Source organism: Tenacibaculum sp. XPcli2-G (assembly GCF_024124505.1).
GTDB lineage: Bacteria > Bacteroidota > Bacteroidia > Flavobacteriales > Flavobacteriaceae > Polaribacter > Polaribacter mesophilus.
In genome coordinates this window covers 1-57,671 of sequence record NZ_JAMXSH010000008.1, presented here as the reverse complement: position 1 = coordinate 57,671, position 57,671 = coordinate 1, and the positions used below count along the sequence as shown (strand labels likewise).

The 57,671-nt window shown below is 31.1% G+C and carries 49 protein-coding genes and 1 rRNA gene (1 of these 50 running past the window's edge); 26 read left to right on the top strand and 24 right to left on the bottom strand.

The features are described 5' to 3' along the window. The 6 genes from NH341_RS14860 to NH341_RS14835 all read left to right on the top strand — a co-directional run. Positions 1-266, top strand: the 3' portion of a protein-coding gene (locus NH341_RS14860; protein WP_047789271.1) for an ABC transporter ATP-binding protein. 631 nt of this gene lie to the left of the window's left edge; only the last 266 of its 897 coding nucleotides appear in the window; its start codon lies off the left edge, out of view; its stop codon occupies positions 264-266. Positions 267-275: 9 nt separating this feature from the next. Next, on the top strand, positions 276-1,124 hold the full coding sequence (locus tag NH341_RS14855; RefSeq protein ID WP_253057406.1) for an ABC transporter permease: 849 nt from the start codon (positions 276-278) through the stop codon (positions 1,122-1,124). Between the two features lie 50 nt (positions 1,125-1,174). Next, positions 1,175-4,024 carry a T9SS type B sorting domain-containing protein gene (locus NH341_RS14850; protein ID WP_253057404.1) on the top strand — a complete coding sequence of 950 codons (2,850 nt, stop codon included), beginning with the start codon at positions 1,175-1,177 and terminating at the stop codon, positions 4,022-4,024. Positions 4,025-4,035: 11 nt separating this feature from the next. After that, positions 4,036-6,648: a T9SS type B sorting domain-containing protein gene (locus NH341_RS14845; RefSeq protein ID WP_253057402.1), complete on the top strand. Its 2,613-nt coding sequence runs from the start codon at positions 4,036-4,038 to the stop codon at positions 6,646-6,648. Positions 6,649-6,713: 65 nt separating this feature from the next. Then, positions 6,714-8,702 carry an excinuclease ABC subunit UvrB gene (gene uvrB, locus NH341_RS14840; RefSeq protein ID WP_253057401.1) on the top strand — a complete coding sequence of 663 codons (1,989 nt, stop codon included), beginning with the start codon at positions 6,714-6,716 and terminating at the stop codon, positions 8,700-8,702. Positions 8,703-8,734: 32 nt separating this feature from the next. Next, positions 8,735-9,358 carry a hypothetical protein gene (locus NH341_RS14835; protein WP_159615922.1) on the top strand — a complete coding sequence of 208 codons (624 nt, stop codon included), beginning with the start codon at positions 8,735-8,737 and terminating at the stop codon, positions 9,356-9,358. Between the two features lie 101 nt (positions 9,359-9,459). On the opposite strand, the gene sucC is transcribed toward NH341_RS14835, so the two are convergent. Continuing rightward, the gene (sucC, locus tag NH341_RS14830) at positions 9,460-10,656 is read right to left on the bottom strand and encodes an ADP-forming succinate--CoA ligase subunit beta (RefSeq protein WP_239180343.1); all 1,197 of its coding nucleotides are present in this window, start codon (positions 10,654-10,656) and stop codon (positions 9,460-9,462) included. Between the two features lie 243 nt (positions 10,657-10,899). Between sucC and NH341_RS14825 the strand changes: the two genes are divergently transcribed. The 6 genes from NH341_RS14825 to NH341_RS14800 all read left to right on the top strand — a co-directional run bounded on the left by NH341_RS14825 (position 10,900) and on the right by NH341_RS14800 (position 16,528). Then, positions 10,900-13,434 carry a DUF5916 domain-containing protein gene (locus NH341_RS14825; protein ID WP_167714090.1) on the top strand — a complete coding sequence of 845 codons (2,535 nt, stop codon included), beginning with the start codon at positions 10,900-10,902 and terminating at the stop codon, positions 13,432-13,434. A gap of 88 nt (positions 13,435-13,522) precedes the next feature. Further along, complete coding sequence (locus NH341_RS14820; RefSeq protein ID WP_047790643.1) at positions 13,523-14,185, top strand: ABC transporter ATP-binding protein; 663 nt, start codon at positions 13,523-13,525, stop codon at positions 14,183-14,185. A 45-nt stretch (positions 14,186-14,230) separates the two neighbouring features. After that, positions 14,231-14,782 carry a CPBP family intramembrane glutamic endopeptidase gene (locus tag NH341_RS14815; protein WP_047790642.1) on the top strand — a complete coding sequence of 184 codons (552 nt, stop codon included), beginning with the start codon at positions 14,231-14,233 and terminating at the stop codon, positions 14,780-14,782. A 1-nt stretch (position 14,783) separates the two neighbouring features. Next, positions 14,784-15,548, top strand: coding sequence for a TIGR02757 family protein (locus NH341_RS14810; protein ID WP_167714091.1), 765 nt, complete (start codon positions 14,784-14,786; stop codon positions 15,546-15,548). A gap of 31 nt (positions 15,549-15,579) precedes the next feature. Beyond that, positions 15,580-16,140 (top strand): PAS domain-containing protein, encoded by a 561-nt coding sequence (locus NH341_RS14805; RefSeq protein ID WP_053056780.1) that lies wholly within the window; start codon positions 15,580-15,582, stop codon positions 16,138-16,140. A gap of 4 nt (positions 16,141-16,144) precedes the next feature. Then, positions 16,145-16,528, top strand: a complete 384-nt coding sequence (locus NH341_RS14800) for a DUF6122 family protein (RefSeq protein ID WP_196781637.1) — start codon at positions 16,145-16,147, stop codon at positions 16,526-16,528. On the opposite strand, the gene NH341_RS14795 is transcribed toward NH341_RS14800, so the two are convergent. Together NH341_RS14795 and rimO are read right to left on the bottom strand one after the other, a co-directional pair. Continuing rightward, positions 16,517-17,275 (bottom strand): diphthine--ammonia ligase, encoded by a 759-nt coding sequence (locus tag NH341_RS14795; RefSeq protein ID WP_073183380.1) that lies wholly within the window; start codon positions 17,273-17,275, stop codon positions 16,517-16,519. The two genes, NH341_RS14800 and NH341_RS14795, sit on opposite strands and share 12 nt — an antisense overlap. 44 nt (positions 17,276-17,319) lie before the next feature. Next, positions 17,320-18,672, bottom strand: coding sequence for a 30S ribosomal protein S12 methylthiotransferase RimO (gene rimO, locus NH341_RS14790; protein WP_073183382.1), 1,353 nt, complete (start codon positions 18,670-18,672; stop codon positions 17,320-17,322). A 135-nt stretch (positions 18,673-18,807) separates the two neighbouring features. Between rimO and NH341_RS14785 the strand changes: the two genes are divergently transcribed. From NH341_RS14785 to NH341_RS14770, 4 genes are all read left to right on the top strand, one after another. Then, positions 18,808-20,187 (top strand): PQQ-binding-like beta-propeller repeat protein, encoded by a 1,380-nt coding sequence (locus tag NH341_RS14785; protein WP_253057399.1) that lies wholly within the window; start codon positions 18,808-18,810, stop codon positions 20,185-20,187. Between the two features lie 22 nt (positions 20,188-20,209). Next, a complete protein-coding gene (locus tag NH341_RS14780; protein WP_167714094.1) occupies positions 20,210-21,433 on the top strand; it encodes a DUF5018 domain-containing protein in 1,224 nt (407 codons plus the stop codon). A gap of 259 nt (positions 21,434-21,692) precedes the next feature. Then, positions 21,693-22,268: a Crp/Fnr family transcriptional regulator gene (locus tag NH341_RS14775; RefSeq protein ID WP_253057397.1), complete on the top strand. Its 576-nt coding sequence runs from the start codon at positions 21,693-21,695 to the stop codon at positions 22,266-22,268. A gap of 67 nt (positions 22,269-22,335) precedes the next feature. Next, entirely contained in the window at positions 22,336-23,439 is a 1,104-nt protein-coding gene (locus tag NH341_RS14770) for an SMP-30/gluconolactonase/LRE family protein (RefSeq protein WP_253057395.1), read from the top strand. Between the two features lie 46 nt (positions 23,440-23,485). On the opposite strand, the gene NH341_RS14765 is transcribed toward NH341_RS14770, so the two are convergent. Next, positions 23,486-25,132, bottom strand: coding sequence for an amidase family protein (locus NH341_RS14765; protein ID WP_253057393.1), 1,647 nt, complete (start codon positions 25,130-25,132; stop codon positions 23,486-23,488). A gap of 111 nt (positions 25,133-25,243) precedes the next feature. Further along, entirely contained in the window at positions 25,244-25,600 is a 357-nt protein-coding gene (locus NH341_RS14760) for a helix-turn-helix domain-containing protein (RefSeq protein ID WP_047790634.1), read from the bottom strand. 95 nt (positions 25,601-25,695) lie between these two features. On the opposite strand from NH341_RS14760, the gene NH341_RS14755 reads away from it, so the two are divergent. Further along, positions 25,696-26,295 carry a nitroreductase family protein gene (locus tag NH341_RS14755; protein ID WP_253057391.1) on the top strand — a complete coding sequence of 200 codons (600 nt, stop codon included), beginning with the start codon at positions 25,696-25,698 and terminating at the stop codon, positions 26,293-26,295. Positions 26,296-26,343: 48 nt separating this feature from the next. Here NH341_RS14755 and ftsY read toward each other — a convergent pair whose 3' ends face one another. From ftsY to NH341_RS14720, 7 genes are all read right to left on the bottom strand, one after another. After that, entirely contained in the window at positions 26,344-27,297 is a 954-nt protein-coding gene (ftsY, locus tag NH341_RS14750) for a signal recognition particle-docking protein FtsY (RefSeq protein ID WP_047790632.1), read from the bottom strand. 263 nt (positions 27,298-27,560) lie between these two features. Then, entirely contained in the window at positions 27,561-27,713 is a 153-nt protein-coding gene (locus NH341_RS14745) for a DUF4295 domain-containing protein (RefSeq protein WP_073183390.1), read from the bottom strand. 28 nt (positions 27,714-27,741) lie between these two features. Beyond that, positions 27,742-27,924 carry a 50S ribosomal protein L33 gene (gene rpmG / locus NH341_RS14740; protein WP_013070733.1) on the bottom strand — a complete coding sequence of 61 codons (183 nt, stop codon included), beginning with the start codon at positions 27,922-27,924 and terminating at the stop codon, positions 27,742-27,744. 27 nt (positions 27,925-27,951) lie between these two features. Further along, positions 27,952-28,191, bottom strand: a complete 240-nt coding sequence (gene rpmB, locus NH341_RS14735; RefSeq protein WP_047790661.1) for a 50S ribosomal protein L28 — start codon at positions 28,189-28,191, stop codon at positions 27,952-27,954. A 165-nt stretch (positions 28,192-28,356) separates the two neighbouring features. Continuing rightward, a complete protein-coding gene (locus NH341_RS14730; protein WP_253057389.1) occupies positions 28,357-29,601 on the bottom strand; it encodes a competence/damage-inducible protein A in 1,245 nt (414 codons plus the stop codon). 41 nt (positions 29,602-29,642) lie between these two features. Beyond that, the gene (locus tag NH341_RS14725; protein ID WP_159509482.1) at positions 29,643-30,251 is read right to left on the bottom strand and encodes a fumarylacetoacetate hydrolase family protein; all 609 of its coding nucleotides are present in this window, start codon (positions 30,249-30,251) and stop codon (positions 29,643-29,645) included. A gap of 84 nt (positions 30,252-30,335) precedes the next feature. Further along, positions 30,336-31,175 carry a 1,4-dihydroxy-2-naphthoyl-CoA synthase gene (locus tag NH341_RS14720; RefSeq protein WP_047790629.1) on the bottom strand — a complete coding sequence of 280 codons (840 nt, stop codon included), beginning with the start codon at positions 31,173-31,175 and terminating at the stop codon, positions 30,336-30,338. 95 nt (positions 31,176-31,270) lie between these two features. On the opposite strand from NH341_RS14720, the gene NH341_RS14715 reads away from it, so the two are divergent. Continuing rightward, a complete protein-coding gene (locus NH341_RS14715; protein WP_253057387.1) occupies positions 31,271-32,503 on the top strand; it encodes an alpha/beta hydrolase-fold protein in 1,233 nt (410 codons plus the stop codon). A gap of 1 nt (position 32,504) precedes the next feature. Here NH341_RS14715 and NH341_RS14710 read toward each other — a convergent pair whose 3' ends face one another. The 4 genes from NH341_RS14710 to NH341_RS14695 form a co-directional block, all read right to left on the bottom strand. Beyond that, the gene (locus tag NH341_RS14710) at positions 32,505-32,915 is read right to left on the bottom strand and encodes a DNA-binding protein (RefSeq protein ID WP_253057385.1); all 411 of its coding nucleotides are present in this window, start codon (positions 32,913-32,915) and stop codon (positions 32,505-32,507) included. A gap of 1 nt (position 32,916) precedes the next feature. Next, entirely contained in the window at positions 32,917-34,596 is a 1,680-nt protein-coding gene (gene menD / locus NH341_RS14705; protein ID WP_253057383.1) for a 2-succinyl-5-enolpyruvyl-6-hydroxy-3-cyclohexene-1-carboxylic-acid synthase, read from the bottom strand. A gap of 65 nt (positions 34,597-34,661) precedes the next feature. Continuing rightward, positions 34,662-35,315, bottom strand: a complete 654-nt coding sequence (gene fsa / locus NH341_RS14700; RefSeq protein ID WP_253057381.1) for a fructose-6-phosphate aldolase — start codon at positions 35,313-35,315, stop codon at positions 34,662-34,664. A 125-nt stretch (positions 35,316-35,440) separates the two neighbouring features. Further along, a complete protein-coding gene (locus tag NH341_RS14695; protein ID WP_239180363.1) occupies positions 35,441-36,241 on the bottom strand; it encodes an SDR family oxidoreductase in 801 nt (266 codons plus the stop codon). Positions 36,242-36,332: 91 nt separating this feature from the next. On the opposite strand from NH341_RS14695, the gene NH341_RS14690 reads away from it, so the two are divergent. Both NH341_RS14690 and NH341_RS14685 read left to right on the top strand, forming a co-directional pair. Further along, positions 36,333-38,003, top strand: coding sequence for a M1 family metallopeptidase (locus NH341_RS14690; RefSeq protein WP_253057379.1), 1,671 nt, complete (start codon positions 36,333-36,335; stop codon positions 38,001-38,003). 68 nt (positions 38,004-38,071) lie between these two features. Continuing rightward, entirely contained in the window at positions 38,072-38,455 is a 384-nt protein-coding gene (locus tag NH341_RS14685) for a hypothetical protein (RefSeq protein WP_253057377.1), read from the top strand. A 34-nt stretch (positions 38,456-38,489) separates the two neighbouring features. On the opposite strand, the gene NH341_RS14680 is transcribed toward NH341_RS14685, so the two are convergent. From NH341_RS14680 to NH341_RS14660, 5 genes are all read right to left on the bottom strand, one after another. Continuing rightward, a complete protein-coding gene (locus tag NH341_RS14680) occupies positions 38,490-40,334 on the bottom strand; it encodes a DUF349 domain-containing protein (RefSeq protein ID WP_253057375.1) in 1,845 nt (614 codons plus the stop codon). Positions 40,335-40,420: 86 nt separating this feature from the next. Then, positions 40,421-41,182 (bottom strand): shikimate dehydrogenase, encoded by a 762-nt coding sequence (locus NH341_RS14675; RefSeq protein WP_239180367.1) that lies wholly within the window; start codon positions 41,180-41,182, stop codon positions 40,421-40,423. Then, a complete protein-coding gene (locus tag NH341_RS14670) occupies positions 41,163-42,170 on the bottom strand; it encodes a DUF368 domain-containing protein (RefSeq protein WP_239180369.1) in 1,008 nt (335 codons plus the stop codon). Before NH341_RS14670 ends, NH341_RS14675 begins: the two co-directional genes overlap by 20 nt. A 33-nt stretch (positions 42,171-42,203) precedes the next feature. Continuing rightward, positions 42,204-43,127, bottom strand: coding sequence for a DUF368 domain-containing protein (locus NH341_RS14665; RefSeq protein ID WP_047790619.1), 924 nt, complete (start codon positions 43,125-43,127; stop codon positions 42,204-42,206). A 13-nt stretch (positions 43,128-43,140) separates the two neighbouring features. Then, positions 43,141-47,499, bottom strand: coding sequence for a translocation/assembly module TamB domain-containing protein (locus NH341_RS14660; RefSeq protein ID WP_253057373.1), 4,359 nt, complete (start codon positions 47,497-47,499; stop codon positions 43,141-43,143). A gap of 227 nt (positions 47,500-47,726) precedes the next feature. Between NH341_RS14660 and tsaD the strand changes: the two genes are divergently transcribed. From tsaD to NH341_RS14630, 6 genes are all read left to right on the top strand, one after another. After that, the gene (gene tsaD, locus NH341_RS14655; RefSeq protein WP_239180373.1) at positions 47,727-48,755 is read left to right on the top strand and encodes a tRNA (adenosine(37)-N6)-threonylcarbamoyltransferase complex transferase subunit TsaD; all 1,029 of its coding nucleotides are present in this window, start codon (positions 47,727-47,729) and stop codon (positions 48,753-48,755) included. Between the two features lie 17 nt (positions 48,756-48,772). Further along, positions 48,773-50,626 carry an LTA synthase family protein gene (locus tag NH341_RS14650; protein ID WP_253057371.1) on the top strand — a complete coding sequence of 618 codons (1,854 nt, stop codon included), beginning with the start codon at positions 48,773-48,775 and terminating at the stop codon, positions 50,624-50,626. A gap of 57 nt (positions 50,627-50,683) precedes the next feature. After that, positions 50,684-51,349 carry a M15 family metallopeptidase gene (locus NH341_RS14645; RefSeq protein ID WP_253057369.1) on the top strand — a complete coding sequence of 222 codons (666 nt, stop codon included), beginning with the start codon at positions 50,684-50,686 and terminating at the stop codon, positions 51,347-51,349. 67 nt (positions 51,350-51,416) lie between these two features. Then, complete coding sequence (locus NH341_RS14640; protein WP_231128425.1) at positions 51,417-52,091, top strand: hypothetical protein; 675 nt, start codon at positions 51,417-51,419, stop codon at positions 52,089-52,091. Between the two features lie 142 nt (positions 52,092-52,233). Beyond that, positions 52,234-53,229 (top strand): pyruvate dehydrogenase (acetyl-transferring) E1 component subunit alpha, encoded by a 996-nt coding sequence (gene pdhA / locus NH341_RS14635; RefSeq protein WP_047790615.1) that lies wholly within the window; start codon positions 52,234-52,236, stop codon positions 53,227-53,229. A gap of 3 nt (positions 53,230-53,232) precedes the next feature. Further along, positions 53,233-54,864 carry a pyruvate dehydrogenase complex dihydrolipoamide acetyltransferase gene (locus NH341_RS14630; protein WP_253057367.1) on the top strand — a complete coding sequence of 544 codons (1,632 nt, stop codon included), beginning with the start codon at positions 53,233-53,235 and terminating at the stop codon, positions 54,862-54,864. A 65-nt stretch (positions 54,865-54,929) separates the two neighbouring features. Here NH341_RS14630 and NH341_RS14625 read toward each other — a convergent pair whose 3' ends face one another. The 3 genes from NH341_RS14625 to rrf form a co-directional block, all read right to left on the bottom strand. Beyond that, complete coding sequence (locus tag NH341_RS14625; protein WP_253057365.1) at positions 54,930-56,180, bottom strand: nuclear transport factor 2 family protein; 1,251 nt, start codon at positions 56,178-56,180, stop codon at positions 54,930-54,932. A 104-nt stretch (positions 56,181-56,284) separates the two neighbouring features. Further along, complete coding sequence (locus NH341_RS14620) at positions 56,285-57,124, bottom strand: AraC family transcriptional regulator (protein WP_253057364.1); 840 nt, start codon at positions 57,122-57,124, stop codon at positions 56,285-56,287. A gap of 461 nt (positions 57,125-57,585) precedes the next feature. Further along, positions 57,586-57,671, bottom strand: a 5S ribosomal RNA gene (gene rrf, locus NH341_RS14615); the annotation flags it as partial.

The window sequence follows — 57,671 nt, the reverse complement described above, 5'->3', positions numbered from 1 at the left end:
GTAGAGTTGATGAGATGACTGCTTCCAATGGTTTTTTTGAACTTCAAGCAGATAATCAAGAAATACTTACTCAGCTTTTAGAAAATCATCCAGCAATAGGAAACATCAAAGAAGAAAATGGAATTTTAGTAGCTAGTCTAGCTTCAGAATTATCTGCTTCAGAAATTAATACATTTTTATTTGACAAAGGAATTTCTCTTTCTCACTTAGTGAAACGTAAACCTAGTTTAGAGCAACAATTCTTAGACCTTACCAACAATCAATAAACTTACACCATGTTACGACTTTTAAATATAGAAATTCATAAATTAAAATATAACAGAGCTAGTAAAGTTCTTTCAATTATCTATTTCGCATTATTAACCTCTATTGCTTTAATTGCAGCAATAAAGTTTGATATTGGCCCCATTAAATTTCATTTAGCTGAACAAGGAATTTTTAATTTTCCATATATCTGGCACTTTAACACATATATGGCTGCCATATTTAAATTCTTTTTACTACTAGTTATTGTTTCCATGATGGCGAACGAGTACAGTTATAAAACGTTAAAACAAAACTTAATAGACGGTTTAAGTAAAAAGGAATTTATTCTATCAAAATTTTATACCGTTATAGCTTTTGCTTTTATTTCAACCATCTTTGTTTTTATTGTCTCTTTAATTCTTGGAGCTGTATATTCTGATTTTAATGAAATAGCCATCATATTTTCAGACTTAGATTATTTATTCGCTTTCTTCGTAAAATTATTAGGTTTTTTCTCCTTTGGATTGTTTTTAGGTGTCTTGATTAAACGCTCTGCATTTGCTGTTGCTGCCATGATTGTTTGGTTAATTATAGAAAGTTTAATTAAAGGATATTTATACTGGACTTTTAGAAACGTAAAAACGGGGGTTGATGAAGCTGTAAATTCAATCATGCAATTTTTCCCGCTAGAGTCTATGGCTAATTTAATTAAAGAACCATTTACAAGATTAGGTGCAGTAAAATCAGTAGCTAATCAAATAGGAGAAAATTTCACTAAAGACTATTCTGTTAGCCTTTTCAATATAGCTATTGTATTAATTTGGACTGCTATTTTTATTTACTCATCATATGCTTTGTTAAAAAAACGAGATTTATAGAGGGTTTTATGTAGTTTAGTTGTTTTATTTATATAATCAAATTCATTTTGATGAAAAAACAACTACTTCTAGCATTTTTTATTATTGTCTCTATATCCCTTTATAGCCAAAAAGAAGCAAATGTTTGGTACTTTGGAAATAATGCAGGGCTCGATTTTAACTCAGGAAGTCCAATAGCTTTAAATGATGGATTATTGAAAACTGATGAAGGTTGTTCATCTATTTCTGACGAAAACGGGAACCTTTTATTTTATTCAGATGGTATTAATATTTGGACGAAAAACCATGAACTATTGCGTTACTCTAACGGTAATTTAGCTGATGACCTGCAAGGTAACCCTTCAAGTTCACAGTCTGGTTTAATTATTCCAAACCCAGAAGATAAAAACCTTTACTATATTTTTACAGTGGGGACAGATTTTATTGGAAATCTTCCTTACCCTGACAATCCGGGGTTTAGGTTTTACACCATAGATATTTCTAAAGGAAATGGAGGAGAAATTATTTCTGGCCCTGTTAACCTTTCTAACGGTCGAGATAGAGAATGGTCTGAAAAAGTTACAGCCGTTCAAGGAAAAGACTGTAGAGAAATATGGATTTTATCTATCGTACAAGATACTTTTTACGCCTATAAAATTGATAAAAACGGAGTGGACTCTACAAACCCTATTACCTCATCTTCATCTTACTATTTAAGAGATAAAAGAGGATATTTAAAAACATCTCCAGATGGAAGTAAAGTAGCACTTGCTGACTTTACAAATGATGGAAGTGGAAAATTAGTTTTATACGATTTTGATAACGCAACAGGTAAAGTAGCTTCTAACGGGCTAATTCTTACAAGTGGTCCAACTGATGGTTCTCCTTATGGTGTTGAGTTTTCTCAAGAATCTACAAAACTATACTCTTCTTTATATCATGAAAACAGTAACTCTTTCAGAGTTTTTCAATATAATTTATTAGATGCTAACATCGCACAAACTAAAACTCAAGTTCATCAAGAGCAAGGTTATAGAGGTGCTTTACAATTAGCTCCAAACGGAAAGATATATGCTTCCATACCAGATAGAGCCTATTTGGGAGCTATAGAGAATCCAGAAGATAATGCTACTGATATTCAATATACTTCAAACGCTGTAAACTTAGGTGGCGCCATGTCTTCACAAGGATTACCTCCTTTTATTCAGTCGTTTTTTGCACCTGTAAAATTAATCAATCTAGCTAATAATGAGGTTTTAAACAATAGCAACCAAGTTTTTTGTATTGGAGAAAGTTATCAAATTCAACCAGAAAAAAACAACCCTAGCGATACATATACATGGTTTAAAGATGGAAAAGAAATAGCCAAAACAAGAATATTAACTGTTGATAACACTAATTTTGGAAGTGGTTTATACGAAATAAAAATAGAATCTAATTCTTACTGTAAAAAAACATTCACTGGTAAAGTCCAAATAACATTTGAACCAAAACCTACAATTAATCCGATTCAACCTTATATACAATGTGATTTCGACAGTAATCCTATTGATGGTTTTACAACTTTTAACCTAGAAGTATTAGAAAATGCTTTAGTAAATAACCTTACTGAAGTTACAATTGATTTTTTTGAAACATCTGATACTAGTTTTTCATCACCAATTAACAAAAATAATTACACTAATTTAACAGCAATAAACCACTCTATAACAGTTAGAGTTACTAATAATATAACAAAATGCTATCAAACGGATATTATTAATTTACAAGTAAACCCAACGGGATTAACTTCTTATAGCAATGAATACATCCATGAATTAGATCTAAATGCATCTAATCCTGATGCTAAATTTAGCATTGGTACTAATAACGGTTTTCTTGACTTCTCTTTGAAGACGCAACAAATAATTAATAATTCAGGAGGGTCCCTATCAGAAAATACTCACGATTTTCAATACTATAGAACAGCAGAAGATGCTTCCTTACAAATAAATCAAATTATCCCCCCATACGAAGATGACTTATTTACCAACAATTCTGATGTATATGTTAGAATTTCAAATAAAGGAACCACATCTTGTGAAGCAGTTGGTAATTTTAAAATTTTTGTAGAAAAAATCCCTGTCCCTCAAGGTAACTTAAATAACATTATCCTATGTGTTGACAACCCAAGGTTAACCCCTCAACCTCATACAGTTGAATTAAATGCCGATACAGGTAATGCTACAGACACATACAAATGGTATCTAGATGGTAAATTACTCTCTGGAGAAACATCAGCTATATACAATGCTAATTCTTCAGGAGAATATAAAGTTGAAGCCTATAGAACTCACCCAAACATCACTTCCCCTTTTATGGGATATAATACATTTTTTGTAAAAGAGTCTAACCTAGCATTAATAGTAAATATTAAATCAGTAGACGATCAAGACAATCCTGATAGTAATAAAATAGAAATTACTGTAGATGGAATTGGTAATTATGAGTTTGCTTTAAATAGCACAGATCTTAGTGATTTTGCTAAAGGAGACGAAAACCTTACTTATACATTTACTAATATTCCTCCCGGACTTAACTCTATTTTTATTAGAGATCGTAACGGATGTGGAATTACTACATCTAATCAGGTTTCAACTATCTATTTTCAACGTCATTTCACCCCAAATAATGACGGACATTTTGATACATGGAAAGTTTTAGGTGTCGATAATGATTACTATGATGTTGTTAAAGTTCAAATTTTTAATCGCTTTGGAAAATTAATTAATGAAATTACTGATAAAAATAGTCAGGGTTGGGATGGTATATACAACGGTACTATTCTTCCTTCAAATGATTATTGGTACAATGCTGAGTTAATTGATAAAAGTGGAAGAACCCGAAAAAAGACAGGGCATTTCTCTTTACTGAGGAAATAATTTACACATTTATGAAAAAGACATTTTTTTTTAGTTTATTTTTTATTTGCTTACACGTATTTGCTCAAAATGATTGCTCAGATGCAATCGTAGTTTGCGGTAACAGTGGTTTTCAAAACTTAAATGCTACCGGTGTAGGTATTCAAGAGCTTTCAGGTTCAAATACATGCTCTAGCCAAGAAAATAATAGTTTATGGATTAAAATTAAAATTGATAAAGGAGGAACATTAGGTTTTACACTTACTCCTACCAACTCAAATGGTAGTCATAATACAGATATTAATATCGATTTTGATTTTTTTATCTTTGGACCAAATGTAAGTTGTGGAAACATCGGTCAAGCCATACGCTGTTCTACTACAAACCCAGCAGCAAGTAACCAAGGAAATAACCTAACAGGTATTAGAGCATCTGAAACAGATGTCTCTGAAGGCCCAGGCCCTCAAGGCAATAGCTTTGTTCGTTCATTAAATGTAAACGATAATGATTCTTATTTTTTGGTCATTGATAGGCCTATAGGTAATAGTAGTTTCAAAATTGATTGGACTGGTAGTGCTACTTTTAACAAGCCTCCAACAATCAATCCTCCGACAGTTGGTCAATCGTACGACTTGGAAGAATGTGACAGCGATGGTACTTTCGATAATAGCACTAATTTTGACCTTACTACCAACGACAATCTAATATTAAACGGTCAAACAGATGTTAAAATTAGCTATCATTTGAGTAATAATGATGCTCAAACTAACACAAACCCTATTCCAAATCCAAATACCTTTAAAAACACAAGCAATCCTCAAAAAATATTTATACGGTTAACAAACATAAAATCAGAATGTTTCTCTGTAACCGATTATAATATTATTGTAAACAACAATATTAATGTTACTCCTCCATCAGATTATATTGTATGTGATGATACTGATAGTGGAAGCAATACCGATGGTTTATATAGTTCTTTTTTACTCTCTTCAAAAGATAATGAAATTTTAGGTATGTTAGACCCAAATACACATACCATAAACTACTATCATAGTCTTTCAGATGCACAAAACAACTTAAACCCTATTAACAAAAACTCTCTTTATACTAATTTTTCAAAAAATACTCAAACTGTTTTTGTTAGAGTTGAGAATAATGTTGGATGCTTAAATACTTCAACTAGTTTTAATCTAATTATAAATCCTGTTCCCTCATTTATTATGTTACCTCCTTATCAGCAATGTGATTTTGACAACAATCCTGCTGATGGTTTTACTACATTTAACTTACAGAGTAAAGAAGCAGAGTTATCAAATAACGATACAAATATGACTGTTCTCTTTTTTAACGATCAAACTGATTTTGACAATAACAGACCAATAACATCACCACAAAATTACACTAACACTTCATCTTTCAACCAAACACTACTTGTAAAAATTATAAATAATACAACACAGTGCTTCAATACAGGAAGCTTAGATTTAGTTGTTAACTCATCTGGTCTAGATACTTTTGACGACATGTATTCTTGTGAACTAGACATTAATGCTTCTAACCCTAATGCTACTCAAAGTATAGGTAGTCAAAACACATTCTTTAATTTTGATATAAAAAAGAATGATATTATTACAAAATCAAATGGCGCGTTAACAAGTAACACCCATTCTATTGAGTTTTATAGAACAGCAAACGATGCCTCATTACAAACAAACAAAATTCTACCTCCATATGATGATGATTTATTTACTAATAACACAGAAGTATTTGTAAGAATTATATCAAAAAATAACAACGCTTGCGAAAGTGTCGGTAAGTTTACCCTACATGTTATAGATTTGCCTGTCCCTCAAGGTAATTTAAGTAACATTATCCTATGTGTTGATAACCCAAGGTTAAATCCTCAACCACATACGACCCTTTTGAATGCTGATTCAGGAAATACTGCTGACACTTACAAGTGGTATTTAAATGGAAAATTACTCTCTGGAGAAACATCAGCTGTATACAATGCTTATGCTTCAGGAGAATATAAAGTTGAAGCCTATAGAACTCACCCAAACATCATTTCCCCTTTTATGGGATATAATACATTCTTTGTAAAAGAATCCAATCAAGCCTTAGTCATAAATATTAAATCAATTGACGATCAAGATAATCCAGATAATAATAAAATTGAAATTACTGTGGACGGAATTGGTGATTATGAGTTTGCTTTAAATAGTACAAACCTTAGTGACTTTGTTAAAGGAGATGAAAATCTTTCATACACATTTACCAATATTCCTCCTGGACTAAATTCTATTTCAATTAGAGATCGTAACGGATGTGGAATTACTACATCTAATCAGATTTCAACTATCTATTTTCAACGTCATTTCACCCCAAATAATGACGGACATTTTGATACATGGAAAGTTTTAGGTGTCGATAATGATTACTATGATGTTGTTAAAGTTCAAATTTTTAATCGCTTTGGAAAATTAATTAATGAAATTACTGATAAAAATAGTCAGGGTTGGGATGGTATATACAACGGTACTATTCTTCCTTCAAGTGATTATTGGTACAATGCTGAATTGATAGACTCTAATGGGAAAGTTAGAAAAAAGACAGGACATTTTTCATTAATTAGAAAGTAAGTTTATAATCAAACAGATAATAAATACGGATAGTTTAATTGAAAAGCTATCCGTATTTTTGTTGAATGAACTTCGAATTAAACTCAGAATTTAAACCTACAGGTGATCAACCCCAAGCGATTAAACAATTAGCTAATGGGATTTTAGTTAATGAAAAGTACCAAACACTTTTAGGTGTTACTGGTTCAGGAAAAACATTTTCTGTTGCCAACGTAGTGGCAGAAGTAAATCGACCAACACTTGTTTTAGCCCATAACAAAACCTTAGCTGCTCAATTATACTCTGAGTTCAAGCAGTTCTTTCCCAACAATGCTGTGGAGTATTTTGTTTCATACTATGATTACTATCAACCCGAAGCTTATATTCCTGTTACGGGAACGTACATTGAGAAAGATCTGTCTATCAATGATGAAATAGAACGCTTGCGAATTAGTACTTCCTCTTCCCTTCTTTCAGGACGTCGAGATGTATTGGTGGTAGCCTCGGTATCTTGTTTGTATGGTATTGGGAATCCTACTGAATTTAAAAAGAATGTGATTACGATTGAAGTTGATCAACAAATTTCTCGCACCAAATTTTTACATCGCTTAGTAACCAGTTTATATGCCCGTACAGAAATTGAAATAAAAAGTGGAACTTTCAAAGTGAAAGGTGATGTGGTTACCATTTATCCGTCGTATGGAGATAATGGGTATAAAATTCATTTTTTTGGTGATGAAATCGAAGAAATTGAGACCTTTGACATAGAAACTAATGAAATTATTACACGTTTAGAAAAACTCAATATTTATCCCGCCAATTTATTTGTAACTTCTCCAGATATACTACAAAATGCCATTCATCAAATTCAGGAAGATATGGTAAAACAAGTAGATTACTTTAAAGAAATCGGTAAACATCTAGAAGCAAAACGTTTACAAGAGCGCACCGAATTCGACTTAGAAATGATTCGCGAGCTGGGATATTGTTCAGGAATTGAAAATTATTCTCGTTATTTAGACGGTCGAGAAGCAGGTACACGACCTTTCTGTTTGTTAGATTATTTTCCTGATGATTATTTGATGGTGATTGATGAAAGTCACGTAACCGTTCCACAAGTTCACGCAATGTACGGAGGAGATAGAAGCCGAAAAGAAAACTTGGTAGAATACGGATTCCGTTTACCTGCCGCCATGGATAACCGTCCATTAAAGTTTGAAGAATTTGAAGACTTGCAAAATCAAGTGATTTATGTTTCGGCAACTCCAGCTGATTACGAATTACAAAAAACCGAAGGTCTATTTGTAGAGCAAGTTATTCGACCTACAGGACTGTTAGATCCTGAAATTGAAGTTCGACCGAGTTTAAATCAAATTGATGATTTAATTGAAGAAATTCAAATTCGTATAGAAAAAGACGAACGTACTTTGGTTACCACACTTACCAAACGTATGGCAGAAGAATTAGCCAAGTACTTAACTCGTATTCAAGTACGTTGTCGTTATATTCATTCTGATGTTGACACCTTAGAACGTGTAGAAATTATGCAAGACTTACGTAAAGGCTTGTTTGATGTACTCATTGGAGTAAACTTACTTCGTGAAGGATTAGATCTTCCAGAAGTCTCTTTAGTAGCTATTTTAGATGCTGACAAAGAAGGTTTTTTACGTTCACACCGTTCGTTAACACAAACCGTAGGTCGTGCTGCACGTAACGTAAATGGAAAAGCAATTATGTATGCAGATAAAATTACCAATAGCATGCAACTCACCATTGACGAGACCACTCGTAGACGCGAAAAACAAATTAATTACAACACAGCACATGGAATTACACCAAAGCAAATCAACAAAAGGATAGACAATACTTTATCTAAAAACGCGATTACTTCGTATCATTACGATAATGCCACACAAAAAGCTGCAGAGCAAGATTTAGAATACCTATCAAAACAAGAAATAGAAAAACGTATACGCGACAAACGCAAACAAATGGAAGAAGCTGCCAAAGCTTTAGACTTTTTAGTTGCAGCGCAATTACGTGATGAAATTGAAGTTTTGAAAGAAAAATTGTGATTCTATAAAAATCATGTATTTTTATAGAAAAAATGCAAAAATTTTTAACTTCACTTTTTACTATAATTACTTTAGGTGCTTATGCTCAATTGAAAGATACTATTTTTCTTAATGAAAATTCTATAAAACTCACTAAAGAAGCGTATTTTTCAAACGAAAAAAATGAGCATTTTTTTCATTTCAAAACACAAAAAGATTCAACTACAACAATCCTAATAAAAGTTGCTCAAAGAAAATATGGGAGAATTGATATCAATACCCATAATAAAATAAAAAAATATCTTTTCTTTTTATCTAACAAAGAAATTGACTCATCAAAAACTATTATTATTAATTATTTCCCAAAGCAAGACAACTGCTGTATTCCTAACAATCCTTGGAGCATTGCTAGTATTAAAAGTTTTAAGCGTTTCGTTCAAAAATTAAAGAATAAAGAACATATATATCAGTTTTTTATTTTTAAAGATACACGTACAGTTAATAACTTTAGTGATTACTTTTCTTGGTACGCAGATAAAGAGTCAATTATAGAAAAAGCGTTCTTTAAATTCCAATATCCTTGTTACAGTTATATCATTATTAAACCTAATGGGAACTATTTTACATTTAGAGGAGAATATTATGCACCAGAAATAATAGGTTTCCTAAGTAGGTAAACTTTTGAAGCTTTAAATCTCTTTGTTTAAAACAAAAAACCTCACTGTAACAGTGAGGTTTTTAAATATATTACTAAGAATTAATTAAAAAAAGCTTTAAGTTAAGCACCTAAAACTTCCCCTACTTTGTCAGCAGCCTCTTGGAACTCAGTAGCTGAGATTATCTCCATTCCGCTATTGTCTATTAATTCTTTTGCTTCTTTAGCATTTGTTCCTTGTAAACGACAAATAATAGGCACATTAATTTTGTCTCCCATATTTTTATAAGCATCTACTACACCTTGAGCAACACGATCACAACGAACGATTCCTCCAAAAATATTTACTAAGATAGCTTTTACATTAGGGTCTTTTAAAATGATTCCGAAAGCAGTTTCAACACGCTGTGCATCTGCAGTACCACCAACATCTAAGAAGTTAGCTGGATCACCACCTGCTTGCTTAATTAAATCCATAGTTCCCATTGCTAAACCAGCTCCGTTTACCATACATCCAACATTACCATCTAAATCTACATAGTTTAATCCTGCAGCTTTAGCTTCTACCTCAATTGGATTTTCTTCACGTAAATCACGCATTGCTGCATAATCTTTATGACGATATAATGCATTCTCATCTAACGATACTTTAGCATCTACTGCCATAATTTTATCATCAGATGTTTTTAATACTGGGTTAATTTCAAACATCGAAGAATCAGACTTGATGTATGCAGTATATAAAGCAGTAACAAATTTTACCATTTCTTTTAAAGCCCCACCGCTTAAACCTAAATTAAAAGCAATTTTACGAGCTTGAAAAGGTAATAATCCTGTTCCTGGATCAATTTCTTCTGTAAAAATTAAGTGTGGAGTTTCTTCTGCCACAGTTTCAATATCCATACCTCCTTCAGTAGAGTACATAATCATGTTTCTACCCGTAGCACGGTTTAATAAAACTGACATATAAAATTCATCTGGCTCACTATCACCAGGATAATATACATCCTCAGCAATTAACACTTGGTTAACTAACTTTCCTTCTGCTGAAGTTTGAGGAGTTACTAACATCATTCCTAAAATATCATCAGAAATGCTCTTTACTTCGTCTAAGTTTTTAGCTAACTTAACACCTCCACCTTTTCCACGACCACCTGCGTGTACTTGAGCTTTGATTACGTGCCAACCAGTACCTGTTTCTTCTGTTAATTTTTTTGCTGCTTCAACAGCTTCTTCTGGAGTATTTGCAACAATTCCGCGTTGAATACGAACGCCAAAACTGCTTAATATTTCTTTACCTTGATATTCGTGTAAGTTCATTAGATATGAATTTTTAAAAGTCGAACAAAAATACAAATTCAATTTATAATACCTTATAATTTGTACTTTAATTTATAATTAAATCAAGTTTTATTTAATTTTCATTCTACTATTTTTTTAACATTTAAACTTTTAACATTCTTTTTTTTAACACGTTTTTACTGTAATTAACATGATTTTATGATTTATTAATCCAAATCATAATAATTTAGCGCGACAACTAACACTATACATCAATAAATTATGCTTAAGATTTTAGCATTTATTATAACTTGTTTCTTCTTTATTGAAGTTACAACCGCCCAAACCATTAATAAAAATAGAAAAAAACTAAATGTAGTACGTGTAGATACCCCTCCAAAAATTGACGGAAAATTAGATGATGCTGCTTGGAAAAATGTTCCTGCCGCAAAAGATTTTGTGATGATGCGTCCTGATAACGGAAAAGCAGAACCTGACGCCCATAAAACAGTAGTAAAATTAGTATACGATGATAATGCTATTTACATCAGTGCTAAAATGTATGATCCTGAACCTTCAAAAATACCTGCTGAGTTTACTAACAGAGACAATATTGGTAACAGCGATTTCTTTTTAATAACTATCAACCCTAACGACGACGGACAAAATCCTTTTGAGTTTATTGTAACCAGTTCAGGTGCGCAAGCAGACTCTAAAGTATCAAACGGAAATGAAGATTTTAATTGGAGTGCTGTATGGGACAGTGATTTTAGCATTAATGAAGACTCTTGGGTTGTAGAAATGAAAATTCCATATAGAGCTTTGCGTTTTGCTAATACTCCTGTTCAATCATGGGGAATCAATTACCACAGAAAAGTGCTCAATTTAAATGCTCAATTCACTTGGAATCATATTGATAATCAACAAGGAAATTGGACTCAATATGATGGTTTATATGAAAACTTCACCAACATAAAACCTCCTACCCGATTAAACTTTTATCCATATGCATCAGCAACTACGACCACTAAAGATGGTAATACTGACTTTGATTGGAGTGTAGGTATGGATGTAAAATATGGAATTACCGAAAACTTTACCTTAGACGCTACTTTAATTCCTGATTTCAGTCAAGTAGGTTTTGACAATGTTACCTTAAACTTGGGCCCTTTTGAACAGCAATTTACAGAACAACGTCAGTTTTTTACTGAAGGAACTGAATTATTTAGTAAAGGACGTTTATTTTATTCAAGAAGAATTGGAGGCAGACCAATAGATCAATTTTCTGGTGAACGAAAAGATGATGATGAGTTTATTGATGGAAAAAAAATAAATGATGAAGTTATAGATGTTCCTGATAAAGTTCAAATGCTAAACGCCATAAAAATATCTGGAAGAACCAAAGGAGGTTTAGGAGTAGGATTCTTTAATGCCATTACCGAAAAAACAGAAGCTACTGTTGAAAGAACTGAGCAAACAATTAATGGATTAGATACTATTAGCAATGTGAGTACATACAAAACTACAGTTAATCCATTTTCTAACTATAATATTATGGTATTAGATCAGCAGTTTAATCAAAACTCATCTATTACCTTAATTAACACCAATGTAACTCGTGACGGAAGATTTAGAGATGCTAATGTTACTGGATTACTCTGGCATGTTGAAGATAAAAAAAGTAGGTATAATATCGACGGTAGTTTTAAAATGAGTAATATTTCTGACGACGAAGATGATCCAAATACAGGATATGCTTTTGATACCAGTATTGGTAAACAATCAGGAAATTGGCGAGGAGAAATTGGATATAATTTTGAAAATAAAGACTACAACCCTAACGATATGGGGATTCTTTTTAGCAACAACGAACAAGCTATTTATGGTTTTGTTGGCTATCGATTATTAAAACCTAAAGGAATATTCAATAATTATAGAATTAATGTTTTTTATGATATTAACTTCTTACACAATCCAGGAACGTATGTAGGTACAAATGTTAGTTTATCTTTTGGCGCTGATACAAAAAAGCGATTCAGTTTTGGAGGAAACTTGAATTATAGCACAGAACGAAAAGATTTTTTTGAACCTAGACAAGGAACTACTAGTGGAGTTTATTTTAACAGACCTGAAAGGCTAAATGTAAATCATTGGGGGTCTACTGATTATAGAAAAAAGTTTGCAATAGACTACGATTGGTATTATACTTTTTACAAAAACAACCCTAAAGAAGATTATGGGTTTAGAGTTTCTCCTAGATATCGTTTCACTAATAAGTTTTCTTTGATTTATGGTTTTAGATATGGCAAAACCAATAACGGTCAGGGGTATGTTACAAAGATTGATAAAGATGATGTAGAAGAAAAACCTTTATTAGCTTCTTTAAAAGATCACATTATTTTCGGGCAACGAGATTGGGATACTTATGACAATTCATTAACTGGAAAATACACATTTAGTACAAAATCAGCAGCGTCGTTATCGTTTAGACATAATTGGAGTAAAGTTCCATATTTAGGTCTATTTTATAGTTTAAATGAAGAGAACGGAGAACTTGTTTCAAATAATTATCAAGGAGAACACGATAAAAACTTTAATAGTTGGAACTTAGATTTGAACTATCAATGGCAATTTGCTCCTGGTAGTCAATTGATTTTTTTCTACAGAAACTCAATAAGGCCTGATCATGATTTTGCTCCGGCTAATATTGATTTTAAAGATAACATCTCAAAACTTTTTGACCAAAGTATGCAGCATAGATTCTCTGTTCGATTGGTTTATTTTATCGATTACAACAACATCAAAAATATAATTTAAATACTCGTTCATTTATTATTTGAAATCAGGTGAGCTCTAAAGTTTATCTGATTTCTTTTTTATACATTCGTACTAAGAAAATAACACTATGATTGTTGCTAAAAACATCCACAAACATTACGGAGAGGTAGAAATATTAAAAGGCGTTGATCTTCATATAAAAAAAGGAGAAATCGTCGCTATTGTTGGTCCATCAGGAGCAGGAAAAACAACCTTATTACAAATTTTAGGAACTTTAGATAAGCCCTTAAAAAATCAGAGCTACGAATTATTGGTCGATGGTGTTTCTATAAAAGATTTAAACGATATAAAAGTTTCTGCTTTCCGAAATAAACATATCGGATTCATTTTTCAATTTCATCAGTTGTTACCAGAGTTTACTGCCTTAGAAAACGTTTGTATTCCTGCCTTTATCGGAGGAAAAGGAAAAGTAGAAACCGAAAAAAGAGCCAAAGAATTACTAGCCTTTTTAGGATTATCACATAGAGAAAACCACAAACCTAACGAGCTTTCTGGAGGAGAGCAACAACGTGTTGCTGTTGCTAGAGCTTTAATTAACGAACCTTCTGTTATTTTTGCAGATGAACCTTCTGGAAACTTGGATTCAACCTCAGCAAAAAACTTACATGAACTGTTTTTTAAGTTACGTGATGAGTTTGGCCAAACGTTTGTATTAGTTACACACAACAAAGAATTAGCAAAAATGGCTGATAGAACACTTACAATGAAAGACGGAATTATTGTTGAATAGTGTAACTATTTAAAGTTTCTTGCTACTAACTAATAAATCAATTCAATGAAAGAAACTTTTCAAGAGCTCATTACCTATTTAAAAAATCCTGTTTTAGAAAAAGATACTAACCAAGATATTTCATATCGATTTCAAAAATTCTTTCATTTACTTATTATAAGTATTATAACAGGTGCTGTATTATCTCCTCTTTTTATCCTTATTCAAGAATTGGGTTGGGTAAATATGAATGAACATGCCATGGAAGAATTATTGAAAGAACACCCTAAATGGTTTATTGCTTTTTTAGCAATTATTTTGGCTCCTTTGTTTGAAGAATTATTTTTTAGAGCTCCCATTACTTTATTTCATCGTAAGAAAACATTTAAAATAAGTTTCTATGTCTTTGCTATACTTTTTGGTTTGGTACACTTAACCAATTTTGGTATTACCACAAACGTACTTTTATTAGCTCCAATACTAGTAGCTCCGCAAACTATTTTAGGCGGTTATTTAGGATTTATTAGAGTTCGTTTTGGCTTAGGGTGGAGTATATTATTACACGCTTGCTATAATGCTTTCTTTGTTTTGCTTAGTTTTGCAGGAGATTTAGCATAAAATGAACAAAAAGGAGCTTAAAGAGTTTTTAGACGAAAAAGTAATACAGTACAACAATCCTGATTTTATTGATAGTGATCCTATTCAAATTCCACACCAATTTTCAGTAAAAGAAGATATTGAAATTGCTGGTTTTTTAGCAGCAACTATTGCTTGGGGAAATCGTAAAATGATTATTAACAACTCCCATAAAATGATGGATTTAATGGGAAGTTCTCCTTATGATTTTGTTCTCAATCATTCTGAAGAAGATTTAGCTAATTTTGACGGATTTGTACACAGAACATTTAATGCCGATGATTTTAAGTTCTTTGTTCAAGCATTAAAAAACATCTATCAGAATCATGGGGGATTAGAAGCTGTTTTAAAACCAAAAGATAAAGTAGATAATTACCAACATGCTATACATCGTTTCAAACAAGTTTTTTTTGAAATCCCTCATCAACCAAGAATTCTAAAACATGTTTCTGACCCTTTAAAAGGCTCTGCATCTAAAAGAATTAATATGTTTTTACGTTGGATGGTTCGCGATAATACCACTGGAGTCGATTTAGGCATATGGAAAACACACTCGTCAGCACACTTACATTGTCCGTTAGATGTTCACACAGGAAATATTGCTAGAAAACTAAAAATACTTACTAGGAAGCAAAATGATTGGAAAGCTATTCAAGAACTTGATCTTACTTTAAGAACGTTTGATAAAAAGGATCCTGTGAAATATGATTTTGCCCTTTTTGGTTTAGGTGTATTTGAAAAGTTTTAATTTTTTTACATTTACAAAAAATTATATTAGTATGAAAAACTGTTTTGACAAAATGATGTCTCTTGATATTTATACATCTAACTTAACTAATGATGAGTATTCTAAAATAGCCAATAATCTTACACTCGCTTCCAAAAAAAGTATAAATATTTTAAGTTGGGGAATTCAACAGTTATTTATGAGTTCAACAGTTTCTAATGATATTAATGTTTTAAAAAACTTACGTAAAAACTACAACTGGAAAAATAACATAACTTCTATTTTAAACGAGAACTATTATGAAGCGCTTGTATTAACAGATGTTACAAAAAAAATTATTTGGGCTAACGATGGCTTCTCTAAAATGACTGGATATGACATTGATTTTGTTATTAACAAAACTGGACGTTTTTTTCAAGGAGAAAAGACAAAAGAAAGTACTCGAAAACGAATTAGAAATAAATTATTAAAAGGGAAACCTTTTAAAGATATTATTGTTAATTATAGAAAAGATAAGTCCTACTACAAGTGTGAGTTATATATCATTCCTTTATATAAAAACAGCCCTACAGAAGTTACTCATTTTTTAGCTTTAGAAAAAGAAATAGCTTAGCATAGTGCAACAATTCATCCATTATTTTTTACATTTCGGATTTCCTGTTTTTATCGCTTTCTTCTTTTTTAAAAAAAATTGGATAAAAGTTGCTATAACACTACTAGCAACTATGCTAGTAGATATAGATCACTTATTAGCAATCCCTATATTTGACCCAAACCGATGTAGTTTTGGGTTTCACCTATTTCATTCCTACTATGCTATTGGAGTGTATGTTATTTTACTTTTTTTTAAAAGACCATACAACATTATTGGCTTAGGGCTATTATTACATATGCTAACCGACTTTATCGATTGTTTGTTTATGTACAACACTTGTAGTTCTTGCCTAGAAAATGCTCCTGCTCAAAGACTATTAGAAGCTATAAATAAATTACTTTTTTAGCTGTAAATCACAGTACCAAAAACTTCTATCATAGTTTTTAGTAGTCGTTTCTTCTGATTTCTTAGTTTTCTTTGAATCTTGATAACAATTGTCATCATCGTTTTTATGTAACGTATACGATTTCAATACCTTCTCTCCTATTTCAAACTCCACAGGTTTCTTAAAAATAGGACCGTCATAACAAAACGTATGGAACTCTCCATTCTCCCCACAAACATCAACTCCATCAGGAAGTTCATTAATAAAACCTTCATCAATAACTCTCCCTACAAATTCTTCTCCTAGCAATTTTGCATTCACACAAACAGTAATTGTTTTAAAGCCTAAATCTAAAAACTCTCTAAGTAATTCTTTTGTATCTTGTTTCCAAAGTGGGTAAACACCAGTAATTCCAACCTCTTGTAGCTTCGAATCGCGATATGCTCTCAAGTCTTCCAAGAAAATATCACCAAAAATACCATTTACAAGTCCTGCTTCTTTTAACTCCGCAGTCTTCTCTTTCATTCTTTGATTATATAAATCCATTGTAACCTCAGCTGGAAAATATATTTTTTCTAAAGGAATACCAATGCTTTCAGTCTGTGCATTCAGTAAATCCTCATGTAAACCATGCATTGAAACACGCTGATAATCTTGATTTACATTTGTAATCAATTTTTGTACATCGTATTCTTTTTGTTGTAAAATTTTATACAATGCTAATGACGAATCTTTTCCTGAACTCCAGTTAAAATAGGCTTTTTTCATGCGACAAATATGCATAAAAAAACCTGCATTGCGCAGGTTTGATTTTATTTTCTCTTTTGATTTAAAGGAACTGGTCTTTCTTGTTTTACTACTGGTTTTCCGTGCAAGTCAAAATCACCTGCATCAAAAATTTCAATATCGATAAACTCTCCTAGTTTGATATAATACTCACGAGCATCAACAATTACGTCATTATCTACATCTGGTGAGTCAAACTCGGTACGTCCGTAATAGTACTCTCCATCTTTTCTATCGAATAAACATTTGAACGTCTTTCCTATTTTCTCTTGATTCAATTCCCAAGAAATTTGCGACTGCACTTCCATGATTTCATTCACCCTTCTAAACTTTACATCCGCAGGTACATCGTCTTCTAAAACATACGCTCCTGTATTTTCTTCATGCGAGTATTCAAAAGCTCCTAAACGCTCAAAACGCATCTCTTCTACCCAGTCTTTTAATTCTTGGAATTGCTCTTCAGTTTCTCCCGGATATCCAACAATTAATGTTGTACGAATTGCCATGTTTGGCACTGCCTCTCGAAATTTATGAATCAGCGAAGTCGTTTTTTCGTGCGTTGTACCACGCTTCATCGACTTTAAAATTTCGGTATTGATATGCTGTAACGGAATATCTAGATAATTACAAACCTTTGGTTCGTTCTTCATCACTTCTAGCACATCCATCGGAAAACCAGTTGGAAAGGCATAATGCAAACGAATCCATTCTATACCTTCAACTTTTACTAATTCTTTTAATAAATCTGCTAAAGCACGCTTTTTATAGATATCCAATCCGTAATAGGTTAAATCTTGTGCGATTAGCATAATTTCCTTAATCCCTTTTTCTGCCAATTTCGTTGCTTCTGTAACCAAATCTTCAATTGGTGTCGATTTATGCTTGCCACGCATTAACGGAATGGCACAGAACGAACACGGGCGGTCACATCCTTCTGCAATCTTTAAATATGCATAGTGTTCAGGTGTCGTTGTTAAACGCTCACCAATTAACTCATGCTTATAGTCTGCTTCTAAAACTTTTAACAAATTTGGTAAATCGTGTGTACCAAAATACTGATCTACATTGGTAATTTCAGCTTCTAAGTCTGGCTTATAACGTTCGCTTAAACACCCCGTAACAAACACTTTATCTACTTCACCTTCTTCTTTCTTCTGTGCGTAGTGTAAAATAGTTTCTACACTTTCTTCTTTGGCTTTACCAATAAAACCACACGTATTAATTACTACAATATTTCCATCGTCATTTTCATCTTCATGAACCACTTCTTTACCATTAGCTTTTAACTGCCCCATTAACACTTCACTATCGTAAACGTTTTTAGAGCAACCTAAAGTAACTACATTAATTTTGTTTTGTTTTGTTGTTTTGGTACGCATACTATAAAAATTCGGTGTGCAAAGATACGTTTTAATTGAACTTCTTTAACTTTAAACCCTTAAAAATTAGTTTGATTGAAAATCTGTTTTCGCATATATTTGTAGCTATAAAAATTGCTTACACTTTAAATTACTATGAAAAAAACTATTTCTGTTCTCTTCTTACTATTATTTTTATCATGCTCTAATAATGATAATATACCTCCTGAAAACACAAAACCAGAACAATTAATATTAGAAAACATTAGCTTTTATGGAAATGAAGTAACCATAGATTGGAATGATGTTTTAGATATTGACAATGATATTATATATTATAGTCTATACATTAACTCTGTCTTAGTTACAGAGACAACTTATTCTAACTATACTTTTCATTTAGAATATAATAATGAATATGAAGGAAAAATAATAGCAACGGATAAGAAAGGTGGAGTCTCTGAATTAAATTTTACATTTGAGAGTCCTAAAAGTAAAATTCTTTTCATTCCTATAGCTTCAAATGATTTAATTGCTTATGATTTAATAACCAATGAAATATTGTGGAAATCCAAGACCTATTCTCTCATAGAAGCCCACACTGGACATAAAAACCTTATTTTTTCGGGTATAAACGGAAATGCGTTAAATATTCTTTCAGGAAAACCTATATGGAGCATAAATCCAAATATAGACACCAATGATGAATTTTATAGAGATATAATAACAGATGACACTTATTTATATACCTTTGATGTTTATTCTAATTTACAATGTTTTTCTATTGAAAAACAAGAAAAATTGTGGGAACGTAGATTTAATTTTACAACACCGCTATCTATAGATGATTCAAAATTATATATATCAAACGAAAATTATTTTGAGGTAGTAGATAAAGTTTCTGGAAACGTAACATGGAATTTCAAACCTGACAACAATACACACGCTGCTCTTGAAATAAACACCAATCCGTTAATACATGAAGGCTATATTTACATTGGGGATAATATAGGTCGATTTTATTCTTTAAATAAAAATACTGGAACTTTAAACTGGACTTTTAACGCAGGGCTTTTTAATGGATTTGAAAATTCGCCAACTATTTATAATAACTATATTATTACTGCAACCGCTAGAGATTTATATGCTCTTGATAAAGAAAATAATAGTGTAAAATGGAGTTATCACAAAAATAACGGAGTTATAGAATCATCTCCTTTTGTGTACAGCGATAATATTTATATCGGAATTTCTAACTCCACTGATGGTAGTGGTGAACTAATTTGCTTTGACGCTGATAATGGAAATATAAAGTGGAAATATAATTTACAAAAGAAGACTACAAGTTCTCCAATTGTATATGAAAATACCGTTTATATTGGAGATTGGAATAAAACCTTTTATGCTATTGATGCTAGCTCAGGTAACTTAAAATGGACTTTACAAACAGAAGAAATTATAACTAAATCACCTACTATTATTATAGGTAATAGTGATATTGTAATTTACCCAAGTTCATATGGCTTAAAGAATTAAAACTATACTTAAATAAATAAAAATGATAAAGAAAATTATATCTATTACTTTTACAATACTAATGTTTGTCTCTTGTTCAAAAGATGATGAACCAGAATCTCCAATTATTTTAAGTTCTGAAAGTAAAATCACTTCATTTACATTAAAGGTAAATGATGAAGTTATAAATGGGAATATAGACCAAACAGCTAAAACCATAGTTTTTAATGTTGTAGGTGCTGAAATCTCAGCATTAACTCCTTCTATTGAATACTCTACTGGAGCAACTATATCTCCCTTAGAAAATGAAAGTCAAAATTTCAATAACGAAGTCCCTTATACAGTATATGCTGAAAATGGGGAAACAAGTATTTATAGAGTTCAAGTTAATAATAGACCTCTAAGTTCTGAGAATAAAATTCTTTCTTTTTCTGTCATCTTGAATAATCAAACTATTGATGCAGAAATTAATCAAGATTCTAACATAATAAGTTTTAACACTGGAGAATTAGATATAAGCTCTCTTACCCCTACAATTTCAATTTCAGAGTACGCTTCAATTTCTCCTAACAATTCTAATAGCCAAAATTTCGAAACACCTGTAACATATACTGTTACAGCAGAAAATGGTGAACAACGTGAGTACAAAGTAATAGCAAACATGCCTGTAATAAATAATTATAGAAGCTATTATCTTTATTACATTAGAGCTAACATGGTAATTTCAGGAAAATTTATAGATCCAAGTAAACCTGGAGCAGAAATATATTTAACTGATGGCACAAATAAATATTATTTACCTATTTTAAACTATGAGAGTTATTCTTCACAAGAGAGAGTCACTACTTTCAATATTAATACTAAAATTCCTGAAAACATCCCTACAAACACTAACTATAAAATAATTTATAAAACAAATTTAGTAGAGATTGAATCTGATCAGTTTATTGATATTTTGGCAGAAAATGCACCTAAAATAATATCTACAAATCAAAACTCTTATAGCTATGGAGATAATTTAATTATTACTGGTGAAAACTTAACAGATTATATTGGGGTTCCTTCAAATGGAAGCTTTTACCAGTTTAATCCTAATGGTAGTATTGATGCAACTCTAAATCCTGAAAAGACAGAATATAACTTATTAATGGATGGGAGTTTTGTTCGCAGTGCCTTTTTCAACAATAATTTAACTGAAAGAACAGTTATATTTATAGGATCAGAAGGAAGAATGGGAGATCAAATTAATATTAATGTTAATAATTAGAATGTTTATTCATCTAATAAAGCAAAAACTCCACTTTAATAGTGGAGTTTTTTAATTTTTATAAATTATATGATATTATTTTTTTATACAAAAAAAGAATCAACAAATTCGTGTTTGTTAAATACTTGTAAATCATTAATACCACCTCCTACTTCAATATACCACAAAGAGCTTCTCTTCTATTTACACATTTAAAACTTGTTTGATTTTTAAACTTGTTTTAGATAACTTCGCTACTAATTGAACTTTATATTAAAGAATGGACGAACTCAAAAAATTGCTACATGACTTAATTGGACTTACTGAAAATGAGTTTAAAACATTTTATAATCAATTAGAAAAAAAAGAGTATAAATCAAAAACATTAGTTATTAAAGAAGGGAGAAAAGCTAAGGATTTATACTTTATTGAATCTGGTTTTTTTAGAACATTTAAAAATATAGAAGGTAAAGAGTTTACAACCTATTTTTCTTGCGATAACCAGTTTATAACAGTTTTTGATAGTTTTATATACCAAACTCCTTCTCTTGAATTTCTAGAAGCTATTGAAGATAGCGTAGTTTATAAAATTTCTTTTGAAAGTTTAACTCAATTATATAAAGAATCTCCCAACTTTGAGAAGTTTGGTAGAGTTTTAGCTGAGCAAAATCACCTTTGTGCACAACAAAGAGTTCTAACTATGCAAACAAAATCGGCTAAAAAAAAGTATTTAGACTTTATTAAAAACTATGATAAAAAAATTGTTTTAAGAGCTCCTCAATACCAAATCGCAAGCTTTCTTGGTATAGCTGCCGAATCTTTGAGTAGGATTCGAAAAGAAGTTACTATTTCCTAACATTTGTCAAGATAGAAATAAATTACTGTCATTTTCTTTGTCTTTATAAATTATAAAAACAAATACAATGAAAATTGCATCATTAGTAAAATACGCTACATTATTAATCTTACTCATTTTTATAACCAGTGTTACTTTTAAATCATGTTCAATTAATCCAGAAGCTTGGTTTCCTCCTACACCTCCTAAATTAGTAGGCGCGCTTCATGAAAATGAACTACTAAGCTCAACTCAACACATCGATTTAGACGGTTGGTATGGGCCTGAGGATATTGCAGTAGATAATCAAGGAAATCTATATTGTGGAGTTCATATTTCTGAAACAGACTTTTCAGATGGTAGAATTTTAAAAATTGACACATCGGGAAAAGTTTCTGTGTTTTGTAATACTGAATCTTGGGTTGCTGGTCTGCATTTTGACAGCAATCAAAATCTAATTGCTTGTGACTTAAAAAGAGGTTTAATCAGTGTAGATAAAAAAGGAAAAATTACCACTTTAGCAAGTGAAGATGAAAACGGGAACAAGTTTCTTATCCCCAATGATGTAGACATTGCTTCTGATGGAACTATTTACTTTACCAATACTTCTTCTAAAATTCCTTTTAGTAGAACACATATTTGGAAACTATTAATGGAAGCTAAACCTGATGGAGGTCTTTATAGTTACAATCCGAAAACCAAAGAAGTAAAAACACTTATAGAGGGTACTTATTTCGGAAACGGTGTTGCGGTTTCTCAAAAGGATGACTTTGTGTTAATGGTAGATTTGGCTAAATATAGAATTCTTAGATACTGGTTAAAAGGCAGTAATAAAGGAACAACAGATATTTTTCTTGATAACCTACCTGGTTTTCCTAATGGAGTTTCTAGAAGAACCGATGGTAGTTTTTGGCTTGGTTTTTCAACTAAAAGAGATTCTTCTTTAGATGAAATACACTCTAAACCTCTTGTAAAAAAGTTAGTATATGGTCTTCCTCTATTTTTACAACCTAAAGTAGCTCGCTATGGAATGATTATGCATTTGAGTGCTGATGGAGAGATTTTAAAAACTTATTATGACACGACTGGTAAAGTTGTGTCAGAAGCTAGTTCTGTTGAAGAGCATGAGGGATATCTTTATCTCGGCGGAGATGTGTCTGGTTATATTGGAAAATACAAATTAGAGAATTAAAATAAAAACTCCCGAATTGGGAGTTTTTATTTTATATGTAGTCCTATTAATGATAATCAACTGGAGTCTTTCTTGCTTTCGTTAGTTTCTCAAAAGCATACCCTAGCTGCAATAATTCTTTTTCAGTAAAAGGCTTCCCTATAAACGTTAAACTAACAGGTTCTCCAGAGTTTTTATATCCCATAGGAACTGTTAATGTCGGATACTTCGCTACTGCTGCAATACCAGAATGATAATTATTAATAGATAGAATAACATCTAAATTTTGAGTTTTTAAATCTTGTAAAAACTTTTTACCATTAAAACTCAAACTATCTTTTACAACTTCTAACTGTGCTAAAGTTGTTGTGTCTTTTATTATTCCTTCAAATAACTGTTGTCCGTAAGGAGCTCTTTTTATAGAGTCTTTTTTATTAAACTCAATCACATCTTGTATATTTTTTACTGTTAGATTTTTGTTTCCATAAATAGATAAGTATTTCGGTAAATCATGTTTCATATCTATATTCAACAGTGTAATAAATCCATCAAAAGAAATTTCAGGTGGTATTATCTCAATAATTTCTGCACCAGCTTCTTGTAACTTTTCTACACTTGCTTTATAAATAGAATCTGTTAAAATAGGTTTTAGCACTCCTATTCTTTTTCCTTGGATTGTGTAGCTTTCATTAAGTAATTCTTTAGGTTTAAAATCTTCTATTTCTAAAGAAGCAGCATCCTCATTATCTTTTCCTAGCATCGCTTCAAATAAAATAACATTGTCTACGACACTTTTAGTCATCGGACCTGGAGTATCTAACGTACTTGAAATCGGAACAATTCCTGAGCGACTTAAAACACCAATTGTTGGTTTTAATCCAACCACTGAGTTTTGACTTGATGGTGAAGTTATAGACCCTGCTGTTTCTGTACCTACAGCAGCTACGGCATAGTTTGCTGCTACAGAAACTCCACTTCCTGAGCTAGAACCTCCTGTTTCAAAAACTTTTCTTCCATAAGGATTTAAGGTTTGCCCTCCAGTGGCACTATACCCTAACGGACAATCTTCACAAAAGAAGTATGCCCATTCACTTAAGTTTACTTTTCCTAAAATTAATGCTCCCGCTTCTCTTAATTTTTTGACAATAAAAGCATCCTTGTCAGTTGAGTTGTTTTGTAAAGCTACAGCTCCAGCAGTCGTTATCATTCCTGCGGCATCAATATTATCCTTTATCAAAATTGGAATTCCATTCAAGGAAAATTCATTTGCTTCTTTTGATTCTTTATCTTTTGCTCTTGCTTCTTCTAATACCTTTGGATTTAGAGATATAATTGCATTCAAATACTTTGTACTATCACTTTCAAACTTTCGTATTCTATATAAATAGAATAATGTTAGTTTTTCGTACGTGAGTTTTTTATTTGTTATGCTCTTTTGAATAGTTGGAATATCTTTTTCTAAAATTAATGGCTTTAGTTGTTGATATTCTTCTTCTGAAAATCTTGATAGCTCCTTTTCAAAAGGTTTGAGTTCTTTATTTAAATCTAAAAAATGAGACTGAAGTAATTTAAACTGCATTCTCTTTTTCTCGTGATCTTGCTGTTTTTCTATTTCTGATGATTCATCATAGCTTTTAAAATATACCTTTACAGCTTTTTGCTTACATGCACTTATAAATAGAAGAGTTAATAATAAAAAAGTAGCTTTTCTCATTGGTCAAATATTTGATACTCAAATGTAATTATAAAAATTGAAAAGCTTTATTTAGGATAACAAAACTGCCTTATTATCTAAACTCTAATAGTTGATAATATACGGAAATTATTATTTAGAATGGTTTGTTACGGCAAAATCTCCCCAGTCTGCGATAGACTGAATTATAGGAATTAAGCTTTTTCCTAAATCAGTTAAAGAATACTCTACTTTTAATGGTGGTTTTGAGGTGTACACTTTTCTTTTTATTACACCATCTTCTTCCAAGGCTTTTAACTGTAAACTTAAAGTTCGTTCTGTAACCATTGGAATTTCTTTTCTTAACTCACTGTAACGAAGCGTTCCTTTTATTAAATGAAAAAGAATTACTGTTTTCCATTTCCCACCAATAACTCCCATAGTAAGACTCGTACAGCAAGGGAACTCTCTTCCTTTAAACTTAAGTGTTTTAGATTCTTGTACCTCCATAATTTATACTATCCTTTTTGACCGTTATTGCAAAGATAAAAAACTATACTTACTTTTGATACTATAATTTTTATAGTTTAATTAAAAAATAGAATATGAGCTTTATAACATCAATGCAGCAACGTTATACAACAAAAAAATATAATGCTTCAAAAAAAATTGAATCAGAAAAAATCAAAGAGTTACAACAGGTTTTACAATTAAGTCCTTCTTCAATAAATAGCCAACCATGGAAATTCACTTTTGTTTCTGACACTGATACTAAAGAACAACTTTCAAAAGTATCTTGGTTAAATACTAGCAAGGTTATTGAAAGTGATACCATTGTTGTTTTTAATCGAATTAATGATATTGATTTGTTTGAAAAACAAATTGAAGAAGAGCTCCCTGAGGGTGCTGTTGGTTATTATAAAGAATTTATAAAGCCAAAACCTGAAGAAGAAATTAAAGCCTGGTTTAACAGACAAGTATATTTGGCTTTAGGAGTTTTTTTAAGTGCTTGTGCTGAAATGAGAATCGATGCCACTCCAATGGAAGGTATTGAACCAGAAAATTATGACAAAATTTTAAACAACAAAGATTACGCAACTGTTGTTGCTGTGGCTATTGGCTATAGAGATGAAGAGGATTTTAATCAACCAGACAGAAAACCTAAATCGAGATTGGCTTTTAACAAGGTTATTGAAACTGTTTAGAATAAAAAAACTCCCAAATTGGGAGTTTTTTTATTTACTTATGTTTTTCTATTTAAAAAACGAATCTACAAATTCATGTTTGTTGAATACTTGTAGGTCATCAATACCTTCTCCTACTCCAATATATTTCACAGGTATTTTAAATTGATCTGAAATTCCGATAACAACACCTCCTTTTGCGGTACCATCTAATTTAGTTACTGCTAACGAAGTTACTTCTGTTGCTTTCGTAAATTGTTTTGCTTGTTCAAAAGCATTTTGTCCTGTTGAACCATCTAACACTAACAATACATCGTGTGGTGCATTTGGTATTACTTTTTGCATTACACGTTTTATTTTTGTTAGCTCATTCATTAGGTTTACTTTATTATGTAAACGTCCTGCAGTGTCGATAATTATAACATCTGCTCCTTGATTTACACCTGATTGAACTGTATCAAAAGCTACAGAGGCAGGATCGGAACCCATTTCTTGTCTTACAATTGGTACGTCTGTTCTATCTGCCCAAACTTGTAGCTGATCTATTGCTGCGGCTCTAAAGGTATCCGCTGCTCCTAAAACAACTTTTAACCCTTTCTTTTTAAATTGTGAAGCTAGTTTACCTATCGTAGTTGTTTTTCCTACTCCATTAACACCTACAACCATTAACACATAAGGTTTCGTATTTGCTGGAATAGTAAAATCGGTGTCGTCACCAGTATTGGTTTCTGATAATAAACCCGCTATTTCTTCACGTAAAATTTGGTTTAGCTCTTCTGTTCCTAAATATTTGTCGCGAGATACACGTTCTTCTATTCTATCTATTATTTTCAGGGTAGTTTCTACTCCTACATCAGACGATACCAATACTTCTTCTAAATTATCTAATACATCATCATCAACCTTAGCTTTACCAGCAACTGCTTTTGATAATTTAGAGAAAAAACTTGTTTTGGTTTTTTCTAATCCCTTGTCTAAGGTTTCCTTTTTCTCTTTAGAGAAGATTTTCTTAAAAAAACTCATTTTTAAATATTATAATCGCTTACATAGGTTAAAAACTATACCATTTTACTAATACAGTCAAATTGTCATTGTTCCACAGCTTTAGTGTTAAGGATTGAGGCATTTGTTAAAACTCTCCCGATACTTCGGGAAGCGACTGCCGAAAGCCCGACTTGCTAGGATAATTCCCAAATCTTTAACGTATTCAAAAAACTTGAGACTGTCAAATATAAAAAAAGCTACTCTCTAATGAAAGTAGCTTTTCTTTAAACTGTATACAAGAATTACTTTTTTGCTAAAAAGTCATTCACGCTTTCTGGATCCATAATAGCTTCAACAAATGTATAAGCTCCTGATTTTGGAGACTTTACCATTTTGATAGCTTTGGTTAATCTTTTTGAACCTGTTTGTAACGATGCTACTGATTTCTTTGCCATTTTATATTAAAGTTTACGCCGTAGCTTATTATTTAATTTCTTTATGAACTGTCATCTTCTTTAAGATTGGATTAAATTTCTTTAATTCCATTCTATCAGGAGTATTCTTTTTGTTCTTTGTTGTAATATAACGAGAAGTTCCTGGTTGACCAGAAGCTTTGTGCTCAGTACACTCTAAAATTACTTGAACTCTGTTTCCTTTTTTTGCCATCTCTCTAAAATTTTATCTAGTAAGGAATTATTTAGTTAAGAAACCTTTTTCTCTAGCTTCTTTAATAACCGCAGAGATTCCTTTTTTATTAATATTTTTTAATGCAGAAGCAGATACTTTTAAAGTTACCCATTTATCTTCTTCTGGAATATAGAAACGCTTAGTCATTAAATTAGCGTTAAATCTTCTTTTAGTTCTATTTAAAGCGTGAGATACATTGTTACCTACCATCGCTTTTTTTCCTGTTAATTCACAAACTCTAGACATCTTCTTGACAGTTTTTAGTGTTATTTCTAAACGAGGTGCAAATTTATGCATTTTAATTTACTGCACAAAAATATTCTCGATTAAATTTTAATTAATTTTAATCTTTTCAAAACTAGGCTCAGCATCTAACCTATTTGGAAGCGTAACGGCTGCAAAAATACTAATTTATTTTAATATGGCAGCTTGTAAAAGTTCTAAAGATTTGGTTACCGTTCTATTAATTACCTTTTCTCTTGGCTCCCCAAAATTAAACTCATAAACATCTATTCCACTTTTAGTTGCTATACCAATATATACCAATCCTACACTTTTATCATTATGATCGGTTGTTGGACCTGCATTTCCTGTTACAGCTATCGCGTAATCTGTTTGTAACTTCTCCAAACATCCTTTTGCCATTGCTAAAGCTACTTCTTTACTTACTACCGTATATTTATCAATAACTTCTTTAGAAACATTGAGTAGTTGTTCTTTTAAAGCTGCTGTATACGTAACGAATCCTCCCATAAAATATGAAGATGCTCCTGGAACTGAAACTATGGTTGACGCTATTTTCCCTCCTGTTAAGCTTTCTGCTGTAGCAACAGTTTTCCCATGTTTTTTTAACAGTTTACCCACTTCTTTTTCTAAAGATGTTTCATTATCATCTCCTACGATAATTTCTGGTATTAGCATATATAATGCTGCAACTTGCTTTTCCATCTCTTTCACTAATACCTCTTTATCTTTTCCTTTAGCTGATAAACGTAAACGAACACGTCCATAAGATGGTAAGTAGGCTAGCTTTATAAAATTAGGTAAACTCTCTTCCCAATCAGAAATTCTTTCTGCAATAATTGTTTCCCCTGTACCTACCGTCATAATTGTCCTATGTAAAATGAATGGCAATTTAAAAGTAGACCGTAGCTTAGGCAATACATGATACTTCATTAATCCTTTCATTTCATATGGCACTCCCGGAAGAGATACAAAAACAGTATTATTTTCATAGAACCACATTCCTGGTGCAGTTCCTAAACGATTCATTAATAAGGTGGCTTTGGAAGGAAGCTGCGCTTGATACTTCTGGATTTCGTTGAACGGATGATTATTTTTTTTGAATAGGTATTTAATGTTATCAATTACTTCGGGGTATTCAACAATCTTTTCATCTTTAAAATATTCAGCAATTGTTTTTTTAGTGATATCGTCTTTGGTAGGTCCTAACCCCCCAGTTATTATCACAATATCTGCTCTACTTTCTGCTTCTTTTAACGCATTTAAAATATGTTGTTTTTCATCCTGGACTGAGGAGATTTGATATACCGAAATTCCAATTTTATTAAGTTCTTGACCAATCCATTGTGAATTGGTATCTACAATTTGTCCGATAAGAATTTCATCTCCTATCGTAATGATTTCTGCATTCATGTATATATCTAAAAAAGAATCCCGCTGAAGCGGGATATATTTTATTTTACTTTAATTTGAAAAGCTTGTTTTCCTTCAATAGTTCCTGTTAAAATGTCATTTTCTGCCACTTTTCCAACTCCTGCTGGTGTTCCTGTAAAGATAATATCTCCTTTTTTCAACGTGAAATATTGCGACACGTAACTAATCAACTCATCAATTTTCCATAACATACTAGTGGTATTTCCATCTTGTACAACCTCATCGTTCTTTTGTAATTGAAAAGACAAGTTTTCTAAGTCAAAATCTTCTTTCGGAAAAAACTCTCCTACTATAGCACTACCATCAAAAGCTTTTGCTTTTTCCCAAGGCAATCCTTTTTCTTTACATTGTGCTTGCACATCACGCGCAGTAAAATCAATCCCTAAGCCTACAGTGTCATAATATTTATGAGCAAATTTTGGAGAAATGTGTTTTCCAACCTTATTAATTTTTACCAATACTTCCACCTCATAATGGATATCATTTGAAAACGGAGGAATAAAAAATGGCATTTTTTTAGGAAGAATAGCCGAATCTGGTTTTAAGAAAACTACCGGGTTTTCTGGTCTTTCATTTGCTAACTCTTCTATGTGTTTTGCGTAATTACGTCCAATACAAATTATTTTCATTTCTTCAAGTACGAATTATGATTTTAGAATTACGAATTAAAAACCTCTAACTCGTAATTCATAATTCTTAAAATTATCAATCAGTTATGGTATCCACGTTTTAGGAAAGTTTGGCTTGCGTTTTTCTAAAAACGCATCACGTCCTTCTTTGGCTTCATCCGTCATATATGCTAAACGAGTTACTTCTCCTGCAAATACTTGTTGCCCTACCATACCATCATCGGTTAAGTTCATTGCAAACTTTAACATTTTTATTGAAGTTGGTGATTTTGCTAAAATTTCTTGTGCCCAATCAAAAGCTGTTTGCTCTAGCTCATCATGTGGAATTACGGCATTTACCATACCCATTTCATACGCTTCTTGAGCCGAATAATTTCTTCCTAAGAAAAAGATTTCACGAGCTTTCTTTTGCCCTACCATTTTCGCTAAATATGCCGATCCATACCCTGCATCAAATGAAGTAACATCTGCATCCGTTTGTTTAAAAATAGCATGTTCTTTACTTGCTAACGTTAAATCACAAGTTACGTGCAAACTATGTCCGCCACCTACAGCCCAACCTGGAACCACGCATATTACTGCTTTTGGCATAAAACGTATTAAACGCTGTACTTCTAAAATATTCAAACGGTGGTAACCATCATCTCCAACATAACCTTGGTGTCCACGTGCATTTTGATCTCCTCCAGAACAAAAACTCCAAACTCCATCTTTAGTTGATGGCCCTTCAGCAGACAACAATACCACTCCTATATTCGTATCTTCATGTGCATCATGAAACGCATCCAATAACTCTGAAGTAGTTTTTGGTCGAAACGCATTACGTACATTGGGTCTATTAAATGCTATTCTTGCAACGTTGTGTGACTTTTTATAGGTAATATCTTCGTACTCTTTGGCAACTTTCCAGTCTGGTTGTATCATAATTTTAAAATATTGTCGTTATTTAGTTGTACAAAAATAACATAATAACTTTATTTTTCTTTTCTATATTTGAACGATATAATTTACCCCTAAATATGAAACAAGTATATTTATTATTTACCCTATTAATTAGTATTAGTCTTTTTTCTCAAAAAGTTGTTACTCAAAAAATCAATTCAAAAGAATTAGAAAAAGATAGAAATGTAAAAATCTACCTTCCAGAAGGCTATGATGTAGATGAAACTACTAATTATCCTCTAGCTATTATTTTAGGTGACGAGTATCTTTTTGATTTATATGTAGGTAATGCTAAACTTTATGCTAATGTAGATAAAGCACCCAGACAAATTGTAGTAGGTATTGATATGAAAAACACTTATGGAAAAGATATTTCTATAATACCTTCTAATAATTCCTTAACCAGTTCAGGGGTACATTTTTTTAATTTTATTAAATATGAGTTAATTCCTTTTATGGAAGGAAACTTTAGAACTTCTCCTTTTATGACAATTGTAGGTGAAGGAAAAGCTGCTAATTTTATTACTCACTACTTAAAAGATGAAAAACCTATTTTTAATTCTTATATCTGTATCACTCCTGATTTTCCTCAGTTTGCTCCCGCTATTATGGAGTCTTATTCTCTTAACAGACTGGGTTCTATAGATAACACTTACTTCTTATATACAAGTAATAACAAAAAGTACATTGACACTAATCAATATAATCGATTTAGTGATATTAAAACGTTATTAACATCCTATGAAGCTAAAAACTTTAATGTTGTTTTTGATGAATTTGATTCTTCTCCAAGCTATTTAGCTATAATTGGAGAAACTATTCCTAGAGCTTTTACACAAATGTTTAGCTTATATTCTAAAATTACTAAAGAAGAGTACGAAGCTAATGTTAAAGATTTGGCTCCTTTAGATGCAATTAAGTATGTGGAAAAAAAATATCTAGATATTCAGTATCTATACGGTTCTAACTTAAATGTTCGTTTAGATGACATTTTTGTTATTGAAGATATTGTAATTGACAGACAGGATGGTGATTACTTGAGAGTTTTAGGGGATTTTGTAATGATAAAATACCCTGATTCTCATATGGGTGATTTTTATATAGGTAAATACCATGAACTTGGAAAAGACTACGAAAAAGCAGATTTTTACTACAAAGCTGCTTATGGAAAAATGGATCCTTCTGATCCTAATGCAAATGCTTTTTACGAAAACATTAAACGTGTAAACGATTTAATGGGAAGTAAAAAGAAAGAAGAAATTAAAAATAATGACGAGGAAATTATTGAAGAAGAAGAAGGACAAGAATAGTTTATTTTAACACTATTCTGTCTTCTTGTAATTCTATTTTTTTACTCTTATACAAGCTGCCAATAGCTCTCTTGAATGCTTTTTTACTCATCTGCAAGTGAAATTTAATTGATTCAGGAGAGCTTTTATCTGTTAATAATATAAAGCCTTTTTCTTCTAGCTTTTTTAAGATTATATCAACATCTGAATCAATTACGTTTTTAAATCCTTGCGGTCGTAGTGATACATCAATTTTTTCATCTTCACGTATCTTTTTAATATAACCTATTGTTCGCATTCCTTCTTCTACATCACTAAAAACTTCATTGTTATACAATAAGCCTTCATATGCTTCGTTAATTAACACTGAATAACCTAAAGCGGTTTGAACACCAATTACTAAATCTACCTTATCACCTTCTTTTAATTCCATCTTATAAGTTTTTAAAATAGTTTTTTAAAACTACGTCATTTATTTCTTTTGGAGTAAAAACCTCCATTATTTTTGGCTGATCCGATTCTTCATAAAACGAAATCAAACTATTTTGCAAGCTCTTTAAGTCTTTTATTTGAACATATTCAAAACCATACATTTTTGATAAATGCTCTGCAGTTAAATCATGCGGTGTTTCAAAGTACTCCGTAGCATTTGTTGTTAATGGCCCCGGGATATATCTAAAAATACCACCTCCTGCATTGTTTAAAATAATAATTCTAAAATTCTTCGGAATATTTGTGTTCCACAATGCATTGCTGTCGTAAAAGAAACTTAAATCTCCTGTTATAAATATTGTTTGATTTTTTGAGGCATATGCTGCTCCTACAGCTGTACTTGTACTTCCATCAATCCCGCTTGTTCCTCGATTACAAAATACTTTTAGCGTAGAATTTACATCAAACAATTGTGAATATCGAATAATTGAACTGTTACTTATTTGTACTTGCGAATTATCTGGGATACTTTCTAAAATAACTTCAAAAGATTTTAAATCTGAATATTCGCAATCTTTCAAATACTCTTCGTGTTTTACAGATCTTTGTTCTTTTTCTTGTAACCATGCATGTTGATAACTACTTTCAACATTTTTCTTTTCCTTAGAAAGACTTGTTAACAAGGTTACAGGTTTTACTTGTAAAAATTCTGACAAACAGTGATACGTATCCATTGCCTTTAACTCATCAACATGCCAGTGATGTTTTGGCTGTAATTTTCGTAAAAACTGTTTAATTCTTTTAGAAATTACCATTCCTCCTAAAGTTAGTAATACTTCAGGTTGCAACTCTTTATATTCTTCTTCAGTTAACTTAGATATTAATTTATCTATGTTATTGATAAACTTAGGATTGTATATATTTGAGGTAGTTTCTGTTAACACTAAAACAGAAGTATCTTCTGCATATACATTCAATATTTTTTGAAGCTCAACATCAGGAAAATGACTTCCTACCAAAATCATTTTTTTGACTGAAGAGTTCCAAATAGAAGCTATTTTTTCTAAATCAAAAGATTTCTCGACTGCGCTCGAAATGACATTCATCTTTTCAAAAGATTGCTTCACTTTGTTCGCAATGACCGAATCTAATTTTTCAAGTGTTTCATATAAAGGTTCATCAAATGGAACGTTTATATGAACTGGTCCTTTTTGAGTGACTGAAGTTTGTAATGCCTCAATTAATAAACTGATATTATTTTTTAACTGACTTTCTTCCTCTATTAAATTAGCTGAGAACAAAATATGGTTCTTAAACACATTCTCTTGACGAATGGTTTGTCCATCACCAATATCAATCAGGTGCTTGGGTCTGTCTGCTGAAATTACAACTAGCGGAATATTGCTATAAAAAGCTTCTGCTATCGCAGGATAATAATTCAACAAAGCAGAACCTGACGAACATACAATGGCAACAGGTTTTTGCTTTTGTTGTGCTATTCCCATAGCAAAAAAGGCAGCACAACGCTCATCTACCACACTTAATGTTTCTATTTCTGGATGATTTGAAAATCCGACAGTAAGTGGTGCATTACGAGAGCCTGGAGAAATTACAACGGTATCAATATCAAATTGATTACATGCTGAAACTACTAATTGTGCGAGTTCTTTTTTTGGGTACATATCTTTTAAAAAATGAGATTCCCGCTTTCGCGGGAATGACAAAATACTAAAGCCAACTTCGTTGGTTAGTTTCCTTTTTTATAATCTGCTAAAAATTTTGCTAAACCAATATCTGTTAAAGGGTGTTTTAACAATCCTTCAATTGCACTTAAAGGCCCTGTCATAACATCAGCCCCAATTTTAGCACAATCAATCACATGCATTGTATGACGTACAGATGCTGCTAAAATCTCAGTATCAAACGCATAATTATCAAATATCTGACGAATTTCAGCTATTAGATTTAAACCATCTGTAGAAATATCATCTAAACGACCAATAAATGGTGATACATATGTTGCTCCAGCTTTTGCTGCTAATAATGCTTGACCAGCAGAAAACACTAAAGTTACATTGGTTTTAATTCCTTTATCAGAAAAATATTTACACGCTTTTATTCCATCTTTAATCATAGGTAGTTTCACTACTATTTGAGGGTTTAAAGCAGCTAACGCTTCTCCTTCCTTTACCATACCATCAAAATCAGTAGAAATTACCTCAGCAGAAACATCTCCTTCTACAATTTGACAAATTGCTTTGTAATGATTGATAATATTCCCCTCTCCTGTTATTCCTTCTTTAGACATTAACGATGGATTTGTTGTTACCCCGTCTAAAATACCTAAAGCTTGTGCTTCTCTTATTTGATCTAAGTTAGCTGTATCAATAAAAAATTTCATCTGTATATTTATTATGTAGTTGTGTTCTAATTCTTGAGTTTTGCGAGTTCAACTCTCTATAAAAACAACATATAAAACAATGTTTTATACCTTGATTTTTCTTTAATTACTAATCTTCTGCGAATTTACAATTTATAATGATTCATTAGTAATTTTTCATAAATTTTATCAGGCAAAATTCTTTTTAATACAATTGAAAATTTCTCCATAAATCCACCAACTTTATAGTGAATTTTTGGGTTCTTGTTTTCAATAATTTTATAGATTGCCTCTGCCATTAGTATTGGATCTGCACCAGAATCAACATGAGCATCCATCAATGCTAAGTTTTCAGCATATTTTTCTTTGTAAGCAGAGTTTTCAAAAACAGGTGTATGATACCTTCCTGCAGCAATATTCGTAGCAAAATCTCCTGGAGCTACATTAACAACCTTAATACCGAAACTTTTCACCTCCATACTTAACGCTTCTGTTACCAACTCTAACGCCCCTTTACTTGCAGAATAAATTCCTCTAAAAGGTAACCCCATGTATCCTGCTATTGAAGTTGTGTTAATAATCGTTCCCAGTTGCTGTTTTCTCATATGAGGCAACACTTCTTTAACAACATCAATTACCCCAAAAAAATTTGTATTAAAATTATCTTTCATTTCTTGTGTAGGTGTATCCTCAATTGGACCAGTAATTCCTTTTCCTGCATTGTTTATCAACACATCAATCTTTCCTTCAGCAGTGATTACTTCTTCTACAGCTTTCTTTATTGATTCTTGGTCAGTTACATCTAATGCTACCATTTGAAATGGAGTAGTTACTTTTTGTGGATTTCTACTTGTTCCATAAACTTTAAACCCTCTATCGTGTAAATAGATAGCTATTGATTTTCCTATTCCTGAAGAAGCTCCTGTAATGAAAACTGTTTTTGACATTGTTCTTATTTTAAGCAAATATCTTAAAGTTAGCTTCAATAAAAAAACTTTAAAACTTATCTTAGCATTTTATCTTACAAGAACAAATACCATGTATAAAAAAACGTTTTCTTTATCTGTTTTTATGACATCTTTAGCAATTTTAATTGCTGGATGTTCTTCTTCAACCGCTCAAAAAAGCACCTCGTTATTTTCAAAAAATAAAACGTTTACACGTCAAGATTCTTTACGTGGTTCTATTACGCCTGAAAGATCTTGGTGGGACTTAACATATTATCACCTTAACGTAACCGTTAATCCTGACAAAAAGTTTATTAAAGGAAAAAATACTGTACAATATAAAGTTTTAAAACCTTATCAAGTTTTACAAATAGATTTACAACCTCCTTTAAAAATTACCAAAGCGACTCAAAACAATAAAGAACTAAAAGTTATTTCTGAAGGAAATGCGCATTTTATTCAACTACAATCTCCTCAAAAGAAAGGAACTGTAAACTCTGTTGATGTATATTATGAAGGTAAACCTAAAGAAGCGATTAGAGCTCCTTGGGATGGTGGTTTTTCTTGGAAAAAAGACAGTAATGGAAATCACTTTGTTGCTACTTCTTGTCAAGGGTTAGGAGCTAGTGTTTGGTGGCCAAATAAAGATCATATGTATGATGAGGTAGATAGTATGGCAATTAGTGTTCGTGTACCTAAAAATTTAATGGATGTTTCTAATGGGCGTTTACGTAATATTGAAAAACACAATGACGATACAACTACTTATCATTGGTTTGTTGATAATCCTATCAACAACTACGGAGTTAATGTAAACATTGGAGATTATGTACATTTTTCTGAAAAATACCAAGGTGAAGATGGAGCGTTAGATATGAATTATTATGTGTTACGTGACAATCTTAAAAAAGCCAAAAAGCAATTTAAAGACGCTCCCAAGATGATGAAAGCTTTTGAACACTGGTTTGGTAAATATCCTTTTTATGAAGATGGCTTTAAACTAGTAGAAGTTCCATATTTAGGAATGGAACATCAAAGTTCTGTTACTTATGGAAATCAATATAAAAACGGGTATTTAGGTAGAGATTTATCTGGAACTGGTTGGGGACTAAAATTCGACTTTATTATTATTCACGAAGCTGGTCATGAATGGTTTGCTAATAATATTACCAATGTAGATATTGCTGATATGTGGATTCACGAAAGCTTTACAGCTTACTCTGAAAACTTATTTTTAGATTATTACTATGGTAAAAAAGCTTCTGCTGAATATGTTATAGGAACACGAAGTTCTATTCAAAATGATATTCCTATAATTGGAAATTATAATGTTAATGATGAAGGTTCTGGAGACATGTATTATAAAGGGGCTAATATGCTTCATACAATTCGTCAACTAGTTAATAATGATGAAAAATGGCGTCAAATTTTACGTGGTTTGAATGCTGATTTTTATCATAAAACAGCAACTACTGAAGAAATCGAAAAGTACATGATTGAAAAATCAGGTATTGATTTAAGTAAAATATTCGATCAATATTTACGTACAGTGAAGATTCCAGAGCTGGAGTATACTATTGTAAACAACACCTTAAAATATCGTTGGAATAATGTTGTTAAAGGTTTTAATATGCCTATAAAAGTAACTATTGATGGAAAGGATGAATTACTAAAACCTTCTGATAATTGGCAAACAAAAACTATTAAAGGAGACTCAATTGAGGTTGACAAAAACTTTTATGTAAACTCAAAACCTCTATAAAGCAACTGTATTTTATCTTTTTCATGATTAAAAAGCTTTTAAAAAACGTTATCCTAAACCCTAAAAAGTTGTTTTTAATAGATGGTTTTGGAGCTTTTTTATCTGCTTTTTTATTGGGTGTTGTGTTAGTAAAGTTTGAAAGCACCATAGGAATTCCTCCTTCTAGTCTGTATTTTCTAACTGTTTTTCCTTTGATCTTTACTATGTATGATTTTTACTGTTACCGAAAAAATCACAATAATCTTAGATGTTTTTTAAAAGGAATTGCAGTTGTAAACCTACTATATTGCTGTCTTTCTATTGGAGTAGCATTTCTTCATAGAAAAACTATTACTAACTTAGGATGGACTTATATTATCGTTGAAGTCTTTATTATTACCATTCTATCAAATTTTGAACTCAAAGTAGCCAAACAACTTACTAAAAAAACAAATAAAAAACTCGAACCTTAAAAGGCTCGAGTTTTTAATGATTATTATATTGTTTTTAATAATCTAATCTTTTTAAGTAGTCTAGTTTTTCTTGCCAAAGATCTAACTGGTCTTTAAATTCTTGGATTCCTTTACGTACATTTTGTACTAAAGGATTATCTTCTGTAGCGTTTGAAATAAAGCTTAAATTGTTTTCTAACTGTTGCATTTCTCGTACAGTTTCATCTATTTTTTTTCTAATAAAGAACTGTTCACTATCTAATTTTCTATAGTCTTCTTGTGCTAAATATGTATCTACAACGCCTTTAAACTTCATCATTTCAATATCAATTCTGCTCATATCCAATTTATCGAGATGTGCATCCATTGCTTTGTTGAATTTTTCATCCAAATAACGTGCATTTCTTGGCAATGCTCCTAGTGCTCTCCAATCTGCTAAGGCTTTTTCTACATCTTCTTCGGTAGAAATTTCAGCAACTTTAATTTGCTCTACAAATTCTTTCTTAGCCTCTACTACTACTAATTGTTCTTTATTTTCTTCATTCTTATGGGCGTGTAATCTATCAAAATAGTAATTACAAGCATTTTTGAATTTTTTCCAGATATCGTCAGAAAATTTTCTAGGCACATGTCCTATTTTTTTCCAATCTGCTTGAATACGCTTCATAGTATTGGTAGTTTCACTCCAGTCTTCACTATCTTTTAAGCTTTCTGCAAGCTCTACCAATTCCATTTTCTTCCTTAAGTTCTCGTTTTGTGCACTTTTTTCATGCTTGTAAAATGCATTTTTAGCTGAGTTAAACTTTTTAGTTGCTGCTTTAAACTCTTGCCAAACAGCTTCGCTCTTACTGTAAGGTAATTTTCCTATGTCAAAGTATTTTTTTCGTAGTTTTTCTATTTCTACAATACTTTTTTGCCAGTCGTTGTGTGTTTTATTGCTTGATGTATCGTACGCTTTTATTTCTGCTGCAACAGCTAGTTTTGCATCAATCATTTCTTGATGCTTTGACTTTAATTCTCTGTAATGCTGATGACGTCTGTCATGAATTTTTTTAGTTGCTTCACTAAACCTTCCCCAAACATCTTCTCTATGTTCTCTTGACACAGGTCCTACATCTTCTTTCCACATACGATGTAATTCTTGTAACTCTTTAAAAGCTACATTAACGTCTTCTACATCATTTAAAGCTTCTGCTCTTTCAATTAGTCGTAGTTTTTCTTCAAGGTTATGTTTAAAATCTAACTCTCTAAAGTCTTTATTTAAATGTAGTAAATCGTAAAAACGTTCTACATGATGATGATATGTTCTCCAGGTATCATTATACTTTGTTTTAGGCACAGCTCCAACACTTTTCCAACGATTTTGAATTTCTTGAAAATCATTATACATCGTTTTTGGGTCAGCATCTTTAATTAAAGTCTTTAACTCTTCAATTAAATTATTTCGTCTCTCTAAGTTTTCTTTTAATTGTTTTTCTAATTGAGAATAGTAAGCATCACGCTTGGATTTATATTCACCTAATAACTTATTGTATTCTGTTTTTACTGGGCTAGAAAACTGAAAATCTATAGAATTTCCTCCATCTGCCAAAAATGCCTCTTTTTTCTTTGCTAATAAAGCCCCAAACTTTGAGTTAAACGCTGTTTTAATAGCATCTACATTTGATTTTAATTGTTGAATTGGATGGCTTTTTAGTAATTTTTTTAATTCATCTACCAATTTTTCTAGCTCCATCGAAGCATAATCAAGCATAGGTATTTCGTGCTTTTCATCTGCTTTTTCAGATTCATTGGCTACTTCATTTTCAACTTCATTAACTGCATTTTCAGTTTCCCTACTAACCTTTGATTGCTCTTCTGTGATTGGCTTTTCTACTTTCTCTTCGTTGTTTTCTAACATATCTACAATGTTTAAGTTCCTTTGATTTAGATTATAAAGATAAGGATTCTTAGAGAATAGCAAATTTTATTTTAGTTTTTAAAATTTTAGCTATTATTCCATATTTTCCAAGCTTTTTCTGCTTGTAGCTCTAACATCTCTAATCCATTTTTTATAGTTGCTCCCTGCTCTTTACCTTTACGTAAAAAAGTAGTTTCTGACGGATTATATATTAAATCGTATAATAAATGTTTATCTGATAAAAATTTATATGGAATATCTGGACAGTTCTCTACGTTTGGATGTGTACCTAACGGTGTACAATTTACAATTATATAATGTGATTCTATAAGTTCTTTACCTATATCTTGATAGGAGATTTGCTTTTTTCCTTCAGGAGTTCTAGATACATATTTATATTTCACTCCTAAGCTTTCAAATACATAGGCTACAGCCTTAGATGCCCCACCTGTTCCCAATATCAAGGCTCTTTTATGATATTTCTTTACTAATGGTTTTAATGATTTTTTAAACCCATACACATCAGTATTATATCCTTTTAATCTCCCTTTCTTGGTTATTTTAATAGTATTAACTGCTCCTACTTTTAGAGCTTTCTTGTCTATTCTATCTAAAAAATTAAAAACATCTAACTTATATGGAATCGTAACATTCATTCCTTTTAAGCGTTTTTTATTTTCTTTTATTTTTTCAGGTAGTTCATGTATTGATTGAATATCAAAATTGATATACTCATGATTTTTTAAATCTAATTTTTCAAATTTTTCGGTAAAATATCCGCGAGAAAATGAGTACGAAATGTTCTTTCCTACTAAAGCATATAAATGCTTATTTTCTTTTTTGGTCATAAAAATCAATAATTAGTATTAATGCAATTCCAATAATAATGAATCCTATAGAAACCCATGTTTCTTGATTGTTAAAATTGGGTATAAATCTCTGGTAATTTTCTATAATTTTGTTCCCACTCTGATCAAGCAAAAACACACCTGCTTCTTTTTTATAAATAGTTTCTTTCCATGGCCAAACAACACCTAATGACCCAGTAATAAAACCTATAATAATTGCTGTTACAATTTCATGCCATCTTTTTAAAACATACCCTAAAACATGTGAAATAGACACAAGCCCAAAAGCTGAACCTGCTGTAAAAACTCCTATAATTTTTAAGTAACGAACTTTTACTTGATCATTCAGTACTTCAAAGTTTCCAGACAATAGATTTGTAATTACATTGCCTAATACATTTACACTATCTACTAACAACAAAACATAGTTTCCTAATAATATAAGAATAAATGAGCCTGAAAGTCCTGGTAATGTCATTCCTGAAACTCCTATAATACCACATAAGAAGACAAACCAAAGATTATCATTTTCTGTGGCGGGTGTCATAAAACTAATAGAGATTCCAACTGATGCTCCAATAAATAGTCCTAAAACTGTTTTAAGTTTCCATTCTCTAAAATCTTTCGATATATAATAAATAGAGCCTATAATCATTCCAAAAAACCATGACCATACATACAGTTCGTAATTTTTCAAGAAATAATCTAAAATAAGAGATACACTGAAGTAGCTGAACATACTTCCTGCCATTACCCAAACTAAAAATTGTAAATTGGTATAGGTTGCAAAACTTTTAAAACGTCCATTAAACAACAGTTTAAAAGCTTTACCATTGATTCTTTGAAAAGTATAAATAAGCTCTTCATAAAACCCCATTACAAAAGCTACCATGCCCCCTGAGACTCCTGGTACCTTGTTGGCTCCTCCCATTATCAAGCCTTTTAAAAAAAGGGTTATTTTTTGTGATAGCGTGCGCTCTTTATACATGCGGTTTGATTAGAACGCTAAGTTAGTTATTTTCTAGTGCTTTTTTACTGCTAATTTTTCTAGCAATAAAATAAGTGCAAAACCAATTAAGGCTAAGATTATTGCATACATTAATTGTGGATTTCCATCGTAGGAAAATGGTGAAATAGATAACTCATTAAAAGGGATTTGTTCTCCGTGTGAATTGGTTCTGTATGTCAATACTTTCTTCCAAGGCCAAATTTTGTTTAATGACCCTATTATAAACCCTGTTAAGACAACGAGAGTATGGTTTTTATAGTTTTCAAACAGATACTTTAAAACTCTTGAAAAAAGTAATAAACCTACAATCGCTCCTAAACCAACAACTGTTATAGTTGTTAAATCACGGTTGTTTACGGCTGCTAATACTGGTTTATAGGCTCCTAATAATACTAGTATAAAAGATCCTGATATACCTGGTAAAATCATAGCGCAAATTGCTATTGCCCCTGCTAAAAACATAAATGACATTGAAGAGTTTTCTGAAACCAACGGATTTAGCGTTGTGATGTAATAAGCTAATATAGCTCCCAACATTAGTAAAATTCCTGAAGCGAGATTCCATTGAGTAACTTGTTTTGCTATGTAAATAACACTTGCTAATACTAACCCAAAGAAAAAAGACCATACTAAAACTGGATGGTGCATTAATAACCAAGAAATCATTTTTGCTAACGAAACGATACTAATAAAAATTCCAACAAAAAGAGTTACTAAAAAGTTACCATTTACTTGTTTCCAAGCTGATTTAAAACCTTCTTTTTTTAAAGTTTTAAGTAACTTTAAGTTAATATTACTAATAGAACCTAGTAGTTCTTCATAAATTCCTGAAATAAACGCAATGGTACCTCCTGAAACACCTGGAACCACATCAGCTGCTCCCATAGCAATTCCCTTTAACATGATTACGAAGTAATCTTTAATAGTTCTATTCATAAAAATAGTTTGGTTATTTTTTCTCTTTTGATTTAAAATTTATCAATCCTTTTTTCTTTGGTTTTAAGGTATCTTTTTTTACTTCTTTCTTCTTTTCTTTTTTATTTAACCCTAATTTTTTCCCCAAGTCACGTAAATTATTAAAGTTAACTTGATAAGAAATCCCTACTCCTTGTGTATATCCTTCTTCTTCTGTGGAATATTGCACTTCATTTTGGCGATTAAATACTGTACCTCTTAAATTACCTTCTTCATTTAAAAGGACCTCTACTTTTACTTCTCCCACTACACTGGTTTGTGTATTAGCTCCAACAGGAACTCCTACTTTACCATTAACCAATACTCTATCACTTAATTGCGTTGATACAGATACATCTACTTGATCGTCTGAATTAAGGTTGTCTACATCTCCTCTATCTCCTTGTGTATATCCTACTCCTAACTGAAATTTATTTCCATCGCTATTTAACATATTTGTCAAAATTCCTGAAGCTATTTCTGAAGCTGTTCCTGTAATTCCTGAACTTGCACTACTTCCAATAGCATCTGGATTATAAAATGTACCGAAGGCTAACAAAAATGAAAAGTGCTGCATTTTAGTGTTTAAGTCATTCTCATTTAAAATAAATTCTAACTCAGAACTTACTGTTGAGTTTGCATTTGGTATTTTAATATCAAACTCTTGTTTTGAACTAAATAGACCTCCTGTAATTTTGGTGTATAAATCAATTGGAATCTTACGATTTGAATTAATGTTATCTAATAACTGTGCTGGGTTTGCTTTGGTTCTATATACTGCTGTTATATCTAAATCGGCTTCATAAGGATCTCCATTCCAAGAAATAGTTCCTCCTTTTTGTACAATAAAGGGTTTTGTTATTCCTGCATACTTAAAATTATAAAAACCATTATCTACCGTAAAGTCTCCAAACATATTAAACTTACCTCGTGTATCAATATCAATTCTAAGGTTTCCTTCTCCACTTCCTTTTAACTCACTTCCTGAAACTTTATCTATTACAACTTGTGCTACAGCATCTTTTGTTACGGCTAGATTAAGTCTTAAGTCAAGACCTTTAATATCTCCAATAACTTTTCCTTTAGTTCCTTCTTCTTCTTCTCCTGTTTTAAATCTAATTAACTTGTAATTATCAATTGTTTTAACATCACTTAATGGAATTACAAATAAAGTTCCTTTGTTTGTTTTTCCGTTAACCTCAATATCTAAAAAGCTAGTAAGCCCTCTAATTTTAGCTTCTCCATTTAAAAAACCTGTTCCATAATACTGAGATTCTTCAGTTTCTTGTGTGTCTAAAATCAGTAAATTTTGTGTATTGATATCAAAATTTAAAAACCAATCTTTAAAGTTTTGATGTACAATACTCCCAGATAAACCTCCTTGTGTAAGATACTTTGTATCCTCTAAGATTATGTCTTTTAGTATAAATTCTTGTTTGTCTAAAACAACACTTGTATTTCCTTTAAGATCAAAATCTACATTTAAATACGGAAAAGCTAATCCTGCATTTTCAAAATTTAAAACTCCTTTAAAATCAGGATTTCTTAAATAACCTGTTGCTGTAAAATCTCCTGTTACTTTTCCTCTTAGTTTAGACAATACATCTTCTCCTAATGGACTGAAAGCAGCAATATCATATTCTTTCAAGTAAATATCTAAATCTATAATTGGCCTATCCTTTGAAAAATCAATTCCACCAGTAGCAGATATGTTTTTTGCATTTTTATTTTCTAGAGATAGATTAACATTGTATTTTTCATAAGAATTATCTCCCGTAACATTTAACGCCAAATTTCCTTGCGAATAATTATTAATGTCAAAATTCTCTATGTATAAATTACCAACTGGAGCTATCGTTTCATTTTCTTGTTTAAATGCTAATTGTCCATTTAATTTACCATCTAATTTTAAACTATCGATAGGGGGTAAAAAGCTAGCTAATTTAACTTTATTAAAATCTGCTTGAAAATCTTTGTAAGTACTATCTCTTAAAACTCCTTTGAAATCGATTCTTTGTTCTCCCGATTTCAAAATAAATGGGCTGATTGTAAATTCATCTTTTTGTAAATCAAATGTTACTTTGTTATTTTTATCATCATTTGGATTTACTTCCCAATCAAACCCCTTGTAATATAGCTTCGATTTTTGAATTCCTACTACAGATTTTTGAAGTTCATTGATTGTATAGAAAAAATCTAAACTAAAACTTTCTTCATAATTTTTTCCTCCTTTAAAAACAGACTTAAAGAATAGCGTATCATTTTTGGTACGGTTTAACAAGTTTAATTTCTCAATGTTATAATATTTTGTATTCACCTTATTTGCAGTTAAGTGAGTACTATAAAGCGGGTTTTTATTATCTAATCTTAACACCACTCCTTCTATTATATTTTTATACGCGTTTATTTCTGGAGACTCAAACGTTAGTTTTAATGAGTTTTTATCTGAATTAATACGTCCTTTTAATCGTGTATTCTTTCCTATAGAAATATTTGGTGAAAAAACATCTATAATTTGATTATAAATTGTAAAGTCAAAATCTAAAAACTGGTTTGGCGCTACTTCATGCGGACGATAGTTTGTATACACACTACCTAAAGCATTTTGAGTGATAGGTAACAACTCTTCGAAAGAAAATTTACCTTTAAGAGATCCTTTTACAATATCTGATGAATTTACTTCAATAGTTTTTATACTATCTTTTACTGATGAATTTACCTCAAAGCTCTTGAATGGGTAACTTTGTTTTTGATTTGTGTAGATTAAGTTTTTAAACGTTGCTTTACCAATAATATCATCAAATGTATTTCCTGAAATATTTAAATTAATATTCCCTTTTAATTCAGAAATACTATCACGGGTAAACAAATTTGTCTTTTTTAAATCAATTCTATCAACATCAGCGATAAAATCAAATTTGTTAATCTCTGATGAAAAATCTGCTAGTCCTTCAAATTTCAACTTAAAGTTATCATCATCCGCATTAAGTAAACCGTCAAACTTTTTATTTTGAAACTGTCCATTTACTTGTAAGTTTTTGTATTCATACTCATTAAAGAATAAACTACTTACTTTTCCTATTATTATGGTGTTTACATTATCTACATTAAACCCACTCCCATTAACATCCGCTTTTAATGAAACAGTTCCTAATACAGGATCATTAGCAAAGACTCCAAGATCAAAATTTTTAAACTCTACCTCTCCTGTATACTCAGATTTATCAATATTATCAATATTGGTTAATTGAAGATCAGAAATTGCGGTTCCAATTTCTGATTTTACTGATACTGTAGCATCCATTTGTTGTGGAGTTACTCTTACTATTCCATTCAAAGTAAAATTTCCTAGTCTTTGAAATTCTGTTGGCAATGTTCTTCCTAATAAATTTGGTAGTACATTTCTTAGTTGATAATAATTTGCTGTAAGATTGTCTAAGTTCGCATCAAATACAAAACCCCTACTAGTTTTAACTGCGTTAACAAACCCCATGTCTCCAATAATTCTCATACCTCCTTTTGAGTGTACTCTTACATTACTAGCACTAAAATTATTCAAAACACCATCAATATCTCCACTTATATAAAGAAAATCGTGTCCGCCAATTTCACTATATAGTTTGTTTAAATCTCTTACAGAGACTACACTTTCTTGAAATTTAGCCTTTATCCTAACTTTATCATTAAAGTTTACAAAATCTTTTCGATTATAGGTAAATTTAACTTCTGCTTGCAATTTTGTGTCATTGTCTGTTGCTAAAATTGTATTACTAAAATCCATAAAGGATTTTGTATATGTAAAATCGGTAGCTAGGTTTGATACATTTACTCCCCTGTTTTCAGTAAAGTACATGTTTCTTATTTTCATAGAAACATCAGGGCCTATAATAGAAAAATCATCTAATTCGGCTCCTGCTTTATACGCTGCAAATTCAAGAGGGTCTTGTTTATTTTCATCCATTAACTTAAAAGTTAAATCATCTAAAGAAATTTTATCACTTTTAAGAACAAACGGTGCAGCTAAACTATCTTTAGGTTTTCCGTCTTCAAAACTATCTATAAAAATAGACATGTTATCATTCTTTTCACCTTTATATGTTTTCATATAAAAATGAACGCCACTTAAAGAAGCTTCTCCTAAATCTACTTGATTTTCTAATATACGTTTAGCATTTTGTAAAGAAGTAGTTAGATTATTCACAAATATTAAAGTGTCTTTGTGGTGGTCTCTAATCTCAATTTCTTTTAACTGGACACTTCCCAACCAAGACAAATCAATTTTTTTTACAACTATATTAGTATTAAATTCTTTATTCACCCAATTAGTTGCTTGTTTAGCAAGTTGACTTTGCACAAAAGGGAGAGATAGTAAAATAAAAAGCAAGAGTAAAAAAAGTACTGTATACTTTAGTATTTTACCTATTATGTTTCCTAATCTTTTAATAACTTCCTTTATTTATAATCTTATTTAACAAAAGTAATCAGCAAACAGCAAAAATGCTGCCTTATTTTAAAGAAATGTTTTTTTTAACTAAAATCTAACGTAATATCAATATTTTTGTCCTCTAAATCAGAAAAGATTTGAGTGCAAAAAACATCTATATTTTAGGTATTGAGAGCTCTTGTGATGATACAAGTGCTTCAATAATTTGTAACGGAAAGGTATTAAGTAATATCGTAGCAAACCAAGAAGTACATGCTAAATATGGTGGTGTAGTTCCTGAATTAGCGTCAAGAGCACATCAACAAAACATTGTTCCTGTTGTGCAACAAGCTATTGAACAAGCTGGTATAACTAAAAACGATTTAAATGCAATTGCTTTTACTCGTGGCCCAGGGTTAATGGGCTCATTACTGGTTGGTACTTCTTTTGCTAAGTCTTTAGCCTTAGGGTTAAACATTCCTTTGATAGATGTTAACCATATGCAGGCACATATTTTAGCTCATTTTATTGATGAAGAAGGAAGTAGAATACCTCCTTTTCCATTCGTTTGTTTAACAATTAGCGGTGGACACACGCAAATTGTAAAAATTACCAATCATTTTGAAATGGAAATTTTAGGTGAAACAATTGACGATGCTGTTGGGGAAGCTTTTGATAAATCTGCTAAAATTTTAGGTCTGCCTTATCCAGGTGGACCTTTAATTGATAAATATGCGCAATTAGGAAACCCTAAAGCTTTTAAATTTACCAAGCCTAAAGTTGGTGACTTAGAATTTAGTTTTAGCGGATTAAAAACTGGAATCTTATACTTTATTCAAAAAAACGTAAAAGAAAACCCCAATTTCATCAAAGAAAACCTTAATGACATCTGTGCTTCTATTCAATACACTATTATTGAAATTTTGATGGATAAGCTTAAAAATACTATAAAACAAACTGGTATTAAGCACATAGCTATTGCTGGTGGTGTTTCTGCTAACTCAGAAATACGAAAACGTTTAATTTTAGCTGAAAAACATTGGGGATGGACAACATATATTCCAAAGTTTGAGTATACCACTGATAATGCTGCTATGATTGCCATTGCAGGGTATTTAAAATATTTAAACAACGATTATTCAGATATTTCTGTAACAGCTAAAGCTCGTTTAAAAGTTACAGAGTAAACCTTTTTCAAACTAGAATGACTAATTTTAAAAATAGAATCTTATTTAGTTTTACATATTATTTTCTATGGGTAGTATACTTTTTACTTGCCCGTCTTTTATTTTTAATATATTATTTTGATAAAACCTCTGAATTAAGTTTTATCACTACGCTAAAAACATTCGTGTATGGTATTCAATTAGATTTTTCTTTTGCTGCATACTTGGCTGCTATTCCTTTTCTAATTATTTTGCTATCAATATGGATTCCTAGAAGAATTATTGGTTATATTATTAAAGGGTATACTTTCCCTATTCTTTTAGTTATTAACTTGTTTATGTTAACGGATATTTCCTTGTATAAATTCTGGGGAGTTCGTATAGATGTTACTGTCTTAAATTACATTAATACTCCTAAAGCAATGTTGGCTTCTGTAAGTACTTTACAATTAGTTGGCGGACTTTTTGCTTGGGGATTACTTTCGGTAATTACTATTTACTGTTTTAATAAGATATTGAACAAAGTTCTTAAAAAGTTGAATAAGAAGCATTTTTTAGAAGCTCCTATATTTTTATTATTAATTGCTAGCTTAATAATTCCTATACGAGGTGGTTTTGCCAACATTCCTATTAATCAAAGTAACGTATACTTCTCTAAAAATATGTTTGCAAATCATGCTGCGGTAAATTTTATCTGGAACTTTGCTAATACAATTACTCATAAAACCGACGGCAAAAACCCGTATGTTCACTATAAAAAAGATATTGCTAAAAACATCATCAACAAAACTAAAAATCAGCTTTTAACAGCTAATACAGATTCTATCTTAAATACTAAAAAACCAAATGTCATTTTACTTATTTGGGAAAGTCTCTCTGCTAAAGCAGTTGGTGCATTAGGAGGTGAACCTGATGTTACTATAAACCTAAACAAACTAGCTAAAGAAGGTATTTTGTTTACTAATTTCTATGGAAATGGAGACAGGACAGATAAAGGGGTTCCTGCTATTTTAAGTGGCTATTATCCTCAGCCTACAAAAAGCATCATGAAAATTCCATACAAAGCAAGAAAGCTACCTATACTCACCAAAGAGATGAAAAAATTAGGGTACAATACTAGTTTTTATTATGGTGGGGATAGTAATTTTGGGAATATGATTACCTATTTACGTAATGGTCAAATAGATAAAATTGTTGATGGAACTGAATTTGACAAAGAAAACTGGAATTCGAAATGGGGAGCGCATGATCACATCTTTTTAGACCGATTTATGAAAGATTTATCTTCTCCTACCCTTAAAGAACCTTTTTTTGAAGTAGCTTTAACATTAACCAGTCACGAACCTTACGAGTTCCCTGGTGAATATAAATTTGGTAAAGGTTCTGTAGAAAATTTATACAGAAGTGCACAAGCATATACAGACAAAGCTATAGGTAAGTTTATTCACAAAGCTAAAAAACAACCTTGGTGGAATAACACTTTGGTTATTATTTTATCTGACCATGGACATCCATTACCTAAACACAAAGGTTATTTTAACTCCCCTAAAAGATTTCAAATTCCTATGGTTTGGTTAGGTGGTGCTCTCAACAAAACAGGTATTACTGTTAATAATTTTAGCGCTCAAAGTGATTTAGCATATACTTTAACTGACATATTAGGAGGTAATCCAGAAAAATTTCAGTTTGGAAAAAATATTTTTAATAATTCTGAAAATCAATATGCACATTATGTGTTTAATAAAGGATTTGGTACAGTTTCTAAAAACGGAACCTTTGTATACGATTATGTAAGCAAAAAACCTGTAATACAAGAAGGTAGTTATCAACATTTAGATTCTTTAGGAAGAGCTATTAGTCAAAACGCTTATCAAGATTTTTTAGATAAATAAAAGTTAATCTTTCATTAAGAGAGAAACTGTTAAAATCCATTTCATTACTTTTACCCTATGAAATGGATTTTATCGTTATTTTTACTTGCCGCTTTAAGCATTCAGTCTCAAAAATTACCTGAAGGTTTTACATATATAAAAGAAGTGTCTCCTACAATACAAGTGGAATTAAGATATTGTCATACTAACAACTTTATGGGGGTCCCTGTTAATGGATATGAAGAAAATATTCTTATAGCTACCACCCCTACTGCTAAAGCTTTAAAAAAAGTCCAAAATGAGTTAGCAAATCAAAAATTAGGTTTAAAAATTTATGATGCTTACCGTCCTCAAACAGCAGTAAATCATTTTGTAAAATGGGCTCGAGTAATGAATGATACATTAATGAAACAACAATACTATCCTGAGGTTAATAAACGTCATTTATTTAAAAAGGGATATATTTCTTCAAAATCTGGTCATTCAAGAGGAAGCACTGTAGATTTAACAATTATACGCCTAGAAACAGGCGAAGAGTTAGATATGGGAAGTCCGTATGACTTTTTTGGAGTTTCATCTCATATCACCTATGAAAAACTTACTAAACAACAAAAAAAGAACAGACAACTATTACAAACTGTAATGCGTAAACATGGTTTTAGACCTTACAGTAAAGAATGGTGGCATTTTACCCTAAGAGGAGAACCTTTCCCTAAAACCTTTTTTGATTTTCCTGTAAAATAACTAGTTTTAATCCTTTATTTTAAAATCACTTAAAAATCGGCATTATATTTGCTTAGATTTATTTACAATGATGAAAATAATACCAACACTTGTAATCATTTTTTTATGTAGCGTTACATCCAATGTTCTTGCACAAATGGATGGTTCTGTTAATGGTAAAAAAAAGGGAAATTCTGCTTTTGGTGTTATAACTGCACCTGTTAAAGAAGTAAAAAAACCTAAAGCGTTAGATTTTGACAATAACAATGGATTTAAAACTGCACATAAAGAACAACAAAAAGAACTTCAAAAAAAACAAGCTCAAAGAGATTTAGAAAATAAAGGAATCTTAACTAAAGCTAAAATTGCAGAAGAACAATACTTAAAATCATTCAAACAAATAAATGGAATGTATCAATATCCTGTTATTGATCAGGATTTAGGGAGTTTTAGTACTAAATCAAAAAGTGTTAACATTATTTGTAGGGATTATCAATATCCTGACGGAGATAAGGTTACCATCTATATAAATGATGTACCTGTTGTTAGCAACCTTATACTAAGACAACGCTATCAGTCCTTTAATATTCCTCTAGATAAAGGAATCAACACTATAAAAATTGTAGCTTTAAACCAAGGTACCTCTGGTCCAAACACAGCCGCATTTAAAATTTATAACGATGCAGGTATGTTAATTTCATCTAATGAGTGGAATTTAGCTACAGGTGCTAAAGCCACTATAATTGTAGCTAAAGAACAATAATTACACCTTTACACTTCTCCAAAAACCTTTCTTCAACTTTTAGTAATAACTTTTTTTAAATTACTAAAAACTACTTATTTTTGTAGCTACGTTTTGTAATAAGTAAAGCAAACAAACATTTAAATAAACAACTAAGTATATAATGAAGAAAATCACCAAAGAAACCTATATCAATTGGTATAGAGACATGCTATTTTGGAGAAAATTCGAAGATAAGCTAGCTGCAGTTTACATTCAACAAAAAGTAAGAGGTTTTTTACACTTATACAACGGTCAAGAGGCTGTTTTAGCCGGTTCATTACATGCAATGGATTTGACTAAAGATAAAATGATTACTGCTTATCGTAATCACGTTCAACCAATTGGTATGGGTGAAGATCCAAAACGTGTTATGGCAGAGTTATATGGTAAAGCTACAGGTACTTCTCATGGTATGGGAGGTTCTATGCACATCTTCTCTAAAGAATACCGTTTCTATGGTGGTCACGGAATTGTAGGAGGACAAATTCCATTAGGTGCTGGTATCGCTTTTGGAGATAAATACAAAGGTAGCGATGCTGTTACTTTATGTTATTTTGGTGATGGAGCTGCACGTCAAGGTTCTTTACATGAAACTTTTAACATGGCTATGAACTGGAAATTACCAGTAGTATTTATTGTAGAAAATAATGGATATGCTATGGGAACTTCTGTCGAAAGAACTGCAAACCATACTGATATATGGAAATTAGGCTTAGGTTATGAAATGCCTTGTGGACCTGTTGATGGAATGAACCCTATCAAAGTAGCTGAAGCTGTAGATGAAGCTATTCAAAGAGCTCGTCGTGGTGATGGTCCTACTTTCTTAGAAATGAAAACATACCGATATAGAGGTCACTCTATGTCAGATGCTCAACATTATCGTACAAAAGACGAAGTTGAAGAGTATAAAAAAATAGATCCTATCACTCAAGTTTTAGATGTCATCAAAGAAAAAGAGTACGCTACAGAAGATGAGATCAAAGCAATTGATAAAGAAGTAAAAGATATGGTTAAGGAATGTGAAAAATTCGCAGAAGATTCTCCATATCCAGAGCTTAATCAATTATATGATATGGTATATGAACAAGAAGATTATCCATTTATAAAATCTAAGTAAACTATGGCTACAATTATAAACATGCCTCGCTTAAGCGATACAATGGAAGAAGGAGTGGTAGCTTCTTGGTTAAAAAAAGTAGGTGATAAAGTTGAAGAAGGTGATATTTTAGCTGAAATCGAAACTGATAAAGCTACAATGGAATTCGAGTCTTTCCATGAAGGAACTTTATTACATATCGGAGTTCAAGAAGGCGAAACAGCTCCTGTTGATAGTTTATTAGCTATTATTGGTGAAGAAGGAGAAGATTTTTCAGCATTATTAAATGGAAACACTTCCGCTTCTGCTGAAACAAAATCAGAAGAACCTAAAACTGAAGAGCCCAAAGCAACATCTACAAATACTGCTATTCCTGAAGGAGTAAAAATGGTAACCATGCCTCGTTTAAGTGATACAATGACTGAAGGTACCGTTGCTTCTTGGTTAAAAAAAGTAGGTGATAAAGTTGAAGAAGGTGATATTTTAGCTGAAATTGAAACTGATAAAGCTACAATGGAGTTCGAATCTTTCAATGAAGGTACTTTGTTACATATCGGTGTTCAAGAAGGTGAAAGTGCTCCTGTAGATAGTTTATTAGCTATCATTGGTGAAGCTGGTACTGATGTTTCATCATTAGTAGAAGCTCATAAAGCAGGTACTTTAAATAACAACTCTTCTGAAAAACAAGAAGAAGCTCCTAAAGCAATTGAAGAAAATAAAACAGAAACAGTAACTACTCCAGTAGAAACTGCATCAAATAATAAAGGTGGACGTATTTTTGCTTCCCCTTTAGCTAAGAAAATTGCTAAAGACAAAGGAATTAATTTAGCAGATATTAAAGGTTCTGGAGAAAATGGTCGTATCATCAAAAAAGATGTTGAAAACTATAGTCCAGCTGCTAAAGTTGAAGCTCCTTTAGCTACAAGTACAGCTACAACTCCATCAGCAGTAACTAATTTTACTACTGCAGCAGGTGAATCTATAGAGGAAGTTAAAAATTCTCAAATGCGTAAAGCTATTGCTAAAGCACTAGCTAATTCTAAATTCTCCGCTCCTCATTTCTACTTAAACATAGAGGTAGATATGGACAATGCTATTGAATCTAGAAAGATTATTAATCAGATGCCAGAAACAAAAGTATCTTTTAATGATATGGTGGTTAAAGCTTCTGCTATGGCATTAAGAAGACACCCTCAAGTTAATACTACTTGGAATGATGATGTAACAATATACAATAAACATATAAATATAGGTGTAGCCGTTGCTGTACCTGAAGGTTTAGTTGTACCTGTTCTTCGTAATACAGATTACATGAATATCAATCAAATAGATATTGAAGTTCGTCAATTAGCGTCAAAAGCTAGAAATAAAAAACTAACTCCTAACGAAATGCAAGGAAGTACGTTTACGGTATCTAACTTAGGAATGTTTGGTATTGAAAGCTTTACTTCAATTATCAATCAACCTAATTCTGCTATTTTATCGGTAGGTGCAATTGTACAAAAACCAGTAGTGAAAAACGGAGAAATAGTGGTTGGAAACACTATGAAGTTAACCTTAGCATGTGACCACAGAACGGTTGACGGTGCTGTTGGAGCTCAGTTTTTACAAACCTTAAAAACTTATTTAGAGAATCCAGTTACAATGTTAGCTTAATATTCAATAAATTATAAATAAAAAACTCACCTTTGGTGAGTTTTTTTTATGAAATCAAATCTACTTTATTTGGAGTTAATAATATTAATTACCTCTCTTACCAATTTAGGTACCGACGCTGGATTTTGACCAGTTACTAACCTTCCATCCACTTCTACATGTTCATCTGCTACATCTGAAAAAAAGAACTTTCCTCCATGATCTTCAACTGTTTTTCTTATTAAAAAAGAAAAACTTTTAAAATATTCTTTTTCTTTCTTTTCATGATCTTCAGAAAACCCATTTACTCGCTTGTTTTTTACCACATACTCACCGTCACTTTTCTTTAGAAAAACAATTCCAGCAGTACCATGACACACTGCACTGATAACACCTTCTTGCTTTTCATAAATATCCATAGCTATTTTTTGTATTTCCTTATTCTTAGGTACATTAAACATAGCACTTCCACCTCCCACATAATAAATTGCTTTATAGCTAGACGAATGAACTTCTGTTGTTTTTTTAGTCGTTTTTAAAGCATAGATAAAGTCATTATCATACAAGTATTTTTTCTTATTCTTTTCAGATGTATCCACATATTTTAAAGGAATTGCACCTCCTTTTGGACTAATAATATCTATATTAAACGCAGCTTCCGTAAACATTTTATAAGCCAATACTATTTCATCAAAACTATTTCCTGTTGGTATATTAGTACCTACATAATAATCTGTATTAGAAACCACAAATAAGATTTTATTTCCTGTCTCATAAGAAGCTTCTCTAGTTGCGGTTTTACTTATAATTTTCCAATTATTCGCAAACTTCTTCAGTAAAAAAAGATCTACAAACCTCCATTTACGATTAGGTATTAAGATTTCAACTTTTGCCGTAGCAATATCATTCGTTATATCAACTGAAATGATCTCTCCTGTCCTACCATTAAACTCTCCCTTTTTGTTTGATGAAAAAAAATTTGAATATTCTTCAGTACTAAACTGTTTAAAGCCATCTTTTCCTGTTAAATAAAATGTTACATATTTGTAAAAAGAGTTTTTAAGAGTATTCATTTTATTAAAAGAACTTCCTTCAATATAATTATTAAGCGTCTGTTCAATCAATTCTTTATCAGAATGAGGTAGATTAACATCTGGACGATTTAAACTTTTATAAAACAAACGGTCGTCAGACATAAAACTCTTGCCGTAGTTAATTACTTTCTGTTGTTTACTTCCATAAATACTAACTAGAAGTTTCCCTTTAGTATCTTCTTTTTCTTGTGAAAAACTAAACAGAAAAAAGAAAGACACTACTGCTGTACATATAAATTTCATTTTAAAAGGTTTTTAATTTGAATTCAAACCTCTTAAAACAATCTTCCTTTTTAATGATGTCCTATAATTTAGGCGTCCTAAATTATAATTCTGTACTAAAAACCTTATAAAAACTGCTTTTGATATTGAGCTGGAGTTTGCCCAACAACCTTTTTAAAGGTAGCATAAAAGTTTGATTTTGAAGAAAAACCAGCTTCAAAACCAATATTTTCTAAAGTAATTTTATGATTCTCTTTCAATAGTTTCTTCGCCTCCTCAATTCTGTACTCATTCAAGAATGTTGCAAAGCTTTTTCCAAGGTTATCATTTAGAAATTGCGATAATTTATGAGAAGACACTACTATTTTAACTGAAATATCAGACAGTTTTATAGCTGTATTTTTATACAACTCTTCTTCTTTCATTAAAGCATCTAATTGAAATTTTAAAGAATCAGCTTCTTTACTTTCAATCTTTTTTGCAGAGTATTTTTCTGGTAAATCTTTAAAAATAGACTCTCTATTTTTCTTTGAAAGGAAAAGTAGTATTAATCCATAAAAAACTATTGAAAAAGTAACAGTTCCTATAAAGTAAAAGTAACCGACTATATAGGCTAAATAAATTAGTAAACTACTTATATAAAAAGCTAATAACCATATTTCAGAAGTGTTACAACTTACATTAGAAAACACCTTTCTAAAAATATCTTTTAAAATAAATACTGATAATACTATATAAACACCCCAAACAAAATAAATAAACTTAACAAAATATGCGTTCCAAAAAAGAATATTACTTGAGTAAGGCTTTATAACACCAACAATAATTACTACTAGAAATAATAAAAGAAAATGAAGTATCCATTTTAATGGAATCACCTTCTTTTTAAATACAGATGCTTTTAAGTAAAAGTATAGCGAAACACCTATTAAAAAACAAGCTGATAAACCTATTTGTATGAGCAATAAATTTCTTTCTTCTTTGGGGGTAAATATTGTATAAACTGATTTGCCTATTCTAATGGTAACAAAGAAAACTAACAATCCCAATATAAAGTTAGATACTCTCTTTGTTTTATCTAGCAATAAAAAATAAATGCTAACTAAAAAACCATTAAAAACCCCTAAAGAACAAATAAAAAATAAACTTCGTTATGTAAACTCATTTCGTATTTCTAAAACGTAAATATTAAAAAACAAATTTCAATGTACAAATCTTATTTAGTATAATTACTTCTTTTATAATTATAAAAATAACGGGAAAAGGATTAAAAACTACGCGGTAGGCATTTCTATAGTGACATCTTCTTTAGTGAAGATTCAATAAGGTGAGTTGATTCAGTATAACGTGCTTTTACTACAATAATACCCTCGAAAATAAAGATCAAAAAAAAACCTCAATCTTTAAAAGATTGAGGTTTGATAAAGAAAGGCAACGACCTACTCTCCCACCATTGGCAGTACCATCGGCGCTAATGGGCTTAACTTCTCTGTTCGGAATGGTAAGAGGTGA

Coding starts and splice junctions, on each gene's coding strand:
- NH341_RS14855 (WP_253057406.1), top strand. CDS start 276: ATGTTACGACTTTTAAATATAGAAATTCATAAATTAAAATATAACAGA.
- NH341_RS14850 (WP_253057404.1), top strand. CDS start 1,175: ATGAAAAAACAACTACTTCTAGCATTTTTTATTATTGTCTCTATATCC.
- NH341_RS14845 (WP_253057402.1), top strand. CDS start 4,036: ATGAAAAAGACATTTTTTTTTAGTTTATTTTTTATTTGCTTACACGTA.
- uvrB (WP_253057401.1), top strand. CDS start 6,714: ATGAACTTCGAATTAAACTCAGAATTTAAACCTACAGGTGATCAACCC.
- NH341_RS14835 (WP_159615922.1), top strand. CDS start 8,735: ATGCAAAAATTTTTAACTTCACTTTTTACTATAATTACTTTAGGTGCT.
- sucC (WP_239180343.1), bottom strand. CDS start 10,656: ATGAACTTACACGAATATCAAGGTAAAGAAATATTAAGCAGTTTTGGC.
- NH341_RS14825 (WP_167714090.1), top strand. CDS start 10,900: ATGCTTAAGATTTTAGCATTTATTATAACTTGTTTCTTCTTTATTGAA.
- NH341_RS14820 (WP_047790643.1), top strand. CDS start 13,523: ATGATTGTTGCTAAAAACATCCACAAACATTACGGAGAGGTAGAAATA.
- NH341_RS14815 (WP_047790642.1), top strand. CDS start 14,231: ATGAAAGAAACTTTTCAAGAGCTCATTACCTATTTAAAAAATCCTGTT.
- NH341_RS14810 (WP_167714091.1), top strand. CDS start 14,784: ATGAACAAAAAGGAGCTTAAAGAGTTTTTAGACGAAAAAGTAATACAG.
- NH341_RS14805 (WP_053056780.1), top strand. CDS start 15,580: ATGAAAAACTGTTTTGACAAAATGATGTCTCTTGATATTTATACATCT.
- NH341_RS14795 (WP_073183380.1), bottom strand. CDS start 17,275: ATGAAAAAAGCCTATTTTAACTGGAGTTCAGGAAAAGATTCGTCATTA.
- rimO (WP_073183382.1), bottom strand. CDS start 18,672: ATGCGTACCAAAACAACAAAACAAAACAAAATTAATGTAGTTACTTTA.
- NH341_RS14785 (WP_253057399.1), top strand. CDS start 18,808: ATGAAAAAAACTATTTCTGTTCTCTTCTTACTATTATTTTTATCATGC.
- NH341_RS14780 (WP_167714094.1), top strand. CDS start 20,210: ATGATAAAGAAAATTATATCTATTACTTTTACAATACTAATGTTTGTC.
- NH341_RS14775 (WP_253057397.1), top strand. CDS start 21,693: ATGGACGAACTCAAAAAATTGCTACATGACTTAATTGGACTTACTGAA.
- NH341_RS14770 (WP_253057395.1), top strand. CDS start 22,336: ATGAAAATTGCATCATTAGTAAAATACGCTACATTATTAATCTTACTC.
- NH341_RS14765 (WP_253057393.1), bottom strand. CDS start 25,132: ATGAGAAAAGCTACTTTTTTATTATTAACTCTTCTATTTATAAGTGCA.
- NH341_RS14760 (WP_047790634.1), bottom strand. CDS start 25,600: ATGGAGGTACAAGAATCTAAAACACTTAAGTTTAAAGGAAGAGAGTTC.
- NH341_RS14755 (WP_253057391.1), top strand. CDS start 25,696: ATGAGCTTTATAACATCAATGCAGCAACGTTATACAACAAAAAAATAT.
- ftsY (WP_047790632.1), bottom strand. CDS start 27,297: ATGAGTTTTTTTAAGAAAATCTTCTCTAAAGAGAAAAAGGAAACCTTA.
- NH341_RS14745 (WP_073183390.1), bottom strand. CDS start 27,713: ATGGCAAAGAAATCAGTAGCATCGTTACAAACAGGTTCAAAAAGATTA.
- rpmG (WP_013070733.1), bottom strand. CDS start 27,924: ATGGCAAAAAAAGGAAACAGAGTTCAAGTAATTTTAGAGTGTACTGAG.
- rpmB (WP_047790661.1), bottom strand. CDS start 28,191: ATGTCTAGAGTTTGTGAATTAACAGGAAAAAAAGCGATGGTAGGTAAC.
- NH341_RS14730 (WP_253057389.1), bottom strand. CDS start 29,601: ATGAATGCAGAAATCATTACGATAGGAGATGAAATTCTTATCGGACAA.
- NH341_RS14725 (WP_159509482.1), bottom strand. CDS start 30,251: ATGAAAATAATTTGTATTGGACGTAATTACGCAAAACACATAGAAGAG.
- NH341_RS14720 (WP_047790629.1), bottom strand. CDS start 31,175: ATGATACAACCAGACTGGAAAGTTGCCAAAGAGTACGAAGATATTACC.
- NH341_RS14715 (WP_253057387.1), top strand. CDS start 31,271: ATGAAACAAGTATATTTATTATTTACCCTATTAATTAGTATTAGTCTT.
- NH341_RS14710 (WP_253057385.1), bottom strand. CDS start 32,915: ATGGAATTAAAAGAAGGTGATAAGGTAGATTTAGTAATTGGTGTTCAA.
- menD (WP_253057383.1), bottom strand. CDS start 34,596: ATGTACCCAAAAAAAGAACTCGCACAATTAGTAGTTTCAGCATGTAAT.
- fsa (WP_253057381.1), bottom strand. CDS start 35,315: ATGAAATTTTTTATTGATACAGCTAACTTAGATCAAATAAGAGAAGCA.
- NH341_RS14695 (WP_239180363.1), bottom strand. CDS start 36,241: ATGTCAAAAACAGTTTTCATTACAGGAGCTTCTTCAGGAATAGGAAAA.
- NH341_RS14690 (WP_253057379.1), top strand. CDS start 36,333: ATGTATAAAAAAACGTTTTCTTTATCTGTTTTTATGACATCTTTAGCA.
- NH341_RS14680 (WP_253057375.1), bottom strand. CDS start 40,334: ATGTTAGAAAACAACGAAGAGAAAGTAGAAAAGCCAATCACAGAAGAG.
- NH341_RS14675 (WP_239180367.1), bottom strand. CDS start 41,182: ATGACCAAAAAAGAAAATAAGCATTTATATGCTTTAGTAGGAAAGAAC.
- NH341_RS14670 (WP_239180369.1), bottom strand. CDS start 42,170: ATGTATAAAGAGCGCACGCTATCACAAAAAATAACCCTTTTTTTAAAA.
- NH341_RS14665 (WP_047790619.1), bottom strand. CDS start 43,127: ATGAATAGAACTATTAAAGATTACTTCGTAATCATGTTAAAGGGAATT.
- NH341_RS14650 (WP_253057371.1), top strand. CDS start 48,773: ATGACTAATTTTAAAAATAGAATCTTATTTAGTTTTACATATTATTTT.
- NH341_RS14645 (WP_253057369.1), top strand. CDS start 50,684: ATGAAATGGATTTTATCGTTATTTTTACTTGCCGCTTTAAGCATTCAG.
- NH341_RS14640 (WP_231128425.1), top strand. CDS start 51,417: ATGATGAAAATAATACCAACACTTGTAATCATTTTTTTATGTAGCGTT.
- pdhA (WP_047790615.1), top strand. CDS start 52,234: ATGAAGAAAATCACCAAAGAAACCTATATCAATTGGTATAGAGACATG.
- NH341_RS14630 (WP_253057367.1), top strand. CDS start 53,233: ATGGCTACAATTATAAACATGCCTCGCTTAAGCGATACAATGGAAGAA.
- NH341_RS14625 (WP_253057365.1), bottom strand. CDS start 56,180: ATGAAATTTATATGTACAGCAGTAGTGTCTTTCTTTTTTCTGTTTAGT.